The sequence below is a fragment of the Streptomyces sp. GLSS-08 genome (assembly GCF_056387915.1).
The window spans coordinates 112826-168838 of record NZ_JBWJAQ010000011.1; the positions used below are offsets into that span (position 1 = coordinate 112826).

50 protein-coding genes, 3 tRNA genes and 1 riboswitch (2 of these 54 only partly in view) are annotated in these 56013 nt (G+C 72.4%); of the genes, 19 read left to right on the plus strand and 34 right to left on the minus strand.

Annotation, left to right across the window (positions count from 1 at the left end):
• Window positions 1-869: the 3' portion of an adenosine deaminase gene (locus AC0ZLC_RS20915; protein ID WP_476753470.1), read on the plus strand. 151 nt of this gene lie to the left of the window's left edge; 869 of the gene's 1020 nt are visible here — the last part of the coding sequence; its start codon lies off the left edge, out of view; its stop codon occupies window positions 867-869.
• 33 nt (window positions 870-902) lie between these two features.
• Here AC0ZLC_RS20915 and AC0ZLC_RS20920 read toward each other — a convergent pair whose 3' ends face one another.
• The 8 genes from AC0ZLC_RS20920 to AC0ZLC_RS20955 all read right to left on the minus strand — a co-directional run bounded on the left by AC0ZLC_RS20920 (window position 903) and on the right by AC0ZLC_RS20955 (window position 5984).
• On the minus strand, window positions 903-1958 hold the full coding sequence (locus tag AC0ZLC_RS20920) for a UDP-N-acetylmuramate dehydrogenase (RefSeq protein ID WP_476753471.1): 1056 nt from the start codon (window positions 1956-1958) through the stop codon (window positions 903-905).
• A gap of 152 nt (window positions 1959-2110) precedes the next feature.
• Window positions 2111-3559, minus strand: a complete 1449-nt coding sequence (locus tag AC0ZLC_RS20925) for an MFS transporter (protein ID WP_476753472.1) — start codon at window positions 3557-3559, stop codon at window positions 2111-2113.
• A 91-nt stretch (window positions 3560-3650) separates the two neighbouring features.
• A complete protein-coding gene (locus AC0ZLC_RS20930) occupies window positions 3651-4220 on the minus strand; it encodes a TetR/AcrR family transcriptional regulator (RefSeq protein ID WP_476753473.1) in 570 nt (189 codons plus the stop codon).
• Between the two features lie 307 nt (window positions 4221-4527).
• Window positions 4528-4956: a MaoC family dehydratase gene (locus AC0ZLC_RS20935; RefSeq protein ID WP_476753474.1), complete on the minus strand. Its 429-nt coding sequence runs from the start codon at window positions 4954-4956 to the stop codon at window positions 4528-4530.
• 1 nt (window position 4957) lies between these two features.
• Window positions 4958-5410: an FAS1-like dehydratase domain-containing protein gene (locus tag AC0ZLC_RS20940; RefSeq protein WP_476753475.1), complete on the minus strand. Its 453-nt coding sequence runs from the start codon at window positions 5408-5410 to the stop codon at window positions 4958-4960.
• Window positions 5411-5539: 129 nt separating this feature from the next.
• Window positions 5540-5704 carry a 50S ribosomal protein L33 gene (gene rpmG / locus AC0ZLC_RS20945; protein WP_003948671.1) on the minus strand — a complete coding sequence of 55 codons (165 nt, stop codon included), beginning with the start codon at window positions 5702-5704 and terminating at the stop codon, window positions 5540-5542.
• An 88-nt stretch (window positions 5705-5792) separates the two neighbouring features.
• Window positions 5793-5865 (minus strand) — tRNA-Met (locus AC0ZLC_RS20950).
• 46 nt (window positions 5866-5911) lie between these two features.
• A tRNA-Thr gene (locus AC0ZLC_RS20955) sits at window positions 5912-5984 on the minus strand.
• A 514-nt stretch (window positions 5985-6498) separates the two neighbouring features.
• Between AC0ZLC_RS20955 and AC0ZLC_RS20960 the strand changes: the two genes are divergently transcribed.
• Window positions 6499-7758 (plus strand): amidohydrolase family protein, encoded by a 1260-nt coding sequence (locus tag AC0ZLC_RS20960; protein WP_476753476.1) that lies wholly within the window; start codon window positions 6499-6501, stop codon window positions 7756-7758.
• Window positions 7759-8067: 309 nt separating this feature from the next.
• Here AC0ZLC_RS20960 and AC0ZLC_RS20965 read toward each other — a convergent pair whose 3' ends face one another.
• Complete coding sequence (locus tag AC0ZLC_RS20965; protein ID WP_476753477.1) at window positions 8068-9066, minus strand: hypothetical protein; 999 nt, start codon at window positions 9064-9066, stop codon at window positions 8068-8070.
• A 184-nt stretch (window positions 9067-9250) separates the two neighbouring features.
• Between AC0ZLC_RS20965 and AC0ZLC_RS20970 the strand changes: the two genes are divergently transcribed.
• On the plus strand, window positions 9251-9907 hold the full coding sequence (locus tag AC0ZLC_RS20970) for an NAD(P)H-binding protein (protein ID WP_476753478.1): 657 nt from the start codon (window positions 9251-9253) through the stop codon (window positions 9905-9907).
• 45 nt (window positions 9908-9952) lie between these two features.
• Here the strand turns inward: AC0ZLC_RS20970 and AC0ZLC_RS20975 are convergent, their stop codons facing one another.
• The 3 genes from AC0ZLC_RS20975 to AC0ZLC_RS20985 all read right to left on the minus strand — a co-directional run bounded on the left by AC0ZLC_RS20975 (window position 9953) and on the right by AC0ZLC_RS20985 (window position 12276).
• Complete coding sequence (locus AC0ZLC_RS20975; RefSeq protein ID WP_476753479.1) at window positions 9953-11443, minus strand: alpha/beta hydrolase family protein; 1491 nt, start codon at window positions 11441-11443, stop codon at window positions 9953-9955.
• Window positions 11444-11777: 334 nt separating this feature from the next.
• Window positions 11778-11990, minus strand: a complete 213-nt coding sequence (locus AC0ZLC_RS20980; RefSeq protein WP_476753480.1) for a hypothetical protein — start codon at window positions 11988-11990, stop codon at window positions 11778-11780.
• A gap of 204 nt (window positions 11991-12194) precedes the next feature.
• Window positions 12195-12276: transfer RNA gene (locus AC0ZLC_RS20985), tRNA-Tyr, on the minus strand.
• 202 nt (window positions 12277-12478) lie between these two features.
• Here AC0ZLC_RS20985 and AC0ZLC_RS20990 point away from each other — a divergent pair.
• Window positions 12479-12967, plus strand: coding sequence for a YajQ family cyclic di-GMP-binding protein (locus AC0ZLC_RS20990; protein WP_355789823.1), 489 nt, complete (start codon window positions 12479-12481; stop codon window positions 12965-12967).
• A gap of 82 nt (window positions 12968-13049) precedes the next feature.
• Here AC0ZLC_RS20990 and AC0ZLC_RS20995 read toward each other — a convergent pair whose 3' ends face one another.
• Entirely contained in the window at window positions 13050-13316 is a 267-nt protein-coding gene (locus AC0ZLC_RS20995; RefSeq protein ID WP_476753481.1) for a GlsB/YeaQ/YmgE family stress response membrane protein, read from the minus strand.
• Between the two features lie 163 nt (window positions 13317-13479).
• Between AC0ZLC_RS20995 and AC0ZLC_RS21000 the strand changes: the two genes are divergently transcribed.
• The gene (locus tag AC0ZLC_RS21000; protein ID WP_476753482.1) at window positions 13480-14757 is read left to right on the plus strand and encodes an APC family permease; all 1278 of its coding nucleotides are present in this window, start codon (window positions 13480-13482) and stop codon (window positions 14755-14757) included.
• An 18-nt stretch (window positions 14758-14775) separates the two neighbouring features.
• On the opposite strand, the gene AC0ZLC_RS21005 is transcribed toward AC0ZLC_RS21000, so the two are convergent.
• The 13 genes from AC0ZLC_RS21005 to AC0ZLC_RS21065 form a co-directional block, all read right to left on the minus strand.
• Window positions 14776-15336: an SMI1/KNR4 family protein gene (locus AC0ZLC_RS21005; protein ID WP_476753483.1), complete on the minus strand. Its 561-nt coding sequence runs from the start codon at window positions 15334-15336 to the stop codon at window positions 14776-14778.
• Between the two features lie 184 nt (window positions 15337-15520).
• Entirely contained in the window at window positions 15521-15913 is a 393-nt protein-coding gene (locus tag AC0ZLC_RS21010) for a YccF domain-containing protein (RefSeq protein ID WP_358850924.1), read from the minus strand.
• On the minus strand, window positions 15910-16773 hold the full coding sequence (htpX, locus tag AC0ZLC_RS21015; RefSeq protein ID WP_476753484.1) for a zinc metalloprotease HtpX: 864 nt from the start codon (window positions 16771-16773) through the stop codon (window positions 15910-15912). The genes AC0ZLC_RS21010 and htpX overlap by 4 nt, the downstream gene beginning before the upstream one ends.
• 280 nt (window positions 16774-17053) lie before the next feature.
• On the minus strand, window positions 17054-18553 hold the full coding sequence (locus tag AC0ZLC_RS21020; RefSeq protein ID WP_476753485.1) for an NADH-quinone oxidoreductase subunit N: 1500 nt from the start codon (window positions 18551-18553) through the stop codon (window positions 17054-17056).
• The gene (locus tag AC0ZLC_RS21025; RefSeq protein ID WP_476753486.1) at window positions 18550-20136 is read right to left on the minus strand and encodes an NADH-quinone oxidoreductase subunit M; all 1587 of its coding nucleotides are present in this window, start codon (window positions 20134-20136) and stop codon (window positions 18550-18552) included. Before AC0ZLC_RS21025 ends, AC0ZLC_RS21020 begins: the two co-directional genes overlap by 4 nt.
• A gap of 6 nt (window positions 20137-20142) precedes the next feature.
• Entirely contained in the window at window positions 20143-22134 is a 1992-nt protein-coding gene (locus tag AC0ZLC_RS21030; RefSeq protein ID WP_476753487.1) for an NADH-quinone oxidoreductase subunit 5 family protein, read from the minus strand.
• Entirely contained in the window at window positions 22131-22523 is a 393-nt protein-coding gene (gene nuoK / locus AC0ZLC_RS21035; protein ID WP_476753488.1) for an NADH-quinone oxidoreductase subunit NuoK, read from the minus strand. The genes AC0ZLC_RS21030 and nuoK overlap by 4 nt, the downstream gene beginning before the upstream one ends.
• Window positions 22523-23227, minus strand: coding sequence for an NADH-quinone oxidoreductase subunit J family protein (locus AC0ZLC_RS21040; RefSeq protein ID WP_476753489.1), 705 nt, complete (start codon window positions 23225-23227; stop codon window positions 22523-22525). The genes nuoK and AC0ZLC_RS21040 overlap by 1 nt, the downstream gene beginning before the upstream one ends.
• A complete protein-coding gene (locus AC0ZLC_RS21045; protein ID WP_476753490.1) occupies window positions 23224-23910 on the minus strand; it encodes a NuoI/complex I 23 kDa subunit family protein in 687 nt (228 codons plus the stop codon). The genes AC0ZLC_RS21040 and AC0ZLC_RS21045 overlap by 4 nt, the downstream gene beginning before the upstream one ends.
• The gene (locus AC0ZLC_RS21050) at window positions 23910-24878 is read right to left on the minus strand and encodes a complex I subunit 1/NuoH family protein (RefSeq protein WP_476753491.1); all 969 of its coding nucleotides are present in this window, start codon (window positions 24876-24878) and stop codon (window positions 23910-23912) included. Before AC0ZLC_RS21050 ends, AC0ZLC_RS21045 begins: the two co-directional genes overlap by 1 nt.
• Entirely contained in the window at window positions 24875-26482 is a 1608-nt protein-coding gene (locus AC0ZLC_RS21055; RefSeq protein WP_476753492.1) for an NADH-quinone oxidoreductase subunit C, read from the minus strand. Before AC0ZLC_RS21055 ends, AC0ZLC_RS21050 begins: the two co-directional genes overlap by 4 nt.
• Window positions 26479-27081, minus strand: a complete 603-nt coding sequence (locus AC0ZLC_RS21060) for an NADH-quinone oxidoreductase subunit B (RefSeq protein WP_476753493.1) — start codon at window positions 27079-27081, stop codon at window positions 26479-26481. Before AC0ZLC_RS21060 ends, AC0ZLC_RS21055 begins: the two co-directional genes overlap by 4 nt.
• Complete coding sequence (locus tag AC0ZLC_RS21065; RefSeq protein WP_476753494.1) at window positions 27072-27500, minus strand: NADH-quinone oxidoreductase subunit A; 429 nt, start codon at window positions 27498-27500, stop codon at window positions 27072-27074. Before AC0ZLC_RS21065 ends, AC0ZLC_RS21060 begins: the two co-directional genes overlap by 10 nt.
• Before the next feature lie 223 nt (window positions 27501-27723).
• Here AC0ZLC_RS21065 and AC0ZLC_RS21070 point away from each other — a divergent pair, with 223 nt between their 5' ends.
• The 5 genes from AC0ZLC_RS21070 to AC0ZLC_RS21090 all read left to right on the plus strand — a co-directional run bounded on the left by AC0ZLC_RS21070 (window position 27724) and on the right by AC0ZLC_RS21090 (window position 35188).
• A complete protein-coding gene (locus AC0ZLC_RS21070) occupies window positions 27724-28935 on the plus strand; it encodes a sensor histidine kinase (RefSeq protein ID WP_476753495.1) in 1212 nt (403 codons plus the stop codon).
• 490 nt (window positions 28936-29425) lie between these two features.
• Window positions 29426-30793, plus strand: a complete 1368-nt coding sequence (locus tag AC0ZLC_RS21075) for a sensor histidine kinase (protein ID WP_476753496.1) — start codon at window positions 29426-29428, stop codon at window positions 30791-30793.
• A 437-nt stretch (window positions 30794-31230) separates the two neighbouring features.
• Window positions 31231-31890: a response regulator gene (locus AC0ZLC_RS21080; protein ID WP_476753497.1), complete on the plus strand. Its 660-nt coding sequence runs from the start codon at window positions 31231-31233 to the stop codon at window positions 31888-31890.
• Between the two features lie 294 nt (window positions 31891-32184).
• Window positions 32185-34116 carry a 2-oxoacid:acceptor oxidoreductase subunit alpha gene (locus AC0ZLC_RS21085; protein ID WP_476753498.1) on the plus strand — a complete coding sequence of 644 codons (1932 nt, stop codon included), beginning with the start codon at window positions 32185-32187 and terminating at the stop codon, window positions 34114-34116.
• Window positions 34109-35188: a 2-oxoacid:ferredoxin oxidoreductase subunit beta gene (locus AC0ZLC_RS21090; protein ID WP_476753499.1), complete on the plus strand. Its 1080-nt coding sequence runs from the start codon at window positions 34109-34111 to the stop codon at window positions 35186-35188. Before AC0ZLC_RS21085 ends, AC0ZLC_RS21090 begins: the two co-directional genes overlap by 8 nt.
• A 190-nt stretch (window positions 35189-35378) precedes the next feature.
• On the opposite strand, the gene AC0ZLC_RS21095 is transcribed toward AC0ZLC_RS21090, so the two are convergent.
• Window positions 35379-35774: a winged helix-turn-helix transcriptional regulator gene (locus tag AC0ZLC_RS21095; RefSeq protein ID WP_476753500.1), complete on the minus strand. Its 396-nt coding sequence runs from the start codon at window positions 35772-35774 to the stop codon at window positions 35379-35381.
• Between the two features lie 92 nt (window positions 35775-35866).
• Between AC0ZLC_RS21095 and AC0ZLC_RS21100 the strand changes: the two genes are divergently transcribed.
• From AC0ZLC_RS21100 to AC0ZLC_RS21110, 3 genes are all read left to right on the plus strand, one after another.
• On the plus strand, window positions 35867-36724 hold the full coding sequence (locus tag AC0ZLC_RS21100; RefSeq protein WP_476753501.1) for an SDR family oxidoreductase: 858 nt from the start codon (window positions 35867-35869) through the stop codon (window positions 36722-36724).
• A gap of 138 nt (window positions 36725-36862) precedes the next feature.
• Window positions 36863-37849 (plus strand): EamA family transporter RarD, encoded by a 987-nt coding sequence (gene rarD / locus AC0ZLC_RS21105; protein WP_476753502.1) that lies wholly within the window; start codon window positions 36863-36865, stop codon window positions 37847-37849.
• Window positions 37850-37983: 134 nt separating this feature from the next.
• Window positions 37984-38931 carry a M28 family metallopeptidase gene (locus AC0ZLC_RS21110; protein WP_476753503.1) on the plus strand — a complete coding sequence of 316 codons (948 nt, stop codon included), beginning with the start codon at window positions 37984-37986 and terminating at the stop codon, window positions 38929-38931.
• A 68-nt stretch (window positions 38932-38999) separates the two neighbouring features.
• Here AC0ZLC_RS21110 and AC0ZLC_RS21115 read toward each other — a convergent pair whose 3' ends face one another.
• Window positions 39000-40385, minus strand: a complete 1386-nt coding sequence (locus AC0ZLC_RS21115; protein ID WP_476753504.1) for a hypothetical protein — start codon at window positions 40383-40385, stop codon at window positions 39000-39002.
• Between the two features lie 1710 nt (window positions 40386-42095).
• Here AC0ZLC_RS21115 and AC0ZLC_RS21120 point away from each other — a divergent pair.
• From AC0ZLC_RS21120 to AC0ZLC_RS21130, 3 genes are all read left to right on the plus strand, one after another.
• Window positions 42096-42644, plus strand: coding sequence for a DUF6668 family protein (locus AC0ZLC_RS21120; protein ID WP_476753505.1), 549 nt, complete (start codon window positions 42096-42098; stop codon window positions 42642-42644).
• 137 nt (window positions 42645-42781) lie between these two features.
• On the plus strand, window positions 42782-44173 hold the full coding sequence (locus AC0ZLC_RS21125; protein ID WP_476753506.1) for an amidase: 1392 nt from the start codon (window positions 42782-42784) through the stop codon (window positions 44171-44173).
• 146 nt (window positions 44174-44319) lie between these two features.
• Window positions 44320-44919, plus strand: a complete 600-nt coding sequence (locus AC0ZLC_RS21130; RefSeq protein ID WP_476753507.1) for a flavodoxin family protein — start codon at window positions 44320-44322, stop codon at window positions 44917-44919.
• A gap of 101 nt (window positions 44920-45020) precedes the next feature.
• Here AC0ZLC_RS21130 and AC0ZLC_RS21135 read toward each other — a convergent pair whose 3' ends face one another.
• The 5 genes from AC0ZLC_RS21135 to AC0ZLC_RS21155 form a co-directional block, all read right to left on the minus strand.
• Window positions 45021-45917 (minus strand): ABC transporter permease, encoded by an 897-nt coding sequence (locus tag AC0ZLC_RS21135; RefSeq protein ID WP_476753508.1) that lies wholly within the window; start codon window positions 45915-45917, stop codon window positions 45021-45023.
• The gene (locus tag AC0ZLC_RS21140; RefSeq protein WP_476753509.1) at window positions 45904-46869 is read right to left on the minus strand and encodes an ABC transporter ATP-binding protein; all 966 of its coding nucleotides are present in this window, start codon (window positions 46867-46869) and stop codon (window positions 45904-45906) included. The genes AC0ZLC_RS21135 and AC0ZLC_RS21140 overlap by 14 nt, the downstream gene beginning before the upstream one ends.
• Window positions 46870-46912: 43 nt before the next feature.
• Window positions 46913-48181: a LolA family protein gene (locus AC0ZLC_RS21145; RefSeq protein WP_476753510.1), complete on the minus strand. Its 1269-nt coding sequence runs from the start codon at window positions 48179-48181 to the stop codon at window positions 46913-46915.
• A gap of 245 nt (window positions 48182-48426) precedes the next feature.
• Entirely contained in the window at window positions 48427-49374 is a 948-nt protein-coding gene (locus AC0ZLC_RS21150) for a CHRD domain-containing protein (RefSeq protein ID WP_476753511.1), read from the minus strand.
• Window positions 49375-49667: 293 nt separating this feature from the next.
• The gene (locus tag AC0ZLC_RS21155) at window positions 49668-50678 is read right to left on the minus strand and encodes a polyprenyl synthetase family protein (protein WP_476753512.1); all 1011 of its coding nucleotides are present in this window, start codon (window positions 50676-50678) and stop codon (window positions 49668-49670) included.
• A 334-nt stretch (window positions 50679-51012) separates the two neighbouring features.
• Between AC0ZLC_RS21155 and AC0ZLC_RS21160 the strand changes: the two genes are divergently transcribed.
• Both AC0ZLC_RS21160 and AC0ZLC_RS21165 read left to right on the plus strand, forming a co-directional pair.
• Window positions 51013-53046 carry a CocE/NonD family hydrolase gene (locus tag AC0ZLC_RS21160; protein ID WP_476753513.1) on the plus strand — a complete coding sequence of 678 codons (2034 nt, stop codon included), beginning with the start codon at window positions 51013-51015 and terminating at the stop codon, window positions 53044-53046.
• A 469-nt stretch (window positions 53047-53515) separates the two neighbouring features.
• Window positions 53516-53675, plus strand: a riboswitch (cyclic di-AMP (ydaO/yuaA leader).
• Between the two features lie 6 nt (window positions 53676-53681).
• Window positions 53682-54416: a LysM peptidoglycan-binding domain-containing protein gene (locus AC0ZLC_RS21165; protein ID WP_476753514.1), complete on the plus strand. Its 735-nt coding sequence runs from the start codon at window positions 53682-53684 to the stop codon at window positions 54414-54416.
• A 72-nt stretch (window positions 54417-54488) separates the two neighbouring features.
• Here the strand turns inward: AC0ZLC_RS21165 and AC0ZLC_RS21170 are convergent, their stop codons facing one another.
• A complete protein-coding gene (locus AC0ZLC_RS21170; RefSeq protein ID WP_476753515.1) occupies window positions 54489-55367 on the minus strand; it encodes an HAD family hydrolase in 879 nt (292 codons plus the stop codon).
• 351 nt (window positions 55368-55718) lie between these two features.
• Here AC0ZLC_RS21170 and fahA point away from each other — a divergent pair, with 351 nt between their 5' ends.
• Window positions 55719-56013, plus strand: the beginning of a protein-coding gene (gene fahA, locus AC0ZLC_RS21175; RefSeq protein ID WP_476753516.1) for a fumarylacetoacetase. 959 nt of this gene lie beyond the right edge of the window; the window shows 295 of its 1254 coding nt (coding positions 1-295); it begins with the start codon at window positions 55719-55721; its stop codon lies beyond the right edge, outside the window.

A 56013-nucleotide genomic window follows, 5' to 3' on the forward strand; every position in this document is an offset into this window, starting at 1 on the left:
TGCGGGCGACCGACGAGCGGGGCTGGTTCCGTTTCCAGCGGCTGTACGACGCGGCCCGGTCGTGCCTGCAGGATCCCGAGGACATCCGGCGTCTGGTGCGCGAGGCCGCCGAGGAGGACCTGAAGGACGGCTCGGGGTGGCTGGAGATCCAGGTCGACCCGACGTCGTACGCGCCTCGCCTGGGCGGGCTCATCCCGGCCATGGAGGTCATCCTGGACGCGGTGGACTCGGCCGTGCGGGAGACCGGCCTCGGGATGCGGGTCGTGGTGGCCGCGAACCGGATGAAGCACCCGCTGGACGCCCGCACGCTGGCCCGCCTGGCGGTGCGGTACGCGGACCGCGGCATCGTCGGCTTCGGGCTCTCCAACGACGAACGGCGAGGCATGGCGCGGGACTTCGACCGGGCCTTCGCGATCGCGCGCGAGGGCGGGCTGCTGTCGGCGCCGCACGGCGGCGAGCTCGCCGGGCCCTCGTCGGTGCGGGACTGCCTGGACGACCTGCACGCCACGCGGATCGGGCACGGGGTGCGGGCCGCCGACGACCCTCGGCTGATGAAGCGGCTGGCGGACCGCCAGGTGACCTGCGAGGTCTGCCCGGCGTCCAACGTCGCCCTCGGTGTCTACGAGAAGCCCGAGGACGTACCCCTGAGGACTCTGTTCGAAGCCGGGGTCCCGATGGCCCTCGGGGCGGACGACCCGCTCCTGTTCGGCTCGCGTCTCGCCGCGCAGTACGAGATCGCCCGCCGCCACCACGGCTTCAGCGACGCGGAACTGGCCGAGCTGGCCCGGCAGTCCATCCGCGCCTCGGCCGCCCCGGAGGACGTCCGCGCGAAGCTGCTGTCCGGCGTCGACGACTGGCTCGCCTCGTGAGGCCCTTCGGCCCGGTCGGACGGCTTCGCCGTCTCAGAGGCTGACGCCCACCGTCACCGGCTCGTTGACCAGCGTGATCCCGAAGGCGTCGCGCACGCCTTCGACGACCTCGCGGGCGAGCGCGAGCAGGTCGTCGGTGGTGGCCCCGCCGCGGTTGGTGAGCGCCAGGGTGTGCTTGGTGGAGATCCGGGCGGGCCCGGTGCCGTAGCCCTTGGTGAAGCCGGCCTTGTCGATCAGCCAGGCCGCGGAGGTCTTGGTGTGGCTGTCCCCGGCCGGGTACGCCGGTGCCATGGCGTCGTCGCCGAGCCGCTCCCGCACGCGCGCGTGGAACGCCGCGAACTCCTCGTGCGTGAGGATCGGGTTGGTGAAGAACGATCCGGCCGACCAGGTGTCGTGGTCCTCGGGGTCGAGGACCATCCCCTTGCCCGACCGCAGCTTCAGGACGGTCTCCCGGGCGGCGGCGAGGGGCACGCGGTCGCCCGGCTCGACGCCGAGGGCGCGCGCCGTCTCGGCGTACTTGACCGGCGCGGAGAGCCCGGCCGCGTCCTCGAGCGCGAAGCGGACGCGCAGGACGACGTAGCGCTCGGGGTCCGCCTTGAAGCGGCTGTGGCGGTACGAGAAGGCGCAGTCGGCGTTGGCGAGGGTGACCGTCTCACGCGTGACGCGGTCGTACGCGACCACCTCGGTGATGGCCGACGACACTTCCTGGCCGTACGCGCCGACGTTCTGGATGGGTGTCGCGCCCGCCGAGCCGGGGATGCCGGCGAGGCACTCGACGCCGGCGAGTCCGGCTTCGACGGTGCGGGCGACCGCGTCCGTCCACACCTCGCCGGCGGCCAGCTCCAGCCGCGTGCCGTCGAGTTCGACGCCGGTCGTGGCGATGCGCAGGGCCGTCCCGGCGAAGCCCTTGTCGCCGATGACCAGATTCGATCCGCCGCCGATGAGCAGCAGCGGTGTCCCGCTGTCGTCGGCCTCGCGGACGGCGGCGATCACCTCGGCGTCGGTCGTCGCGGTGATCAGCCGGTCGGCGGGCCCGCCGAGCCGGAAGGTGGTCAGGGGGGCGAGCGGAGCGTCGTGGAGTTCCTGCACGGGCTCAAGAGTACGAGAGAGCGGTGGAGCGTCCACCCATCGGTGGGGCCCGGCACATGCCCGGCCGCTCCGGGAGCCCTGATACGGCAGGCACGCCGAAGGGGGCGGTCCGGCCCGTCGGGCCGGAGCGCCCCCTTCCGGGCACTGGATGCTCAGGTGGCGACGGCTTCCTTGGCCGGCTCCCCGGACGGGGCGGGGGTGCCGGGGCCGGCGGGCGGTGCCGAGCGCCGTGCGGACGGGACGGCCAGGGCCGCCATCGCCGCGACGGCCACCACGGCGGCCCCCACCCACAGCGCGGGCCGCAGCCCGTCCACGAAGCTCTGCGCGGACTCGTAACCGCCCTGGGCGGCGAAGATCGAGGACATCACGGCGATGCCGAGGGCGCCGCCGACCTCGCGGAGGGCGTTGTTGGCGCCGGAGGCGATGCCCTGCTCCTCGGGGTGGACGCTGGACATGACCAGGGCCGCGGCCGGGGCGAAGTACAGGGCCATTCCGATGCCGCTGAGGATCAGGCCGGGCAGCTGTCCCGAGTAGGAGACGTCGGCGGTGACGACGGCGGCGAGGTAGGCGAGCCCGGCGGCCTGCAGGAAGAGCCCGGCGGCGACGACCGGGCGGCCGCCGATGCGGTCGGAGAGGTAGCCGGCGACCGGTGCGACGAGCATCGGCATCCCGGTCCAGGGCAGCATCCGCAGTCCGGCCTCGGTGGGCGAGTAGCCGAGGACGCCCTGCATGTACTGGCTGAGCAGGAAGATCGAGCCGAACATCCCGAGGAACATGAGCAGGCTCGCGGCGTTGATCCCGGCGAAGGCGGGCGAGCGGAAGAGCCGCATCGGCAGCATCGGGGCCCTGGCGTGGATGCCGTGGTGGACGAATCCGCCCAGCAGCGCGGTGCCCGCGACGAGAGCGAACAGGACGAATCCGCTGGTCCAGCCGTCGACGGGCCCGCGGACCAGCCCGTACACGATCCCGAAGAGGCCGCCGCTGGCGAGGACCGTGCCGGTGATGTCGAGCGGGGCGCCGCTGCCGTACGACTCGGCCAGGCGCAGCCGGGCGAGCGGCAGCAGCGCCAGACCCAGCGGAACGTTCAGCCAGAAGATCCAGTGCCAGGACACGTGTTCGGTGAGACTGCCGCCGATGAGAGGTCCGGAGGCGACTGCGAGGCCGTTCACGGCCCCCCAGATCCCGTACACCATCCCGCGCCTGGCGGCCGGGACCGCGGCCGTCAGCAGGGTCAGCGTCAGCGGCATCATGATCGCGGCTCCGACGCCCTGGACCGCGCGGGCGGCGATCAGGGAGTCGATGCCGGGTGCCATGGCCGCGGCGGCGGAGGAGGCGGTGAAGACGGTGAGCCCGACGAGGAACAGCCGGCGGCGGCCGAACCGGTCACCCAGCGCCGCGCCGAACATCAGCAGCACGGCGAAGGTGAGCGTGTACGCGCTCACGGTCCATTCGAGGTCGTCCAGCGCTCCCCCGAGGTCCTCGCGGATGGAGGGCAGGGCGGTGGTGACGACGAGGTTGTCCAGGGCCGCCATGAAGCCGGCGACGCTGGTGATGACGAGGGCCCAGGCGGTTCCCCCGCGACGGGCGTTCTGCTGCGACATCTCTCCCCCAGAGGATGTTCGATCTTTCCGGTTAGTTATTGATGACTAACTTTTCTGTGCAGAGAGGAGCGCCCAGGGCGACCCGTTCCGTCTACTTCTCCAGTCGGCCGTCGGCCCGCGCCGACGGGTAGATCCCTTCCCAGACCCGATGATCCGGCGGGAAACCCATGGCGTTCAAGCAGTTGATGAGCATCCCGTATGCCATGAACGCCGTCGTGTCGTCGACGTCGGCGCCGAGCGAGAGATGGACGGTGTCCCACAGCCGCATCCAGCCGGCCCGCACCGCCTCCCCGAACTCGTGCTCGCCGGCCTGTTCGGCCGCGGCCACCGCCAGATACATCTGCATCTGCATCATCAGCCGCTCCGGCTGCTCGGCGATGACCCTGCTGTACGCGTTCCCCATGGCCAGCCGGGCCTCTTCGCCCTGGAGTCCCGCGGAGGCCTCCTCGAAGGTGCGGATCGTGTCCTCCACGCACCGCTCGGCGGCCGCGAGGAAGATCGCCTTCTTGCTGGGGAAGAGCCGGAAGAGATACGGCTGCGAGACGCCGACGCGCCTGGCGATCGCCTCGGTCGACGTGCCGTAGTAACCACCGCGGGCGAACTCGCTCGTCGCCGCGCGGATGACGCTCTCGCGCCTCTCCTCCGCGCTCATCCTGACCATGCGAGAAAGTTAGTACTCAATCACTAACTGCGTCAAGAGGGTCGGCGCCCTCTCCGGAACGCCCGACGGCCGACGAGCGTTGGTGCAGGCAGGGGGCCAGACGCCCGTAAGGGGCGCCCCGCCGTGGAGGACGCCCCTTACATCGCGTGGACTCACAGCGGCCCCGGTGCTCGGGCGGCGTCAGGTCGGCGCGCGGGCCCCGACACCCGGCGCCAGGGTTGGCACTCGGTCGGGGCGCGGGCTGACGTCCGGCGCTCATACCGGGGCCTCGCCTGCGCCCGGTGCTTTCGCCCGGGTCCGCCGGCGCTCACGCCAGTCGTACGACTGCCCGTGACATCCCCAGCACCTTCTGTCCGGCGCTCGTCGCCGTGAGGTCGACGCGGACGGTGTTGTCGTCGAGCTTGGCCGCGACCTTGGCGCTGACCTCGATCGTCGCGCCGTGATCGTCGTTCGGGACGACGACGGGCCTGGTGAAGCGGACGCCGTACTCGACGACCGCGCCCGGGTCGCCCGCCCAGTCGGTGACGACGCGGACGGCCTCGGCCATCGTGAACATGCCGTGCGCGATGACGTCGGGGAGACCGACCTCGACCGCGAACTTCTCGTTCCAGTGGATCGGGTTGAAGTCCCCGGAGGCGCCCGCGTACCGCACGAGCGTGGCACGCGTCACGGGGAAGACCTGGGCCGGCAGCTCGGTGCCGACCTCGACGTCCGCGTAAGAGATCTTCGCCGTCATGTCAGCTCTCCTCCGCCGCACGCGCGACGAGCTTCGTGAAGGCCGTCACCACGTGCTCGCCCGTCTCGTCGTGGACCTCGCCGCGGATGTCCACGACGTCGTTGCCCGCGAGGGACTTGATCGACTCGATGGTCGAGGTGACCGTGAGCCGGTCGCCCGCGCGCACCGGCCGGGTGTAGGCGAACTTCTGGTCGCCGTGCACCACGCGGTTGTAGTCGAGGCCCAGTTGGGGGTCCTGGACGACCTGCCCCGCGGCCTTGAAGGTGATCGCGAAGACGAAGGTCGGCGGGGCGATCACATCGGCGTACCCGAGCGCCTTGGCGGCGTCGGGGTCCGTGTACGCGGGGTTGGCGTCCCCCACGGCCTCCGCGAACTCGCGGATCTTCTCCCGGCCGACCTCATAGGGGTCGGTGGGCGGGTAGGACCGCCCCACGAAGGACTGGTCGAGCGCCATGGACTCGGCACCTCCTGGTTTCAGCCGGACCAACGAGTCTCAGCCGAGGCCCACGGGTGGGACGCTCGGCGGGTGAACGACGCGAGGCCGCCCCCGTTGCTGGGGACGGCCTCGTGTACGAGCCTGAAACTATCGCGTTTCGCGGTGCGCGGTGTGCGCGTTGCAACGCGGGCAGTGCTTCTTCATCTCCAGTCGGTCCGGGTTGTTACGCCGGTTCTTCTTGGTGATGTAGTTCCGCTCCTTGCACTCCACGCAGGCCAGCGTGATCTTCGGGCGGACGTCGGTGGCAGCCACAGGAGTGCTCCTTGACGAACGGATGGGACGATTAACGCATAGAAGAGTAGCCGATCGAAGGACCGACCCAACAATCGGCTACTGTCAGTAGCGGTGACCGGACTTGAACCGGTGACACAGCGATTATGAGCCGCTTGCTCTACCGACTGAGCTACACCGCTGAGATGCGATCGGGCCCCGCCTTGCGACGGGAACCTCACACACCAGAGCCCCAATACGGAATCGAACCGTAGACCTTCTCCTTACCATGGAGACGCTCTGCCGACTGAGCTATTGGGGCGAGCGATGAAGACATTACACGGTCGGCCGCCGATCGCCCAAATCCGTTTCGCGGCACCTGCCCCAGGGTGTCTCCCACCCGTCACTCAGGGCGTCCGGCGGCCGTATTCCGGGCGTTCGGCGGGGTGAGTCGCGGCCGTACTCCGGGGGTTCCGCGGCCACCGCGAGCGGCCTCTGAGAAGGGCGGATCGGCGCGGGTGGCGCACGGTCGCCGCCGCGGAGGGCGCGCAGTCGCCACCCGGCGATGCTCGTGGGGTGGACGGCAGTGACTCCTGAGGCGCGGGAGGCCACGCGGGGCTCTGAAGGCACGTCGTTCCGGCAGTCGGATCGCGTCCTTTCCGCCTGATCGAAGCCTCCCCTCCGGCCCGTTCGTCGTATCCGGTCAACACGAGGACCACACCGGTACGACTATTTCGCTCCTCCCGGATACCGGCGGGTCACGACCCTAGGCTCGACTCACTCTGCGTGACCTTGCGTCCCTGCCGCGCAGACGTCCCCGAGCCACCAGGAGCGCGATGCACGACAGCCAGCCGCAGCCGCCCCCCTCGTCCTCGTCCTCCTCGGGACATGCGGACGCTGCCGCCCTGCTGCTGTGCGGAGCTCGGCTCACCGACGGCAGGACCGTGGACGTGCGGCTCGTCGGCGGCCGCATCGAGGCCGTCGGCACCGCGGGAAGCCTCGCCCCGGGCGGAAGTCCCGCCCACGGCACGCGTGTGGACCTCGACGGCTACCTGCTGCTGCCGGCCCCCGCCGAGGCGCACGCGCACGGCGACACGGCGTTCACGGCCGACGAGGACGGACCGGTCCCGTCCGGCTCCGAGCAAATCCAGCGCCGGGCCACCGAGGCGGCGCTGCTCCAACTCGGGCACGGCGCGACGGCGTTGCGCTCGCACGTGCACGTCGGTGCCGTGCAGGGACTCGGCGCGCTGACGGCGGTGCTCCGGGCACGCCGAACGCTGCGCGGTCTCACCGAGCTGTCGACGGTCGCGATGCCCCGGCTGCTGACCGGGGTGGCCGGGGCCGACGGTCTCGCGATGCTGCGGGACGCGGTGAAGATGGGCGCTTCGGCGGTGGGCGGCTGCCCGGACACGGACCCGGACCCGACGGGGTACGTGGAGGCGGTGCTGGAGATCGCCTCGGAGCACGGCTGTCCGGTCGACCTGCACACGGACGGCGCCGATCCGGCCCGGCTGGCCCGCCTGGCGGTGATGGCGGGCGGCCTGCGCCCCGGAGTGACCCTCGGTCCGTGCGGCGGCCTCGGGCGGCTGCCCAGCGAGGTGGCGGCGCGTGCGGCGGACCAGCTCGCGGCGGCCGGAGTGACGGTGGTGTGCGTCCCGCAGGGCGGCTGTGGCGGTGTCGACCGGCCCGGGACGGCTCCGGTACGGCTGCTGCGCTCGGCCGGTGTGCGGGTTGCGGCGGGCAGCGGCGCCCTGCGCGACGTCTCGAACCCGGTGGGCCGGGGAGACCCGCTGGAGGCGGCGTACCTGCTCGCCTCGCGCTACGGGCTACGGCCCGAGGACGCCTACGGCACGGTCAGTTCCGCCGCCAGGGCCGCCCTCGGCCTGCCCGAGGTGCGCGTGGAGGCCGGTTTCCCCGCGGAGCTGCTCGCGGTGCGCGGGGACCGGCTCGCCGGGGCGCTGTCGCTGGCGTACAGCCGGATCGTCGTACACGGCGGGCGCGTGGTGGCGCGGACGAGTGCGGTGCGGGAGTACTGCGGTTCGGCCGTGACGGCGGCGCTGGATCTGCCCCGGCAGGGGCGGGGGGAGCCGTCGTAGCGGTCTCCCCGGCGGGGGCGGGGAGGGCCGTCGTAGCGGTCTCCCCGGCAGGGGCGGGGAGGGCCGTCGTAGCGGTCTCCCCGGCGGGGGCGGGGAGGGCCGTCGTAGCGGTCTCCCCGGCAGGGGCGGGGAGGGCCGTCGCAGCGGTCTCCCCGGCAGGGGCGGGGAGGGCCGTCGCAGCGGTCTCCCCGGCAGGGGCGGGGAGGGCCGTCGCAGCGGTCCCCCCGGCAGGGGCGGGGAGGACCGTCGTAGCGGTCCCCGCCCCTGCCGGTGCGCCGGATCGGCGTTCGAAGCCGGCCGGCGGGCGGGTCAGAGCATGCCGCCGCCCAGCATGCCGCCGGCGAAGGGGCTGCCGGGGCCCTGGAGTTCGTCCGCGGGGAGCTCCGTGGCACCCTTCGGGGCACTCACGTCGCCCGCCTCGCTGAACTTCAGGACCAGGGGCAGCTTCGTGCCGTTCGGCTTGTCGGCGAGGACGGCCAGGTCGACCTTGACCTGTTCGAGGTCACCGTCCTTCAGCTTGAAGTCGACGGCGACCTTCTTGTCCGGGGCGTCCTTGAGGTCCTTGGCCGTGGGGAGTTCGGCACCCGCCGGGAGGTCCCCCTGCAGCGGACGGAGCCTGTCGAAGAGTCCGGTGAGCAGGTCGCGGAAGCCGGCCTTGGCGACGACGTGTTCGGCACCGTCGCTGCCGCCCTCGTTGCGGAAGGTCACTTCGTCCGTGATGACTCCGCGGACGGCCTTCATGACCTTCTGCTGGGTCTTTGCGTCGACCTCGTCGCGGGACCCCTTCGTGCCCCTGCCCGGCTTCTCGAGCTGGCGGGCGTCGACCTTGGCCCACTCGCCTTCCAGGATCTTCTTGAACCCCTTCTCCTCTTCCGGGAGTTCGTCGGCGGTCGGGAAGGGGAAGCCCATCGCGTCGCCGAGGGCCTTCATGTCGGCGCGGTAGTACATGAAGTCGCCGACGACCCGGTACTCGACGAGGACGCCCTTGGCACCCGCGACCCTGACGCTCGTACCGAGGAGATCCTTCTCTCCCGAATCCGCGAGCTTCCTGCGGGACTTGACCGAGACGTCGACGTGCAGCCCGGCGATCAAGTCGGTGAACTCCTCGGGCATCTCCTCGCCCGGATCGGTGTCACCCGCCAGCGAGGCCAGCGCCTCGGGGGTCGCGTCCAGGCTCAAGCCGAAGGCGAGCGACTTCTGTTCGCCGAGCCGGTCGACGGCGTGGTCGACGTTCTGTCCGGCGGTGAGGTTCTCGACCGTGCCACAGGCGGCCGCCGTGGCGAACAGGACGGCGGCACAGCCGGCCACGGTGACGGTCTTGCGTAGGGCGGTGATGGGGGTCTCCTAACGAGGCCGCACGTCGCCGCACGGCCCCCGGGGCGTCGTACGGCGTGGACAGCGACCTCTGATTCGCAGTGATCACCGCTATGACTCGCAAGTCGTCCACAGGGTTGTGCGGCGAACCCGCCCGGCCGGGCGTACGGTCGGAATCATGCGCATTGTCATTGCTGGAGGTCACGGTCAGATCGCGCTGCGGCTGGAGCGCCTGCTCGCCGCGCGCGGCGACGAGGCGGCGGGCATCATCCGCCGCGCGGAGCAGGGCGACGATCTGCGGGAGGCCGGTGCCGAGCCGATCCTGTGCGATCTGGAGACGGCCTCGGTCGAGGAGGTCGCCGGGCACCTGCGGGGCGCGGACGCGGCCGTCTTCGCGGCGGGCGCCGGTCCGGGCAGCAGCGTCGCCCGCAAGGACACAGTGGACCGGGCCGCGGCGGTCCTGTTCGCGGACGCGGCGGAGCTGGCGGGTGTACGGCGGCACGTCGTCGTCTCGTCCATGGGCGCGGATGCCGCGCACCAGGGCCACGAGATCTTCGACGCGTACCTGCGCGCCAAGGGCGAGGCCGACGAGTACGTACGCGGCCGGGAGTCCCTGGACTGGACGATCCTGCGTCCCGGCGCCCTGACGGACGACGCGGGGACGGGCCTCGTCCGCCTGGAGGCCTCCACCGGGCGCGGTTCGGTCCCCCGTGAGGATGTCGCGGCGGTGCTGGCGGAGCTGGTGGACACCCCGGCGACGGCCGGCCTCACCCTGGAGCTGATCAGCGGGTCGGCACCGGTCTCGGTGGCGGTGAAGTCGGTGGCCGGGAACTAGGGCCGCGGAACCTGTGCCCCCGGCCTGGTGTGGCGGGGCGGCCGGTCAGCGGCCGCCTCCCGGGCGATGGACGCTCAGGTCGCCGTAGGCGGACAGAGCGCCGGTCACGTCGCCCGGTCGGTGACGCAGCGTGGAGTCCAGGAAGGCGAGAGAGGCCGCGGCGACGACACGCGGGCTCTCGGTGCGGCCCAGGGACCCGACCAGTGAGGGCACCGGGGGCAGGTAGAGGGGGCCGTCCATGAAGGTGATGTGTGCGGCGCCGGGGATGGTGAGCCGGTAGCTCGTCGCGGTGCTGAGCTTGAGGACCTTGCCGAGGCGAGGCAGGTAACGCGGGTCGGTCTCCTGGGTGATGGCCTGGGTCAGCGCGAGCACCGGCTGGTCGAAGGAGCCCGGGGCGGGGTCGTGGGGGTAGCCGTCCAGATCGATGACGGCGTCGAACCTGTGGTCCTGGCGGGCGGCCTGCAGGGCGGCACCGCCACCCATGGAGTGGCCGGTCGCCGCGACCCGGCCGGTGTCCAGGCGTCCGGTCAGAGAACCCGCGATCTCACCTCGGTCCAGACGGCCCAGCTGGGTGAGGACGAAGCTGAGGTCGGCGGCCCGTATCCCCGACGTCTCGGCGGACCGCTTCTCGTCTTCGTCCGGGTCACCGGCGGAGGCGATCCTGGTGGTGATCGTCCGGCCGTCGGTGAGGACGACGGCGGCCGAATCGTACGGATGGTCCAGGGCGGCGACCACATAGCCGTGGCTGGCCAGTTCCTCCGCCCAGGCCGTGTTCTGGGTGCGCACTCCCCCGAGGCCGGGGGAGAACAGCACGACCGGGAACCTTCCGCCCCCGCCGGCCACGGGGGCGTCGAAGACCGCATGGGTGTGGGCGCGCGGGACGCCGTCGACCAGGAAGCCGGGCAGGCCGATGTAGCGTGCGAGCGCCTCGGAGACGATGCGCGCCTCGTGCTCTGTGCGCCCGAGGTACTGGGCCCGTTGCGCGCCCGCGGGACTCCGCCGCGCGGGGTACCAGAGCTGGACCACGACCGTGCGCCGGTCTCCGCGTTCAACAGTGGCCGTCTCGGGGCGGTGCGGGTCGGTCCACTGCGTCACGCGCGTGCCGACCGCGAAGTGGCCCGACGGCTCGGGGAACACGGGTACGGGAAAGGCCCAGGCGGCCGCCGGGCCTGCGCTGATCAGGCCGACGCAGACCAGCGATCCCGGCAACGCCAGCCACCAGCGGGCCCGCCTCGTCGGCCGGCCCGTACGTCGTCGCAGCAGCGGAGACACGGCGAACGGCAACGCGAGGGCAGCGCCTGCCAGTACCGGCAGCATCTGCCAGCGGATCCCCACCGCGCTCAGCACGACCGCGGACAGCACGAAGACCGCTCCCGCCGCGATCGTGACGAGTGGACGGGCGGCGGGAGGAAGCCAACGCGCCAGCACCAGCGCGACGGCACCCGGCAAGGCAAGGAGTTCCAGGGGGGACATGTGCAGTCCCGTGATGATCTCGGTCACCCGGCCATCCTCGGCGCGGGGTAGGCGCTGTTGCATCGGTCCAGGGTCGCGATCGTGTGCAACCGGAGTCGCATCCGGGGCATGTCGCCAGTACGACCGGAGTCGCACCCAGGGCCCACTGCTCCCCCGCGTCCACGCCCACGGGTTCCGCCCGCCGCCGAGGGGAGCGAAGGCGACCGTCTGATCACCGCCTCACACAGGCCCGGCGCCGGCAGCTCGGCCCGCCCAGGACGCCGCCGACAGGGGGCGGGTCCCCGGCACCGGGGCCGCCGCTCGACGGACGGGTCGGAAGATCCCCCGCACCGGGCCCGCCGCCTCGACGGACAAGTCAGAAGATCCCCAGCACCGGGCCCGCCGCCTCGACGGACGGTCAGAAGAGGGGCAGCTGACCGGGGAACCCGGGCACGACGTACCCGTCGAGCGTGGGCTGGGCCGCGCCGAGTTCCGCCGGTCTGCGTGACCCGGGGCACGACACGAGCTCACCGCTCCCCCGGGCTCCGGCCGGGTCGTGCCGCGCGAACCGGCCCGCGACGACGGCGATCTCACGACGGCACTCGGGACACTTTCTGCGGCGGGACGACATGCTGTCCAGTGTGCCCGGCGGCCGACGGACCGGGCGGCGGGACCGGCCGGGCAGCTGCGGGTCCCGGCGTCCCATCGGGGATTTGAGGTCACACCGGGCTCCGCCCACCACGCCACAGCGCGGGGCGGCACGCCGGTCTTCCCGGCGCATGACCAAGGGCCCGTGACCTGCTGTGAGGCAGGTCACGGGCCCTTGGTTCCCGTGTGGCGGCGCCAGGATTCGAACCTGGGAAGGCTAAGCCGGCAGATTTACAGTCTGCTCCCTTTGGCCGCTCGGGCACACCGCCGGGGTTTGCTGCCGTGAGGACCGCTTTTCGGCGGTGCTCCGTGGCAACGACGTAAACGATACCCGATGCCCGGGGGTGCTTCGCCACCCGATTGATCAGTACTCCGCGGGGAGCGGGTGGCTAGGCTTATGCGGATGCGGCGCGGGGCTGATGCCGGTTCTGCTGCCGCCCTCACGCACCCCGATACAAGGAGCCACAGGACATGGCCGACTCCAGTTTCGACATCGTCTCGAAGGTCGAGCGGCAGGAGGTCGACAACGCCCTCAACCAGGCCGCCAAGGAGATCTCGCAGCGCTACGACTTCAAGAACGTGGGCGCCTCCATCTCCTGGTCCGGCGAGAAGATCCTCATGGAGGCGAACTCCGAGGAGCGGGTCAAGGCCATCCTCGATGTGTTCGAGACCAAGCTGATCAAGCGCGGGATCTCGCTGAAGTCGCTGGACGCCGGTGAGCCCCAGCTCTCCGGCAAGGAGTACAAGATCTTCGCGTCCATCGAGGAGGGCATCTCCCAGGAGAACGCGAAGAAGGTCGCGAAGATCATTCGTGACGAGGGCCCGAAGGGCGTGAAGGCTCAGGTGCAGGGCGACGAGCTGCGCGTCAGCTCGAAGAGCCGGGACGACCTGCAGGCCGTGCAGGCGCTGCTCAAGGGCAAGGACTTCGACTTCGCGCTGCAGTTCGTGAACTACCGGTAGAGGATTCGGCGCGGGTACGAGCAAGGGTGGGCGCCCCGGTGCCCACCCTTCCTGCCTCCGGCCGCGGGTCAGGGGTGCGCGCTCAGCGCCGTGAGTCCCCGAACAGGATCCGGTAGACCACCAGCAGGACGAACGAGCCGCCGATCGCGGCGGCCCAGGTGGCGCCGTCGTAGAAGTCCTTGGTGATCGGGTGGTCCAGCCAGCGGGCGGATATCCAGCCGCCGATGAAGGCGCCCGCGACGCCGATGAGGGTCGTCCCGACGAAACCGCCCGGGTCGCGTCCCGGCAGCAGGAACTTGGCGATGGCCCCGGCCAGCAGCCCCAGAATGATCCAGCTGATGATGCCCATGCCCTGAACCTGCCTCTCCGCGCTGCGCCCGGACTGTGTTCCTGCGTCGGCCAGGCTGTGTTCCGGCGGCCGAGCCGCCGGTCACGCTCATGTTGATGTTCCGTTGCCGGGGATGACGCCTGCACGGCGCCGGCCGGTTGCACTGATCAGTAGGGTGCGGGTCATGACACGACAGGGGGCCGACGGTCCGGGTGCCGGTGTTGGTGCCGGTGCCGGGCTGCGGCGGACCCTCGGTGTCGGGGACGCGGTCGTCATCGGTCTGGGCTCGATGGTGGGTGCCGGAATCTTCGCCGCGCTCGCCCCCGCCGCCCGGGTGGCCGGCTCCGGGCTGCTGATCGGGCTGGCGGTGGCGGCCGTCGTCGCCTACTGCAACGCGATGTCCTCCGCTCGGCTGGCTGCCCTTTATCCCGCCTCGGGCGGCACGTACGTGTACGGACGCGAGCGGCTCGGGGACTTCTGGGGCTATCTCGCGGGCTGGTCGTTCGTGGTCGGGAAGACGGCCTCCTGTGCGGCGATGGCGCTCACCGTGGGCGCGTACGTCTGGCCGGGGCAGGCGCACGCGGTGGCGGTCGGCGCCGTGGTCGCGCTGACCGCGGTGAACTACGGCGGGGTGCGGAAGTCGGCCCGGCTGACCCGGGTGATCGTGACGGTGGTCCTCGCGGTCCTCGCTTCCGTGGTGGTCGTCTGTCTCGGCTCCGGTGCCTCCGACACGGGGCGGCTGGACGTCGGGGTCTCCGACGGCATGGGCGGAGTGCTTCAGGCGGCCGGTCTGCTGTTCTTCGCGTTCGCCGGGTACGCGCGGATCGCGACCCTCGGCGAGGAGGTACGGGATCCGGCGCGCACGATCCCGCGCGCCGTCCCGCTGGCGCTCGGTATCGCGCTTGTGGTGTACGTGGCCGTGGCCGTGTCGGTGCTGACCGTGCTCGGTACGGACGGGCTGGGCTCGGCCTCCGCTCCACTGGCCGATGCCGTACGGGCGGCGGGGGTGCCGGGGCTCGTGCCGGTGGTGCGGATGGGTGCGGCCGTGGCCGCGCTCGGGTCGCTCCTCGCGCTGATACTGGGCGTCTCGCGCACCGCGCTGGCCATGGCACGTGACCGGCACCTCCCGGGTCCTCTGGCCGTCGTCCATCCGCGCTTCCAGGTGCCGCACCGGGCGGAACTGGCCGTGGGTACGGTCGTCGCGGCGCTGGCCGCGACGGTGGATGTGCGGGGTGCCATCGGTTTCTCCTCCTTCGGGGTGCTGGCGTACTACGCGGTCGCCAACGCGTCCGCCTGGACGCTCGGTTCGGCTCTCTCCCGGCGGGTCCTGCCGGCGGTGGGGCTCGTCGGGTGCGCGACGCTGGCGTTCGCGCTGCCGGGTGTCTCGGTCGTCGTGGGAACGGCCGTGCTGGTGGCGGGGGCCGCGGCCTACGGAGTCCGGCGGTGGGCGGCCTCGCGATAGTCCGTGGGTGCGGACCGGTCAGGGAGCCGGAGCCGTGCGTATGCGGAAGCCGGGCCAGGGCGCCATGTCCGCGCCGTCGCTCGCCTCTTCGTACCAGCCGGTGCCGTCCAGCCAGGCGCGCAGCCAGTCCTCGAGGCTTGCCGAGTCCACGTACCAGGCGTCTTCGGCACGGTCGGCGTTCGGCTCGAAGAACAGGACCGTGCCGTCCGGGTCCTGGCAGTCCACGCAGGCGTACATTCCGCAGCCCCAGTGGGATATCGGCAGGACACCCTCGGGCCAGGGCCAGTCGGGGTCCTCGACGCCCTCGGCTCGGTTGGCGACGTACTGCGGGACGGCCGCGGGCTCGCCGGACGGCGAACTGTCCAGCAGCGGCAACAGGCCGTACTCCGGGCCGAATCCGCCGTCGCCTATCCGCAGGTAGAGCGCGGCGAGCAGCGCCGGCAGCGGGAAGCCCAGGGCGGACTCCGCACGGGCGATCGCGGACGGGGCCACGGGCTCGGGGAGCGAGGGCCAGCCCCAGGGGCGGGTGTCGCGGGCATGCTGGGCAACCCGTGCCAGCAGCTGCTCGATTTCGGTCATGGGCTCATGATGCAACGCGCCGCTGACAGCCGGGCGGGCCTGTGGACAACCGCGGGCGAGGCGCGTTCGGGGCTGTGGACAACGGCAGTTGCGGGACGACTCCGGCCGGGCTGACCCGCCTTGGCGCCCGGTGCGGCAGTACAACCGGTCGTACCCCCGCAATCGGGCGTCAGCGCGTCGGGCGTCAGCGCGTCGCGAACGGCTGGTCCGAGCGGACGATCTCGCGTCCCAGCGGCAGCAGCGACACCGGCAGGAGCTTGAAGTTGGCGATGCCGAACGGGATGCCGATGATCGTGACGCACAGGGCGATGCCGGTCACGATGTGGGCGAGGGCGAGCCACCAGCCGGCGAGGACCAGCCACAGCACGTTGCCCACGCAGGACGGGGCGCCCGCGTCGCGGCGCTCCACCGTCGTATAGCCGAACGGCCACAGGGCGTACACGCCGATCCGGAACGCGGCGATGCCGAAGGGGATGCCGATGACGGTGAGGCAGAGCAGCGCGCCCGCGAGCAGGTACCCGAGGAACAGCCAGAAGCCGCTCAGGACGAGCCAGATGACGTTCAGGAGTGTTTTCACTGGTGGTGACCTGCCATCTTCTCGAGCCGGGCGATGCGCTCCGCCATCGGCGGGTGCGTGGAGAACATCTTGGAGAGTCCCTGGCCCGGACGGAACGGATTCGCGATCATCATGTGGCTGGCGGTCTCGATGCGCGGCTCCGGGGGCAGCGGCAGCTGCTTGGTGCCGGCGTCGAGCTTGCGCAGGGCACTCGCGAGGGCGAGCGGGTCCCCGGTGAGCCGGGACCCGGAGGCGTCCGCCTCGTACTCCCGGGAGCGGCTGACGGCGAGCTGGATGAGGGACGCGGCGAGCGGGCCGAGGAGCATGATCAGCAGCATGCCGAGGAGTCCGGGGCCGTCGTCGTCGTTCGAGCGGCCGACCGGGATCAGCCAGGCGAAGTTCACCAGGAACATGATCACGGAGGCGAGGGCGCCGGCGACGGACGAGATCAGGATGTCGCGGTTGTACACGTGACTGAGTTCGTGGCCGATGACGCCGCGCAGTTCACGCTCGTCGAGGATCCGCAGAATGCCGTCGGTGCAGCACACGGCGGCGTTGCGTGGGTTGCGGCCGGTCGCGAACGCGTTCGGCGCCTCGGTGGGCGAGATGTACAGGCGGGGCATGGGCTGGCGGGCCTCGGTGGAGAGTTCGCGGACCATGCGGTAGAGGGCCGGGGCCTCGAATTCGCTGACCGGGCGGGCACGCATCGCGCGTAGCGCAAGTTTGTCGCTGTTCCAGTACGCGTACGCGTTGGTGCCGACGGCGATCACGAGGGCGACGACCAGGCCCACCCGCCCGAAGAAGCTGCCGATGACGATGATGAGTGCGGACAGTCCCCCGAGGAGGACGGCGGTCCTGAGCCCGTTGTGCCGGCGGTGCACGGTACGCCCTCCAAGTGGTGCGGCAGGGGAACCCTTGCTTGCTGATGCTGCTGCGTGCGTCCACTGCTCAGTGGACCCTCCCGTACTGGTCAACGCCAGGCGGGAGGCACTAGTTCCCTTGTGCCCGGGATGGTGGGCGTGGGCCGACCGGGTGACGGGGAGCGGCGGCGCAGGCGCGCGTGGGGGCGTTCAGGGGCGTACGCCGGGCACGGGTGTGGACGTGGGCGTGGAGGCGGGTCCACGCGCGCGTGGCGGGAGGCGGTCCCCGGTGGGCGGTCGGTCAGAAGAGGGAGGTGTCCGAGAAGCGCAGGACCACTTGGGGTGCTCCGGAGAGGGCGATCCCGAGGACGGCCGTGAGGGCGATGGCCGCGGTGAGCGGGGCCGGTACCCGGTGCTCGGCGGTTTCGCCCTCGGGGGCGCGGAAGAGCAGCGTCGTCCACTGGAGGTAGTAGAAGAGCGCGATCACCACGTTGACGGCCATGACCACGGCCAGCCAGCCGAGCCCGGCGTCGACGACCGCCGAGAAGACGGTGACCTTCGCGAAGAGGCCGATGATGCCCGGTGGCAGTCCCGCGAGGCACAGCAGGAAGAACCCGAGGAGCAGCGCCGAGAGGGGGCTGGCGGCATACAGACCTCGGTAGTCGCTGACACGGTTCAGGGGGCTCGTACGGGCGACGAGGGCGGCCACGGCGAAGGCGCCCAGGTTCACGGCGGCGTACATCAGGGCGTACGCGACGGTGGAGCCGATGGCCTTCTCGGCGTCCTTGGAGTAGGCGGCCGCCGCGATCGGCACCAGGAGGTAGCCGGCCTGACCGACGGAGGACCAGGCGAGCAGCCGGACCGCGCTGTACGCGCGCGTGGTGCGCTGGCGCAGGGCGCCGACGTTGCCGACGGTCATGGTCAGGGCGGCCAGTGCCGCGAGTGCGGGGCCCCAGATGTCCGCGTACGACGGGAAGGCGACGACGGTGACGAGGATCAGGCCTGAGAAGCCGACCGCCTTGCCGACGACCGACAGGTAGGCGGCGATGGGCAGGGGCGCGCCCACGTAGGTGTCGGGCACCCAGAAGTGGAAGGGCACCGCGGCCGTCTTGAAGGCGAAGCCGATGAGGGTGAGGACGACGCCGGTCTGGGCGAGGGTGGCGAACTGCCCGTCGACGTGCTGGATCCTGTCCGCGATCTTTGTCAGGTACAGGGTGCCGGTCGTGGCGTAGACGAAGCTGACGCCCATGAGGCTGACGGCGGTCGCCGTGACCGAGGACAGGAAGAACTTCAGGGCCGCCTCGGAGGACTTGCGGTCGCCGCGTTTGATGCCGACCAGGGCGAAGGCGGGCAGGGAGGCGACTTCCAGGGCGACGATGAGGGTCGCGAGGTCCCGTGAGGCGGGCAGCAGGGCGGCGCCTGCGGCCGAGGAGAGCAGCAGGAACCAGTACTCCCCCTCGGGGAGTTCCTTGTCGGCGTCCTTCAGGGCGGTCACCGAGAGCAGGGCGGCGAGGAGTGCTCCGCCGAGGACCAGGAGCTGGATGACGAGGGTGAACCGGTCCGCGGTGTAGCTGCACACGTCGGCGTCGCCGGTCAGGCAGAAGGTGGCGCGGTCCCCGTCCAGGAGCGGCAGCAGGAGCAGCGCGGACGCGGCGAGGCCGGCCACCGAGAGCCAGCCGAGCAGTGACTTCCTGGCGTCGCCGACGAAGAGGTCTGCGACGAGCACGACGAGTCCGACGGCCGCGGCGAGGGTGGGCGGCGCGATCGCGAGCCAGTCGACGGACTGGACCAGGGAGCTCATCGGGTGCCTCCTGCGAGCAGTTGCTGCACGGCCGGGTCGGTCAGACCGAGGAGGGCCCTCGGCCAGAGTCCGGCGATGACGGTGAGGGCGACGAGCGGGGCCCAGGCCGCGAACTCGTAGCTCTGGACGTCGGCGAGCCGCGGAGCGTCCCGCTGGGGCGCGGCACCCATGCACACACGGCGGACCACGATGAGCATGTACGCGGCGGTGAGCAGGGTGCCGAAGGCGGCGACCGCCATGAAGGTGAGGAAGGCGGGACGGCTGAGGCCTTCGGCGGGGTTGAACGCGCCGAAGAGCGCCAGCATCTCGCCCCAGAACCCGGCGAGGCCGGGCAGTCCGAGCGAGGCGACGGCACCGAAGGCGAGCAGGCCGCCGAGGCGGGGTGCCTTGCCGTAGAGGGCGGCGCCGGTCTCCTGGGCGAGGGTGTCGAGGTCGGTGGTGCCCGTGCGGTCCTTGAGGCCGCCGACCAGGAAGAACAGGAGGCCGGTGATGAGGCCGTGGGCGACGTTGGCGAACAGCGCGCCGTTCACGCCGGTGGGGGTCATCGTCGCGATGCCGAGCAGGACGAAGCCCATGTGGCCCACGGAGGAGTACGCGATGAGGCGCTTGAGGTCGCCCTTGGCGCCCTGCTTGGCGAGGGCGAGGCAGGCCAGCGATCCGTAGATGATTCCGGCCACCGCGAGGGCGGCGAGGCAGGGCGCGAAGGTGTGCATGCCGTCGGGCGCGACGGGGAGCAGGATGCGGACGAATCCGTACGTGCCCATCTTCAGCAGTACGCCCGCCAGCAGGACCGAGCCGACGGTGGGTGCGGCGGTGTGGGCGTCGGGCAGCCAGCTGTAGAGCGGCCACATCGGCGTCTTGACGGCAAGTCCGATCCCGACCGCCAGAACCGCGATGACCTGCACGGATGTGGTCAGCTCGCGGCCGTTGTCAGTGGCGAGTGCCACCATGTCGAATGTGCCCGCCTTGATCCCGATCAGGAGCAGGCCGAGCAGCATGACGACGGAACCGAGCAGCGTGTAGAGGATGAACTTCCAGGCGGCGGCCTGCCGTCCGGCACCGCCCCACCGGGCGATGAGGAAGTACATCGGGATGAGCACCATCTCGAACGCGAGGAAGAACAGCAGCAGATCGAGGACGGCGAAGGTCGCGAGGGTGCCGGACTCGAGGACGAGGACGAGCGCGACGAAGGCCTTCGGGGTGGGGCCCGCGGGCATCTTGAAGTAGCTGTACAGCGCGCAGAGGAAGGTCAGCAGCGCGGTCAGGACGAGAAGGGGGAGGGAGATGCCGTCGATGCCGAGGTGGATGCGCACGTCGAGTGCGGGGATCCAGCTGATGTCCGTCGTGGCCTGCATCCGCTGGGCCTTGGCCGGGGTGTCGTGGTCGAAGCCCATTGCCAGGACGATCGCGGCGATGAGGACCACACCGGTGACCAGCACGCCGTGCCGCAGCACGGCCTGTTCGGGCGACTTCCCCTTCAGTCCGGGCGGGGCCGGCAGGAGAGCCGTGGCGGCCCCGATGAGCGGGCCCACGACGATCAATGCGAGAAGGATCTGCATCACGGATTCACTGATATCGATCACGTCTGCTCACGCTCCCGTGGCGACGAGGAGGACGGCGACCGTCAGGACGACGGTGCCGGCGAGCAGCGCGCTCACATAGGTCTGCACATTGCCGGTCTGGGCGCGCCGTGCGGCCTCGCCGAGCCAGCGGGGAAGGGCGCCCGCACCGCGTACGTAGGTGTCGACGACCTCGCGGTCGAGGAAGCGGACGAGGGTGGCTCCGGCCTGCACGGGGCGGACGAACAGCGTCGCGTACACGGCGTCGAGGTGGAAGCCGGCGGCCGCGTGGCGGTGCAGCGGGCCGAGCAGGAGACGGCCCGGGTCCGCCGGGTCCGGTGCGGATGCGATGTCTCCGTAGGCGGGCGTGTGGCTGGCGATGGCCTCGGCCTCGACCAGTCCGGCGTCGCCTTCGGGGTGGGCCGCGACCGCGCCCAGGGGTACGGGGGCGGCCATGGCGGTGGTGTGCCGCCAGGCGCCGTAGGTGACGAGACCGCCGACGAGGGCGAGTCCGGTGGCCAGGACGGAGGTGGTGAGGACCGGCGTCAGGTCGCGGCCGTCGAACCAGTCGGGCAGCGGACCGTATGCCAGTCCGAAGGCGAGCGACGGGACGGCGAGCACCCACAGCACCACGGTCATGCTCAGCGGCTGCCTGCCGTGGTCGGGGGCCTCGGTTCCCCGGCCGTTGAAGGCGAGCAGCCACAGGCGGGTCGCGTACGCGGCGGTGAGCACGGCGGTGACCAGGCCGGCGACGAGGACGATCCAGCCCGCGGCGCCGGGGGCGTGCTCGGTGTGGCCGGTGGCGACGTGCTCGGCGGCCCCGAGGACGGCTTCCTTGGAGAAGAAGCCGCTGAAGGGCGGGATCGCGGCGAGCGCGAGCAGCGCCACGGTCATCGTCCAGTAGGCGTCGGGGATGCGGACGCGCAGGTCCTTCATGCGGGACATGGCGGCCAGCGAGTTGGTGCCGGAGGCGTGGATGATCACGCCGGCGGCGAGGAACAGCAGCGCCTTGAAGGCGCCGTGCGACAGGAGGTGGAAGACGGCGGCCCCGCGGTCGGCGACGGCGAGGGCGCCGGTCAGGTAACCGAGCTGGCCGATCGTCGAGTACGCGAGGACGCGCTTGATGTCGTCCTGGGCGAGGGCGGCGAGTGCCGAGCCGGTCATGGTGACCGCGGCCATCACGGCGAGGACGACCATCGCGGTCGTGGAGGCCTCGAAGACCGGGAGGAGCCGGGCGACGAAGTAGACACCGGCGGCGACCATGGTCGCGGCGTGGATGAGTGCGGAGACGGGCGTGGGGCCGGCCATCGCGTCGGGCAGCCAGGTGTGCAGCGGGAACTGCGCCGACTTGCCCGCCACGCCCGCGAGGAGCAGCAGGGCGATCAGGGTCGGGTGGTCGAGTCCGCCGCTCGCGACGGTGCCGAGGACCTTCGTGATGCGGAAGGACCCGGCGTCGGTGGCGAGTGCGAACAGGCCGATCAGGAAGGGGACGTCGCCGAGCTTGGTGACCAGGAAGGCCTTGAGGGAGGCGGCGCGCGCCTCGGGGGTCTCCCAGTAGTGGCCGACCAGGAAGTACGAGCAGATGCCCATGATCTCCCAGCCGACCAGCAGCACGATCAGGTCGCCGGAGTAGACGACGAGCAGCATCGCGGAGGTGAAGAGGGAGACGAGGGCGGCGTACGAGGGGTAGCGGGGGTCGTCGCGCAGATAGCCCGTCGAGTAGATCTGCACGCAGGACGCGACGAGGCCGACCAGCACGGCGACGAGGGCGGCGAAACCGTCGATGTCCAGGGCCAGCTCGATGGGGACCGAGCCGGTGGGCGTGAGTTCGGTGACGGCTTCCACGGCCTGGTCGCCGCCCTGGCGCACGGCGACCAGCACGGCGACGACGAGCGCCGCGAGGGTCGGGAGCACGGCGAGGGGGCGTACGAAACCGGGGGCCGTCCGGCCGAGGAACAGGCCGGCCGCGGCACCCAGGAACGGGAGGAGGGGGACGAGGACGGCGAGGGTGGTCGTGGTCACGCGGTGGCCTCAGCCTTCTCGGCCGTGGTCGGCGCGGCGGTTTCGGGGCCGCCGCCTTCGGGGCCGTCGCCGGTCTCGGCGGTGTCGCGGAGCCTGTCGATGTCGGAGGTGCCGCGGTTGCGGTACACGGCGAGGACGATCGCCAGTCCGATGCCGATCTCGGCGGCGGCGACGGCGATGACGAACAGGGTCAGTGCCTGGCCGGAGTGCAGGGTGTCGCGGGCGGTCTTGGAGAGCCAGACGTCGAAGGCGACGAGGTTCAGGTTGACGGCGTTGAGCATCAGCTCGACGGACATCAGGACCAGGATCGCGTTGCGGCGCGCGAGGACTCCGTACAGGCCCGTGCAGAACAGGAGGGCGGAGAGCACGGCGGGATAGGCGAGGTGCATCAGCGGTTCCCTTCCTTGCCGGAGGACCGCTCGCCGGCCGTCGTCGGGCCGGGGGCCGGGCGGCTCGGGGGGAGTGTGCCGGAGGGCCGGGGTGCGCCGGGCTTCGGGCGGGCGGAAAGCGCCTCTTCGGCGGCGGTCTTGCGGGAGAGCACGATCGCGCCGACGAGGGCGGCGAGGAGCAGGACGGAGAGGGCCTCGAAGGGAAGCACCCAGTTCTGGAAGAGGCTCTCGCCCGTCGTTTCCGTGGAGCCCTCGGCGGCGCCGTCCAGGTCCATCCAGGTGGTGCGGAAGGCGTCGACGACGATCCAGACCAGGGCGCCGGCCGCGGCGACGGCCACGGCCAGGGCGGCCCAGCGGTTGCCGGAGTCGGCGTCCGGTGAGCGGCCGATGGGGGCCCTGGTGAGCATCAGACCGAACAGGAGCAGGACGACGACCGACCCGACGTAGATGAGGACCTGCACCCAGGCGATGAACTCGGCCGTGAGGAGGAGGTATTCGACGGCGAGGCCGCCGAGCGCGACCACCAGCCAGAGGGCGGCGTGCACCAGCTGCCGGGTGGTGACGGTCACGATCGCGGCGCCGAAGGTGACGAGGCCGACGAGGAGGAAGGCGATCTCGACGCCGGTCGGGGAGAGGAAACCGTGGCTGCCGGCGGCGGTCGTGGCGCGTGCTGTGGCGGCGGCCGTGGCTGCTGCGAGGCTCACGACTGGGCCTCCCCGGGGTCCGTGGGTCCGGCCGTCCGGTCGGGGGCGGCTCGGTCGGCCTGCGGGGCCGGCTCCGTCTGCCCGGCCTGCCCGGCGCGTCCGGCCTGACCGGTCCGCTCGGCCGGCTCGGTCTGCTGAGCCTGCTCCGCGGGTCCGGCCTGCTCGGCGGCGAGTTTGTCGGCGGTCTTGCGGGCCGCGGTGATCTCCTTCGGTTCCTCGGCGGCGGGGTCGAGGGCGGGCGGGGCCGGGACCGTCCACATCCACTCGCGGAGTTTGTCGCGTTCGTGGGTGAGTTCGTGGATGTCGGTCTCGGCGTACTCGAACTCCGGGGACCAGAACAGCGCGTCGAAAGGACAGACCTCGATGCAGATGCCGCAGTACATGCACAGGGCGAAGTCGATGGCGAAGCGGTCGAGGACGTTGCGGCTGCGCTCACGGCCGCCGGGGGCGGCGGGCGGGACCGTCTCCTTGTGGGAGTCGATGTAGATGCACCAGTCGGGGCACTCGCGGGCGCACAGCATGCAGACCGTGCAGTTCTCCTCGAAGAGGCCGATGACGCCGCGGGTGCGGGGCGGGAGTTCGGGCTGGGCGTCCGGGTACTGCTCGGTGACGGTCTTCTTCGTCATCGTGCGGAGGGTGACGGCGAGGCCCTTGGCGAGGCCGGCGCCGGGAATGGGGGCCACTAGGAGATCACCACCTTGACGACGCCGGTGAGGGCGATCTGGGCGAGGGCGAGCGGGACGAGGAGGGTCCAGGCGAGCTTCTGGAGCTGGTCCTCACGGAGACGGGGGTAGGTGACGCGCAGCCAGATGACGACGAAGGCGAGGATCGCGGTCTTCAGCAGGGTCCAGATCCAGCCGAGTCCGTCGGCACCCCACGGGCCGTGCCAGCCGCCCAGGAAGAGGACGGTGGTCAGGCCGCACAGGACGACGATCCCGGCGTACTCGGCGAGGAGGAACAGCGCGAAGCGCAGGCCGGTGTACTCGGTGTACGCGCCGAAGATGATCTCCGAGTCGGCGACGGGCATGTCGAAGGGCGGGCGCTGGAGTTCGGCGAGACCGGCGACGAAGAAGACGATCGCGCCGACGATCTGCCAGGGCAGCCACCACCATTCGAAGGCGTCGACGATACCGGGGAGCGAGACGGTGCCCGCCGCCATCGCGACGGAGGCCGCGGTGAGCAGCATGGGCAGTTCGTACGCGAGGAGCTGGGCAGCCGTGCGCAGACCGCCGAGCAGGGAGAACTTGTTGGCCGACGCCCAGCCCGCCATGAGCGAACCGAGGACGCCCACGCCCATGACGGCCAGGACGAAGAAGATGCCCGCGTCGACGGCCTCGCCGACGGCTCCTTCTCCCGGGCCGACCGGGATGGCCAGGAGGACGAGGAGGTACGGGAGGAGGGCGACGGCGGGCGCGAGCTGGAAGACGCGGCGGTCCGCCCCGGCCGGGACGACGTCTTCCTTCTGGGCGAACTTCACGCCGTCCGCGACCAGTTGGGCCCAGCCGTGGAAGCCGCCGGCGTACATCGGGCCCAGGCGGCCCTGCATGTGGGCCATCACCTTGTGCTCGGTCTGACCCACGATCAGCGGGAAGGTCAGGAACACGACGAAGACGACGAGGAGTCGCAGGGCGACGTCGAGAGCGTCGTTCACTGCGTGCCTCCTGCGGGGTCGTCCTTGGCGGGGGTTGCTCGTCGGGGGGACTCCGGACCGGGTTCCGGCTCGGGCTCGGGCTCGGGCTCGGGCTCGGGCTCGGTACGTGCGCCGGAGCCGGGCCCGTCACCGGTACGTGCGCCGGGTTCAGCCTTCGGACCGGACTCGGGCGTCGGCTCCGTTTCCGGCGTCGTCTCCGGTTCCGGTTCCGGCCTCATGCCCGGCTCCCGTTCCGGCTCCGGGCCCGGCTCGGGCTCCGGCTTCGGTCCCGGTTCGGACGGCTTCGGTCCCGGCTTCGGGCCCAGCTCCGGCTCCGGGCCCGGCTCGGACTCCGGCTTCGGTCCCGGCCCCGGCTCCCGTTCCGGCTTGGGGCCCGGCTCGGACTCGGCATCCGTCCTCACGTCGGCGTCGGCGTCCTTGTCGGCGCCGGACGGACGGTCCGGCTCACCCTGCGGCGGGGCCCCGGCAGGCGTCACAGCCTCGGTGCCGGTGCCGGTGCCGGTGCTGGTGCTGGTACCGGCACCGGGCTCGGTACCGGGCTCGGTACCGGCACCCGAGTCGCTGAAGGCCGGTCGGGCGTGGTGCCACGGGGCGTCCGCGCTGCGCGGGGCTCTCGCGGGCCTCGGCGCGGCAGGGAGCGACGGCGGCGTCCCCTCCCCGGGGAGCTTCCCCGCGTCCCCGGGGAGCTTCCCCGCCTCCGCGGCCGTATCCGCGGCGGGCCGACCCGCGGCGGCCGGGCCACCGGCACCCGCCGGGCCACCTGCACCCGCCGGGCCACCGGCACCGGCGCCTGAATCTCCGGCACCGGCCGTTCCGGCACCGGGCTCGGTACCGGGCACAGCCGGAGCCTGCTGGCTCGCCGACCCGCCGCTCGCGCTGCGCGCCCTCCGTGGCGCGGGCGAAGGCCCGGCGGTGGACGGCGTCGGGGCCGCGGCGGACTGGCTCGCCGAGCCCTCGTCCGTCGTGCGGGTGCGGCGGGCCGGCCGGTCTCCCGCCGCGCGGGCGGCGCCCCGGGCGGGGCGGGCCGGGGCGGGCGGGAGCTGGCCCTTGAGGGGGCCCCACTCGTTGGGGTCGGGGACGCCGGGCGGCAGCATCTGGCGCCGCTTGGGGCCGCCGTGGTCCGACTCCCCGGGCTCCTTCGCGCCGGGCCAGGCCTTGGCGACCCGCGCGGCGAGCACGAAGTCCTTGCGCAGGGGGTGGCCCTCGAAGCCCTCCGGGAGCAGGAGCGGGTCCAGGCCGGGGTGGCCCTCGAAGTCCACACCGAACATTTCGTGGGTCTCGCGCTCGTGCCAGCCGGCGCCCGCGTAGACGGCAACCGCGGACGGCAGGACCGGCGCGGTGTGCGGGACGGTCGTACGGACGAGCAGGCGGCGTACCGGGGACAGCGCCACGACGTGGGCCGAGACGCGGAAGCCCGTGCCGGGTTCGTCGACGGCGCTGAGCCAGTCGAAGTACGTGCACCCCAGTGTGTCGCGGGCCGTCAGGAGGGCGGCGGTCCAGGACGCGGGCGGCACGTCGACGGTGAGGAGCGCGTACGACTCCTCGGCCGTGGCGTCGGGGCCGAACAGGTCCTCGACCGGGGCGGGGAGCCAGCCGGCGGTCATCGGGATCGGCCCTCCCCCGCGGCCGGCGGCCGCACCGGACCGCTCTGGAGCGCGGCCGTGGAGGGACGGCCCGTGCCGTACCGCTCGCTCAGCGACTCGCGGGCGATCTTCTCCTGGAGCTTCAGGATCCCCTGGAGCAGGGCCTCGGGACGCGGCGGGCACCCGGGGACGTACACGTCGACGGGGATGATCTGGTCGACGCCCTTCGTCACGGAGTACGAGTCCCAGTACGGGCCGCCGCAGTTGGAGCAGGCGCCGAAGGAGATGACGTACTTGGGCTCGGGCATCTGTTCGTACAGACGTTTGACGGCCGGGGCCATCTTGTCGGTGACCGTGCCGGAGACGACCATCAGGTCTGCCTGGCGGGGGCCTGGCGCGAAGGGGATCACGCCGAGGCGGATGAAGTCGTGCCGGGCCATCGACGCGGCGATGAACTCGATCGCGCAGCAGGCGAGGCCGAAGTTGAAGACCCACAGGCTGTAGCGGCGGCCCCAGTTGAGGACCACCTTCATCGGCTCGGGGGCCAGCCGGGCGAGGGCGCCCAGCCTCTTCGGCTCGGGCAGCAGTACCGGCTGGGCCGGCTCCGGGGTCACGTCCATGTGAGGACGCCCTTCTTGTATGCGTACAGCAGGCCCACGGCGAGGAAGCCGAGGAAGAGGAACATCTCCACGAGCGTCGCCGCGCCGAAGCCGGGACGGGCGAAGACGGTCGCCCACGGGAACAGGAAGATCGAGTCCACCGCGAAGATCACGTACAGGAAGGCGTACACGTAGTAGCGGACCTGGGTGTGGGCCCAGCCCTCGCCCACGGGGTCGACGCCGCACTCGTACGTCAGGAGTTTCTCGGGGGTCGGCACGACGGGCCGCAGCAGTCGTCCGGCGCCGAACGCGACGGCGACGAACAGCACGCCGACGATCGTGAGCAGTCCGACGACCGAATAGGACTGGAAATAGTCCGACGCGACCACGGTCGCGGTCTCCACGCCCCCGGTCCCGGCGGCAACGGTCGGTTCCGGCACGTCCGCCCCTCGCTCTCTGACCTCGTGGTCCTTCGTGAACCTCGCGTTCGACGATCTGTACGCACGGGAGTCTAGGGCCTGCTAAAGAACCCGTAAGCAGCCCGTCACGCCTTGGCATGGGCAGGACGGCTCCCGGCGAACCGCCCGGGGTGGGGTTTTCCCCCGTGGATCGTGGCGGCCCACCTCATGGCGCCGGGGCGCGCGGCCGGGCACGCTGGCGCATATGACCGAACGCATCACGACCACCGGCGCCCCGGACGGGCCTACGTCCGACGACGGGCTGCTGCCGCCCGCACGCCTCGCCCTGCACCGGCAGACGTGGAAGGAGATGGCGCATCTCCTGGCCGATCTGCCGGTCTCGATCCTCGGCTTCACGTACGTCGTGACCGTGATGTCGGTCGCCGCGGGCCTCACCGTGACGGTCGTCGGGCTGCCGCTGCTGGCGGGCGGGCTGATGGGCGCGCGACTGCTGGGCCGGGCCGAGCGGGCGCGGGCACGGGCGCTGCTCGGTGTGCGGATCGACGAGCCGAGCCCCCTTCCGGTCGCCGGGTCCGGGTTCTTCGGCCGGCTCTGGTCGGCGCTGAAGGACCCGGTGGGCTGGCGGACGACGTTGTACGAGTTCATCCGGCTGCCCTGGGGCATCGCGACGTTCACGATCACGGTGGTCTCCTTCTTCGTGCTGTGGCCGGTGCTGCCGTTCATCACGCGGGCGCTGACCAACGTCGACCGGGCGATGGTGCGCGGGCTGCTGTCCCCGTCGGACGAGCTGGAGCGGCGCATCGCCGAGCTGGAGTCGGACCGCGGGGTGGTGGTCGACACGGCGGCGGCCGACCTGCGGCGCATCGAGCGCGACCTGCACGACGGGGCGCAGGCCCGGCTGGTCAACCTCGCGATGGGGCTGGGTCTGGCGAAGGAGAAGCTGCTGGAGGGGCAGGCCGACGAGAGTGTCGCGGTGATGGTCGAGGAGGCGCACGGCGAGGTGAAGCTGGCCCTGCAGGAGCTGCGCGACCTGGCCCGCGGGATCCATCCGGCGGTGCTGACGGACCGGGGCCTGGACGCGGCGCTGTCCTCGATAGCCTCGCGGTGCACGGTGCCGGTGAAGGTGACGGCCGACCTGATGGAGCGGCCCGCCGCGGCCATCGAGGGCATCGCCTACTTCACGGTCTCCGAGCTGCTGCAGAACGTGAGCAAGCACAGCGCGGCGCGTTCGGCGTCGGTCGACGTGTGGCGGGCGGACGAGCGGCTGCTGATCCAGGTGTGGGACGACGGGCGCGGCGGGGCCCGCCTCGACGGCGGTACGGGCATGGCGGGCCTCGCGGACCGGCTGGGCGCGGTGGACGGGCTGTTCCTCATCGACTCGCCGGAGGGCGGTCCGACCACGGTCACGGCCGAGCTGCCGTGGCGCGACCGGGAGCCCGGCGCGTACCGAGGGTGACCACGCCCCGCCGCGGACGTTCTCCCGGCTCCGCCGGCGTGGCCGCCGGAGCCGGGAGAGACGGCGGCGCGAGAGTCCGCTGCGACCGACCGGGTCCGCCGGGACCCGGCACGCGCAGGCCAGCCTTCGAGACGCCCGTCTTCGACGTGGCCGCGGTGACCGCGCCCGTCGAAGACCCGGCACGCGCAGGCCAGCCTTCGACCTTCGAGACGCCCGTCCTCGACGTGGCCGCGGTGACCGCGCCCGTCGGTGAAGCGGCCGCGGAGACCGCCGCCGCAGGCGGGCGGACGTGCCCCGGCGGTGAGCACCCGCGCCGCCGAGGCCCGGTCACCGCCGGGGCCGAGGTGGGGAAAACCCCCGGCCCAAGACGCCGATGGCCTCCATGGCCCGTGGACCCGCGGCCGAGCAGGGTGGAGGTACGACAGGGACAGAGCCCCTCAGCCCACTGACCGGACGAGCAGAACCGGACGAGTAGAAACGGACGAAGCCGATGGCCACGGACTACGGACAGGGATACGGACCGCACAGCGGGCCCGGATTCCACGGGGCGGGTACCGAGGGCCGGCCGCATCGGCTTCCGGTGGCGGTGCGGGCCCCCGTCGAGGCGCGCAGCCTGCGCGAGTTCGGGTATCTGATGCTGAGCCTGCCGATCGCGATCGCCGGCTTCGTCTGGACGGTCACGATGGTCTCGCTCGGCGCGGGCCTGCTGATCACCTTCCTGGGTGTCCCGGTGCTGGCGGCGGCGCTGGCCGGGGGCCGCGGGTTCGGGGCGCTGGAGCGGGCCCGGGCGCGGGCGCTGCTCGGCCTGAAGATCGCCGACCCCGAGCCGCTGCGCCGGGGCGGCAAGGGGCCGATGGCGGCGATGGGGGCGCTGCTGAGGAGCGGCACGTCCTGGCGGCACCTGCTGTACACGCTGCTGCACTTCCCGTGGGCGGTCTTCGCGTTCTCGGTGGCGCTGTCGTTCTGGGCGTACGGGTGGGCGATGCTCACGTACCCGCTGTGGTTCTGGCTCTTCCCGCTGTACGGCGGGCAGGGCGGGCTCCAGCTCTACGGGGACGAGGGACACCGCGTCTATCTGGACAACCCGTTCGAGATCGGGGTGACGGCGCTGGTGGGGCTGCTCTTCACGCTGGCCACGCCCTGGATCGTGCGGGCGCTGACGACCGTGGACCGGCTGATGGTGCTGGGGCTGCTGGGCCCGTCGAAGCTGGCGACCCGGGTGGTGGAGCTGGAGTCGGACCGGGGCGTGGTCGTGGACACGGCCGCGGCGGACCTGCGGCGCATCGAGCGCGACCTGCACGACGGGGCGCAGGCCCGGCTGGTGGCGCTGGCCATGGATCTGGGGCTGGCCAAGGAGAAGCTGTCCGAGGACCCGAGGGAGGCGGCGCGGATGGTGGACGAGGCGCACGGCGAGGTGAAGACGGCGCTCCAGGAGCTGCGGGATCTGGCGCGCGGCATCCACCCGGCGGTGCTGACGGACCGCGGGCTGGACGCGGCGCTGTCGGCGGTCGCCTCGCGGTGCACGGTGCCGGTGCGGGTGGAGGTGGATCTGCCGTCCCGGCCGGCCCCCGCGATCGAGGGGATCGCGTACTTCACGGTCTCGGAGCTGCTGCAGAACATCAGCAAGCACGCGCGGGCGACCGGGGCCACGGTCGACGTGTGGCGGGTGGAGAACCGGCTGATGCTCCAGGTCTCGGACAACGGCGCGGGCGGTGCGGAGCCGTCCGTGGGGTCGGGGCTCGCGGGGCTGGCGGAGCGGCTCGACGCGGTGGACGGGATCCTGGTGGTCGACTCGCCCGTGGGCGGGCCGACCCGCGTCACCGCGGAGCTGCCCTGGCGGGGACAGCGGCCCTCCTGAGCGGCACCTCCCGTCGCCAGGGCTCACGGCGCCGGGCTCACGGCGCCGGGGCACCAGGTGCCCGCTGGCGTCCCGGCAGGGCGGACAGCACGGCAGGCCCGGCATCGACGCCGGGCCTGCCGTCGTTCGCCCGTGCCGGGCCGGCGTCGGTACCGGGATCCGGCCGGGTTCGGCCGGGCCTGCCGTCGTTCGCCCGTGCCGGGCCGGCGTCGGTACCGGGATCCGGCCGGGTTCGAACGGCACAGGGTGGCCCTCTCCCTGTTCCGGGTGCGGATTCGGTGGCTCGGGCGCGGCCCGGTTCGAATGCTGGAATGCTGGGGCCTGTCGTACGAGGGACGGACGGGCCGGGGCGCGAGGCGACCGGCGCGTGCGGGGTGGAGAGAACCGGCGTGGGCCGGGCACAGGCTGTGGGGGGCCGAAGAACAGTGGAGGACAGGGTGCGGGTGGTCATCGCCGAGGATTCAGTGCTGCTCAGGGAGGGCCTGACCCGGTTGCTGACCGACCGCGGGCACGACGTGGTGGCCGGTGTGGGCGACGCGGAGGCGCTGATCAGGACGATCACCGAGTTCGCGGACCGGGGCAAGCTGCCCGACGTGGTGGTGGCCGACGTGCGGATGCCGCCGACGCACACCGACGAGGGCGTACGGGCGGCCGTGCAGCTGCGCAAGCGGTATCCGGGGCTCGGCGTGCTGGTGCTGTCCCAGTACGTGGAGGAGCAGTACGCCACCGAGCTGCTGGCCGGTTCCAGCCGTGGTGTGGGCTATCTGCTCAAGGACCGGGTAGCCGAGGTGCGCGAGTTCGTGGACGCGGTGGTGCGGGTGGCCCGAGGGGGCACCGCGCTGGACCCGGAGGTGGTGGCGCAGCTGCTCGGGCGCAGCCGCAAGCAGGACGTGCTGGCGGGGCTCACGCCGAGGGAGAGGGAGGTCCTGGGGCTGATGGCGGAGGGGCGCACGAACTCGGCCGTCGCGCGGCAGCTGGTGGTCAGCGACGGCGCCGTGGAGAAGCACGTCAGCAACATCTTCCTGAAGCTCGGACTGTCGCCGAGCAACGGCGATCACCGGCGTGTGCTCGCGGTCCTCACCTATCTGAACACCTGACCGGCTGACACTGTGTCAGTTGTCCAGCGCCGGTCGAGCCTGCGGGTGTCCAGTACGAAGCCGGGCGTCCGCGACCCGCACGAGCACGAGAACCGAAGGACGGCAGGGAACTTCCTCACGTAGAGCGCCGGGGGGCGAGCAGACCATGGCACAACAGGGCGTCCGGGAATTCCGGAGTCGAGACCATCATGCGAATGGCCGAGGGAAGGCGACCCTTACAGACGTAGGGTTGATCCTGGGAGGGTCGGCGGGACGACCGTTCCCAGACAGCCGCCTCGAGGGAGGTCCAGTTCAGTGACCAGCCAGGTCAGCAGTCCAGCGGAACAGGCCGACGAAACCGTCGTGGGAGAGCAGCGCAAACCGGCGGGCGCCAAGGACGTACGCCGGCTCGATCGCGTCATCATCCGCTTCGCGGGCGACTCCGGTGACGGTATGCAGCTCACCGGCGACCGCTTCACCTCGGAGACGGCGTCCTTCGGCAACGACCTGTCGACGCTGCCGAACTTCCCGGCCGAGATCCGCGCCCCCGCGGGGACGCTGCCGGGCGTCTCGTCCTTCCAGTTGCACTTCGCCGACCACGACATCCTGACCCCCGGCGACGCGCCGAACGTGCTGGTGGCGATGAACCCGGCCGCGCTGAAGGCGAACATCGCCGACGTGCCGCGCGGCGCGGAGATCATCGTCAACACCGACGAGTTCACCAAGCGGGCGATGGCCAAGGTCGGCTACGTGACGAGTCCGCTCGAGGACGGCTCCCTGGACGGTTACAGCGTCCACCCCGTCCCGCTGACGACGCTCACGGTCGAGGCGCTCAAGGAGTTCGACCTGTCCCGCAAGGAGGCCGAGCGCTCGAAGAACATGTTCGCGCTGGGCCTGCTGAGCTGGATGTACCACCGGCCGACCGAGGGCACGGAGAAGTTCCTCCGGACCAAGTTCGCGAAGAAGCCCGAGATCGCCGCGGCCAACATCGCCGCGTACCACGCGGGCTGGAACTTCGGCGAGACCACCGAGGACTTCGCGGTCTCCTACGAGGTCGCCCCGGCGGCGCAGGCGTTCCCGACGGGCACCTACCGGAACATCTCCGGGAACCTGGCGCTGTCGTACGGGCTGATCGCGGCCTCGCGCCAGGCGGACCTGCCGTTGTACCTGGGCTCGTACCCGATCACGCCCGCCTCGGACATCCTTCACGAGCTGAGCCGGCACAAGAACTTCGGCGTGCGCACCTTCCAGGCCGAGGACGAGATCGCGGGCATCGGCGCGGCGCTGGGGGCGGCCTTCGGCGGTTCGCTGGCGGTGACCACGACGTCCGGGCCGGGCGTGGCGCTGAAGTCCGAGACGATCGGGCTGGCCGTGTCCCTCGAACTGCCGCTGCTGGTCGTGGACATCCAGCGCGGTGGCCCCTCGACGGGGCTGCCGACCAAGACCGAGCAGGCCGACCTGCTCCAGGCGATGTACGGGCGCAACGGCGAGGCCCCGGTGCCGGTCGTCGCCCCGAGGACGCCCGCCGACTGCTTCGAAGCCGCCATCGAGGCCGCCCGGATCGCGCTGACCTACCGCACCCCGGTCTTCCTGCTCTCCGACGGCTACCTCGCCAACGGCAGCGAACCCTGGCGCATCCCCGACACCGACGAACTGCCCGACCTGCGCGTGCAGTTCACGCAGGGGCCGAACCACACCCTGGACGACGGCACCGAGGTGTTCTGGCCCTACAAGCGTGACCCGCAGACCCTCGCCCGGCCCTGGGCGGTTCCCGGCACGCCCGGTCTGGAGCACCGCATCGGCGGCATCGAGAAGCAGGACGGCTCGGGCAACATCTCCTACGACCCGGCCAACCACGAGTTCATGGTCCGCACCCGGCAGGCCAAGATCGACGGCATCGACGTCCCCGACCTCGACGTCGACGACCCCGGTGACAGCGCCGACACCCTGGTGCTGGGCTGGGGTTCGACCTACGGGCCCATCACCGCCGCGGTCCGGCGCCTGCGCACGGCCGGTGAGAGCATCGCCCAGGCCCACCTGCGCCACCTCAACCCGTTCCCGCGGAATCTCGGCACCGTCCTGCGGCGTTACGACAAGGTGGTGGTCCCCGAGATGAACCTCGGTCAGCTCGCCACGCTCGTCCGGGCGAAGTACCTGGTCGACGCGCACTCGTACACCCAGGTGAACGGCATGCCGTTCAAGGCCGAACAGCTCGCCACGGCGCTCAAGGAGGCCATCGATGGCTGAGACGTCCACGGAAGGCACGGGCACGATCGAGGCGCTCTCCCTCGTGCCGAAGGCCGAGGCCAGGCAGTCCATGAAGGACTTCAAGTCCGATCAGGAAGTGCGCTGGTGCCCGGGCTGCGGCGACTACGCGATCCTGGCCGCCGTGCAGGGCTTCATGCCCGAACTCGGCCTGGCCAAGGAGAACATCGTCTTCGTCTCCGGTATCGGCTGCTCCTCGCGTTTCCCGTACTACATGAACACCTACGGGATGCACTCCATCCACGGCCGCGCCCCCGCCATCGCCACCGGGCTCGCCTCCTCCCGCCAGGACCTCAGTGTCTGGGTCGTCACCGGCGACGGCGACGCGCTGTCCATCGGCGGCAACCACCTCATCCACGCCCTGCGCCGCAACGTCAACCTCAAGATCCTGCTGTTCAACAACCGGATCTACGGACTGACCAAGGGCCAGTACTCGCCCACCTCCGAGGTCGGCAAGATCACCAAGTCGACCCCGATGGGCTCGCTCGACGCGCCCTTCAACCCCGTCTCCCTCGCCATCGGCGCGGAGGCGTCCTTCGTGGCACGGACCGTGGACTCCGACCGCAAGCACCTCACCGAGGTGCTGCGCCAGGCCGCCGCCCACCCCGGCACGGCGCTGGTGGAGATCTACCAGAACTGCAACATCTTCAACGACGGCGCCTTCGAAGCCCTCAAGGACAAGCAGCAGGCCGAGGAAGCGGTGATCCGCCTGGAGCACGGCAAGCCGGTCCGCTTCGGTGCGGACGGCGCGAAGGGCGTCGTACGGGACCGGCTCACCGGTGACCTGCGCGTCGTCACCGTCACCCCCGAGAACGAGTCGATGATCCTGGTCCACGACGCGCACGCGGCGTCCCCGACCACGGCCTTCGCGCTCTCCCGCCTCGCCGACCCCGACACCCTGCACCACACCCCCATCGGGGTGCTGCGTTCCGTGGACCGGCCGGTCTACGACACGCTGATGGCCGAGCAGCTCGAGACCGCCGTCGAGCAGAACGGCAAGGGCGACCTGTCGGCGCTGCTCGCGGGCGGCGACACCTGGACGGTCGTCGGCTGATCCACGCGGTGCGGTACGTCCCAGCAGGCCCGGGCCCTTGAGGTCCGGGCCTGTCCGTTCCCCCGGCCGGCGGAGCGCCGGCACGCTTCGGACCCGACACGGGCCCCGCACACTCCGGACCGGACCGGGCCCGGCCGTCCGCTCAGGCCGAGGCCCAGCCGTCCGCTCAGGCCGAGGCCCAGCCGTCCGCTCAGGCCGAGGCCCGGCCGCCCGCCCCGGCCCGCGCTTCGTCGTACGCCCGCCGGGCGTCGAGGACCGCGTCCATGCGGCGCTCGGTCCACCCGGCCAGGGCGGCCACCTGCTCGGCGGCCTCGCGGCCGAGGCCGGTGAGCGAGTAGTCGACGCGCGGGGGGATCACGGGCTTGGCGTCCCGGTGCACCAGACCGTCGCGCTCCAGGGTCTGCAGGGTCTGGGTGAGCATCTTCTCGCTGACGCGGCCGATGGCCCGGCGCAGCTCGCTGAAGCGGTACGGGCGCTCGCGCAGCGCGATGAGGACGAGGACGCCCCACCGGCTGGTGACGTGTTCCAGGACGAGGCGGTAGGGGCACATCGCCTCACCATCCGCCCTCGGTTCGCTTACGGCCATGCCAGTACCTTACTTCAAAGTGGGTACTTTCACTTAGTTAGTGCACCTCCTAGGGTTAGTGGAGTACCCACCCCACAAGGAGTTGTTTCCGCATGAGCATCGTCGTCACCGGAGCCACCGGCCACCTCGGCCGTCTCGTCATCGACGGGCTGCTGGCAAAGATCCCGGCCGCCGAGGTCGTCGCCGTCGTCCGCGACAAGGACAAGGCCACGGGCCTGGCCGCCCGCGGCGTCGAGCTGCGCGTGGCCGACTACAACGCCCCCGAGACCCTGGCGAACGCCTTCGCCGCGGGCGACAGGGTGCTGCTGATCTCCGGCAGCGAGGTCGGGCAGCGTGTCGCCCAGCACCGGGCCGTGATCGACGCCGCGAAGGGGGCGGGGGTCGCGCTGCTGGCGTACACCGGCGTCCTGGGCGGCCCGGACGCCGACTTCCGGCTGGCCGCCGAGCACAAGGTGACCGAGCAGGCGATCCTCGACTCCGGGCTGCCGTACACCTTCCTGCGCAACGGCTGGTACCACGAGAACTACACCGAGAACCTGGCCCCCGTCCTGGCGCACGGTGCCGTCGTGCAGAGCGCCGGCGACGGCCGGATCGCCTCGGCCTCGCGCGCCGACTACGCGGCGGCGGCCGTCGCCGTACTGACCGGCGAGGGACACGAGAACACGGCGTACGAACTCAGCGGCGACACCGCCTGGAGCTACGCGGAGTACGCGGCAGAGCTGAGCCGGCAGACCGGCAGGGACATCACGTACGACAACGTGTCCGCCGAGACGCACCAGAGCATTCTCACCGGCGCCGGGCTGCCCGAGCCCTTCGCCGCGATCCTGGTGGACGTGGACCGCGCCATCGGGCGCGGGCTGCTCGCCCGCACCAGCGGTGACCTGGCCCGCCTGATCGGACGCCCGGCCACGCCGGTCGCGGACGCCATCGCGGCGGCCCTCAAGGCCTGACGGGCGCGGCAACCGCGCCACCCTCGGCGCCCCCACCCCTGTCATGACCGTATGGCGATACGGGCATGACAGGCGAGGGGGCCCGGCGCTACCGTCGGGGAGGCTGCACGGAGGCAGCCGCGCAAGAGGGAGGTACCGGTGGCCGGGCAGTCGAGGGGCGAGCAGCGGACGGGCCTGTTCAACGGTTTCGCGGCGTACGGCATGTGGGGGCTCGTCCCCCTCTTCTGGCCGCTGCTGAAGCCCGCGGGGGCGGCCGAGATCCTGGCCCACCGGATGGTGTGGTCCCTCGCCGTGGTCGGGGTCGCGCTGCTGGTGATGCGGCGCTGGGCCTGGCTCGGCGAACTGCTGAGGCAGCCCCGCAGGCTCGGCCTGGTCACGGTCGCCGCGACGGTCATCACCGTCAACTGGGGCGTCTACATCTGGGCGGTGAACGCCGGCCACGTGGTGGAATCCTCGCTCGGCTACTTCATCAACCCGCTCGTCACCATCGCGCTGGGCGTCCTGGTCCTCAAGGAGCGGATGCGGCCGGCGCAGTGGGCCGCGGTCGGCATCGCCCTCGTGGCGGTGCTGGTACTGACCGTCGGATACGGCCGCCCGCCCTGGATCTCGCTCTGCCTCGCCTTCTCCTTCGGGACGTACGGTTTGGTGAAGAAGAAGGTCGACCTAGGGGGCATCGAGTCCCTGGCCGCGGAGACGGCGATCCAGTTCCTGCCCGCGCTGGCCTATCTGGCGTGGCTGGGTGCCCGCGGCGACGCGACGTTCGCGACGCAGGGCACCGGGCACGCGGCGCTCCTCGCCTCGACCGGCATCGTGACCGCGATCCCTCTCGTCTGCTTCGGCGCGGCCGCGATCCGGGTCCCCCTGTCCACCCTGGGCCTGCTGCAGTACCTGGCGCCCGTCTTCCAGTTCCTGCTCGGCATCCTCTACTTCCACGAGGCCATGCCGCCCGAGCGCTGGGCGGGCTTCGCGCTGGTCTGGGTCGCGCTGTCGCTGCTCACCTTCGACGCGCTGCGCACCGCACGCCGTTCGGCGCGCGCGAGGGCCGCGATCCACGCCCGCGGGAACGCCGTCACGCCGGAGACGGTCGACGTCACCGAGCCGTCTCCGGTATACGAACGTCCGTGACCGAATACCGCTCTTGACGCTCAGTCAGTCCCAGCTTCACCATCCAGGCACCCCATTCACCGTGGAGTCCCCGGACGCCGCACGCTCCCCTCGTGGCGCCCCGTGGGATCTCCCTGGAATTCGGAGCCCCCCACATGAAGCTCTCCATTCCCGGGCGTGCCTCGGCGGCCTCGGTCGTCGCCGTCGCCTCACTGCTCGTCGGCGGATCCATAGCCGGGGCGGCCCCCGCCCCCGTGGCAGCGGCCGCCGCACCCGACATCCCCGTGGCCAACGTCAAGGCCCACCTCACCCAGCTCCAGTCCATCGCCACCGCCAACGGCGGCAACCGCGCGCACGGCCGTACCGGCTACAAGGCCTCCCTCGACTACGTCAAGGCCAAGCTGGACGCGGCCGGATTCACCACGACCGTCCAGCAGTTCACCTCCGGTGGCCGCACGGGCTACAACCTGATCGCCGACTGGCCCGGCGGCGACACCGGCCGGGTCGTCATGGCCGGGTCCCACCTGGACAGCGTGACATCGGGCCCCGGCATCAACGACAACGGCTCCGGCTCGGCGGCCGTCCTGGAGACCGCGCTCGCCGTCGCCCGCACGAACTACCAGCCCACGAAGCATCTGCGGTTCGCCTGGTGGGGCGCCGAGGAGCTGGGCATGGTCGGCTCGCGGTACTACGTCAACAGCCTCTCCACCACGAACCGTTCGAGGATCAGCGGCTACCTGAACTTCGACATGATCGGCTCGCCGAACCCCGGGTACTTCGTCTATGACGACGACCCCGCCATTGAGAAGACCTTCAAGACCTACTTCACGGGGATCGGCGTCCCCACGGAGATCGAGACCGAGGGCGACGGCCGCTCGGACCACGCGCCCTTCAAGAACGCGGGCATTCCGGTCGGCGGCCTCTTCAGCGGCGCCGACTACATCAAGACCTCCGCGCAGGCCACGAAGTGGGGCGGTACGGCGGGCCGGGCGTTCGACGCCTGCTACCACTCGTCCTGCGACACGTCGTCGAACATCAACGACACGGCGCTGAACCGGCACTCGGACGCGCTGGCGTACGCGGTGTGGGAGTTGTCCGCGTAGGCACTCCGTGCGGCCTCCGGGCCGCCGGGACGAGTCGGGCGGGAGCGCGGGGCCGCGGACGGGCGGACTCACCGGGCCGGGGGCCGCGGTCCGCGGGTGTACGGGTTGTCCGGCAGCGAGCGGGCGCGCTCCGCGAGACGGCCCATGCGGTCACGGGCGCTCTCCAGTTGTTCCAGGTCGTCCGCGGCGGGGCCCTCGTCGGCCGTGAGCTCCGCCCACACGGCGAGCAGATCGCGTCCGAGGTGCAGGCCCTGCAAGGGGTCGCGGACGGCCCGCCAGGCCGCGGCGGCGCTCTGCACGTTGCCGTACGCGGCACCCGGGTCGCCCTGTCGCCTGCGGAGCCGCGCCAGGTCGAGGGACAGGTGGAACGACCGGAGCGGGTCGCCCGCCAAGTACGCGATGTACGAGGTCAGTTCGCGCAGTTTCAGCACCTCGGGGTGTTCCGGTCCCCAGGTCGCCGACGCCTTTGCGACGGTGCGCTCGGCCAGGCCGGCGGCGTCCTCTATCCGGCCCTGCCTCACGGCCTCGTTGATCCGCGTCACGGACGCGGCGAACGGGGACGGGGGCGTCGCGTCCGCCGTACCGGCCTCCGTGGCGGGCGCCAGTACCGCTTCGGCCACGGCGTCGAACCCCCGGGCGGGCGTGGGCTTGGGATCGTGCTCCGGCTCGGGCTCCAGCGCGGGCAGGCGCGCGGGGGCCGGGCGGGGCACTGGGTTCCGGCGGAAGTCGGGCGCCCGGCGGGGCTCGGGGGCCGCGGCGGGTGCGGGGTCCTGCGGGGGCACGGGAGTTCCGCCGCGGGTCGGGGTCGCCTGCCACCCGGGGGCCGGCCGGGGCTCGGGTTCGGTCTCCGTCTCCACCATCGGGATGAGCCCGGAAGAGGGGATCACCTTCCACTCGGGTGCGAAGTAGGGCTCGTTCTCCCGCTCGAAGGGGGTGAGGGGGGTGGCCGGGCCGGGGGTGGAGGGCGGGAGCGGGCCGGTGCCGTGGGCGTTGTCCGGTTCCTGGGACAGCGGCCGGGCGGACGGGGCTTTCGGGCCGGGCGCGGGGGCCGGGCCGAACTCGCCCGTCGGCGCGGAGACGGTACCCGGGGCGGGCACGGGCCTGTCATCTCCGGCCGGTCCCGGCTCGGCGGCTCCCGGCAGCGGCTGCGCGGGGCCCGTCGCTTTCGGGACGGGACCGACGGCATCCGTGGCGGACTCCGGGAGCGCCCGCAGGACGTAGGTCGCCACGGTCCCGCCGGCCCCCGGATCCGGCGCCGATGCCGGCTCGGGCTCCGGCTCCGGCTCGGGCGGCTCGGAGGCCGCGGGCGCGGACGACGCCTGGGGCTTTGGTTCGGGTACGGCCCGCAGCGGGAACGTCGGTGCGTTCGTGACGCTCGCGGCGGGTGCGGGCTCCGGCTCCTGGTCGGCGGCGGCGGGCGGGGCCGTCGGGTTCGCGGGGCGCTTGCCGGGCACCGCGGGCGCCGGCGGTATGAGGTCACCGGCGACGGGGCCCGCGGACGCAGGCGAGGGCGGAGAGGACGGTACGGGTGGGGCCGGGGTCCGGGACGCGTCCGACGCGGAGGAAACCGGGGCAGGCGTCTCGGCCGGCCTGGACGGCTCGGAGGGGCTCGACCCGGCCGGCCTGGACGGAGCCGATGTCCTCGGCGCGGGGGTGCCCGGCGCCGGTGAGCCGGGGGTGCGTCCGCCGATGTCCGGGGCCTGCGGGGCGGACGTGGCCGCAGACGTGGGCGCTCCCGACACCGGCTCCGGAAGCGCCCGCAGGAGGTGGGTCGCCTTGTCCCTGGTGGGGGACGGCGGGGCGGAGTCGGAGGCGCCGGGCGCGGCGGCCTCCGGCGGAACGGGAGCTGACGGGGGCGCGGGGCTCGGCGCGGGCGCGGGGTTGGACGGGGGCGCGGATGGGGGGCTGGACGCGGGCGCGGGGTGCGGCGCGGGTCCAAAGTTCGACGCGGGCGCGGGGCTCGGGGCCGGCGTGGGCGCAGGGCTGGACGCGGGCGCGGGGTGCGGCGCGGCGCTGGACGCAGGCCCGGAGTCCGGCGCCGACGCGGGCGCCGAAACGGCAGTGCGCGGGGGTGAGGCACTCCGGTCGTCCCCCCTGCCGGACGCAGGGCCGAAGCCCGGCGTGGCCGCAGGGGCCTGTGCGGGTACTCGGGGTACTCGGGGTACTCCGGGTGTCGCGGTTGCCGGGGCAGGCGGCGGGGGGCCCAGACGGACCGGGTTGCCCGCGTACTCGCTGGAGCCGTCGACGTACACCTGGAGCGGGACGACGTACCCGATGGTCTCGTCGTGGACCATGGTGAGCACGGGATGGCCCGTGGCGAGGGCGATGCGGTGGAGGTAGTTCAGCACGGCGTCCTGGACGGTCTCGCCGGGGCTCGCGACTACCGGCATCCCGCCGACCGTCGCGCCCGGAACCCCGGCCGGGGCACTCCCCGGCACCGCCCCGGCACTCCCGGACACCGCCACGGCACCCGCGGGCACCGCCTCCGCGCCGCCCCCACCGGAGACGCCCGCGTCGGTGCGTACTGTCACGCGGACCTCGATCGGCGTCACGCCCGCGCCGGACCTCGCCCCCGGAACCGACGTCGCGGGCGCCTGCCGTCCCCGCTTGGGTTCCCGCTTGTGTTCGCGGCTGAATCGAGACATCGGTTCCCTCACTCGGGTCGGTCAGTGGAGGAAGGGGTGGCGGACGGGGCGGGCGAGGGCGCGGACGGCGAGGTCGCTGCCTCCGCCCGCGTCACCTCCGTCACGCGCCTCGGCTTGCCCGTACCCGAACGCACCAGTTCCAAAAAGCCACCGGCCCGTCGGCCGGTCCGGGCGGCGGACGGGCCCGGCACCCGCGCGTGAGCGGCCGGTCCCATGTTCGTACGCATCAACGCCCCCCTTCTCACCTTCACTTGGGCCGCGGCGAGACCTGCGGAAGGATCCGTTTCGCCCGCCTCGGGCCCTCTGCCCGACTGGACGCCGGTCGCCGGTGCGCGGTTGTGCGCCGTCGGGAACCGGTCGCCACGAGGCCCGATCGCGTACCTGTGGTTGAGTCTCCCGGCTCACTCCCGTTTCCTGGGTCACCAGGGCGTCACAGGCTCGTCCCAGGACCCCGCGCCGCGACTCCGGGGCCACCCCGGGTGACGGGAGGACCGACGGACGACGATGGAGGGAATGGCGATGCAGGGGATCGCAGGGCAGGTGCCGCAGGGCCCCGAGGTGTGGATACGCGGGCCGGTCGCCGGACCGGACCAGGAGCTGCCGCAGCCCGCCCAAGGCTCCGTCACCGCACGCCGGTTCGCCTGGGTGGCCACCCACGGCGGGGCGGGCGCCAGCACGCTCGCCACCGTCTTCGGCGGCCATGACGCGGGCCGCAACTGGCCGCGGCCCGAGCAGGGCGACCCGGCTTCGCTGCTCCTCGTGGCGCGTACGCATGCCACGGGACTGCGGGCCGTCTCGCACACCCTGGACACCCTCCGGCGCGGAGACGTGCCGCCGGGACTCGACCTCGACGCCGTCGTCCTGGTCGCCGACGCGCCGGGCCGCCTGCCCCGCCAACTCGCCCAGCACGTAAAGGAGATCGGTGCGACGATCGACGTCTACCAGGTGCCGTGGGTGCCGGCGTGGCGGGTGGGCGACCTCGGCGGGGAACCGCCGCGCGAGTGCGAAGCGCTGGCCCGTCTGACCGGCGCGGCACCCCCGTCCTCCGGCAGACGGGGCCCCCGCTGACCCCCACAGCCCGGAACACCGGAACACCATCAGACCCACCAACCCACCAACACTCCGGACGAGCAGCCCGGGAGAAGACCCGCAGACCGGCCAACCCGCAGACCCGCAGACCGAGGGAGTCCGTCCCCCGACAGCCCATGGAAATCGACACGTACCGTTCCCTGTCGGCCGAGGACATCGCCACGGCCGTACGAGCGCGTGCCGTGAGCGCCGTCGAGGTGGTCACCGCCTGCCTCGCGCGGCTGGAGGCGGTGGAGCCGGTGCTGTGCGCGTTCACCGAGGTGTGGGGCACGCAGGCGCTCCGCCGGGCCCGCGAGGTGGACGCCCGGGTCGCCGCGGGCGAGCGGCCGGCCCTCGCGGGCGTCCCGATCGGGGTGAAGGGGCGCCACGGGCTGCGTACGGCGGCCGCGCTGGTCGCCGCCGGGTGCGTACCCGTGGGGGCGACGTCGGTGCCGGGTCCGGGGACGCCCTGGCAGACATGGGGGCTCGGGGCGCACGGGCGGACCGTCAACCCCTGGCGGCCCGATCGGACGCCGGGCGGTTCTTCGGCCGGGTCGGCGGCGGCGGTGGCCGCGGGCGTGGTGCCGATGGCGACCGGCAGCGACGGCGCCGGGTCGGTCCGTATCCCCGCCGCGTGGTGCGGTGTCCTCGGCCTCAAGACCACCAACGGCCGCCTCCCGTCGGCGGATCGTACGGGGCTCACGGCGGTCGGCGTCCTCACCCGGCACGCGTCCGACCTGGCGGCGTACTGGCGGGTCGTGTCCGCCGCCCCCGCACAGTCCGGCCCCGGGGACCACACCTCGCCCCCGCACCTCTTTCCGCCGGCCGACACGGCGGACCCGCCCCCGCGCCCCTCCTCCGAACGCCGTGCGGCATATCCGCGCCCACTCCCCGAAGCCCGAGCCGCACACCCGCGCCGACGCACGGATTCGGCCAACCTTCCCGCCACCGAGCCGCCCCGCGGGCCGGCGGGAGGCCCCGATGCCCCGGCTCCCGTCACCGCCGTCTGGTCCCCCGGTCTCGGTTTCGGCGGCACCGGCGCGGAGGCGGGCACCCTCGCGGCCGTCGCGTACGGGGCGGTGGAACGGCTCGTCCGCGCCGGGGTCGTACGGCTCGTGCCCGGGGACGTACGGCTGGTGGATCCCGGTCCCGCCTGGCTGGCGCTGCGCACGCCCGGAGCCGGTCCTGACGTCGCGCGGCCGGTCCGGGAGGAGAACGACCGGCGGCTCGCCGGGGTCTTCGCCCGGGTCGAGCTGCTGCTGACCCCGGTCACCCCGAACGCGCCGCACAGCCACGACGGTCCGGGCGACCGCTACTCCACCGCCCTCACCTGGGCGTTCAACCTCAGCGGTCACCCCGCGACGAGCGTTCCGGCGGGTTTCGGTCCCGACGGCTGCCCGGCCGGCCTTCAGCTGGTGGCCCGGCACGGCGGCGAGCCCCTGCTGCTGGCCGTCGCGCGTGCCGCCGCGAGCCGGGCCGGCCTCCGCTCCCCCGTGCCCCCGTCCGGAATCACGATCCCGGACGCCTGACCGTCAACGGCACGCGCGGCACGCGCACCCACCGGCCCGGTGCCGACAATCAGCGACAGCATTGTCTGCACGTGCATATACTGCGTACGCATGTGTCTGTCGTACGCATGTAATTGTCGTACGCCGAACATCCGGAGGGCCGCCCCATGTCCCGCTCCTTCCTCTTCCTTCTGGGCAGCAGCCGCCGCGACGGCAACACCGAACTGCTGGCCCGCCGCGCCGCCGAGCAACTGCCCGCCGACGTGGAGCAGCGCTGGCTGAGCCTCGCCGACCATCCGCTCCCCGACTTCGAGGACCTGCGTCACGACAGCGATCACGTCCGGCCCACCGAGGGCGCGGCGGGCCTGCTCCTCGACGCCACCCTCGCGGCGACCGACATCGTCATCGCCTCGCCGCTGTACTGGTACACGCTGTCCGCACCGGTCAAGCGCTACCTGGACCACTGGTCGGGCTGGCTGCGCACGCCGGGCGCCGACTTCAAGAAGACGCTGACCGGCCGCACCCTGTGGGGTGTCACGGCGCTGGCGCACACGGAGGAGGTGGTGGCCGACCCGCTGGTCGGCGCGCTGAACAACTCGGCCGCGTACCTGGGCATGCGCTTCGGCGGGGTCCTCCTCGGGAACGGCAGCAAGCCCGGTGACGTACTGAACGACTCCGCGGCGCTGGCCCGCGCGAAGACGTTCTTCGCGCGGGAGGCCCCGCTCGCCCGCTTCCCCTACGAGGAGCCCGGGGAAACGGCCGCCTGATGAGGGCGGGTCCGGCCTGCGCCGTGATGCCATTCGCCGTGAAGTCCTGTCCTTCGCCGTGATGCCCTACGCCGTGAAGTCCTGTCCTTCGCCGTGATGCCCTACGCCGTGATGTCCTTCGCCGCGAACCGCGCCCAGGCCGCGGAGCCGAACACGGCCGCGTACAGGGCCTGCAGTTCGAGATTGCGGACCATGTCCTGCCAGTACACCGGCTCCCGCATGAGGTCGGCGAAGGACAGCCAGTAGTGGGGGAAGAAGTACGGCTGGAGGGCGTGCAGCTGGGGGATCTGGTCGAGGATCTGGACGGTGACGAGAAGGCCGACCGTCGTCGCCATCGCCGCGATGCCGCTGTTGGTCAGCGTCGAGACGAACAGGCCGAGCGCCGCCGTTCCGGTCAGTGAGGCGGCGACGGCCAGCGCGATGAGCAGGGCCCTGCCGAAGCCCTCGGCGAGGCTGATCCGGGTCCCGGAGATCGTCGTCAGCTCCCCGAGCGGGAAGAGGAGGGCGCCCGCCGCGAGCGCCGATACGGTCACCACGAGGGTCGCGGCCAGGCAGAACGTCAGCACCGTCGCGTACTTGGTGACCAGCAGGCGGGTGCGGCCCGCGGGGGCGACCAGCAGATAGCGCAGGGTGCCCGCGTTCGCCTCGCCGGCGACGGCGTCGCCCGCGACGACACCGACCGCCATCGGCAGGAAGAAGGGGAGCGTCGCGGCGAGCGCCGTGAACACCAGGAACAGGCCGTTGTTGGTGATCTGCGAGATGAACGCCGGGCCCTCGCCGCCCCCGCCGCCCGCCGCCGAGCCGTCACTGGTCTCGATCTTCACGGCGACACCGATGAGGACGGGCACGGCCGCCAGCACGGCCAGCAGCGCGATCGTCCGCCAGCGCCGGAAGGTGGTGACCAGCTCGCTGCGGAACAGTCCGAGCGTCCACAGCGGACCCGGTTTCCGTACGGTGCGGTCGCCGGCCGCAGGTGCCGCCGCCTCAGCCCGCGACATCGAAGCCCTCTCCCGTCAGCGCCACGAACGCGTCCTCCAGGGACGCCCGCTCCACCCCGAAGCCGCGCACCCGCACGCCCGCCGTGACCAACGCGGCGTTCAGTTCGGCCGGTTCACGCTCCGGCGGCTCCGCGCTCACCCCTGTCTCCGTCACCACGAGATCGGTGACGCCCTGTTCCTTCAGCACCCGCGCCGCCTCGCCGGTGTCGGGGGTGGTCACCACGAGGCGCCCTCGCGCACCCGCCGCCAGCTCCGCCACCGGCCCCTGGATGATCAGCCGGCCCCGGGCCATCACGGCCGCGTGCGTGCACACCTGCTCGATCTCGTCGAGGAGGTGCGAGGACAGGAAGACGGTGGCGCCGTCGGACGCCAGCTCCCGTACCAGGGAGCGGATCTCGCGCATGCCCTGCGGGTCCAGGCCGTTGGTCGGCTCGTCGAGGACGAGCAGCCGCCGGGGCGTCAGGAGCGCGGCGGCGAGTCCCAGCCGCTGCTTCATGCCCAGGGAGTACGCCTTCGCCTTCTTGCCCGCGGCGGCGGTGAGGCCCACCCGGTCGAGCGCGGCCGCGACGCGGGTGCGCCGGGTGCGCGGGTCGGCGGTCGGGTCGGCGGCGTCGTACCGCAGGAGGTTGTCGCGCCCGGACAGGAACCCGTACAGGGCCGGGCCCTCGATGAGGGCGCCCACCTGCGGGAGCACGGCGCGCGCGGCGCGGGGCATCGGCTGCCCCAGCACGCGCGCCGTGCCGGACGTCGGGGCGATCAGGCCCATCAGCATGCGGATGGTGGTGGTCTTGCCCGAGCCGTTCGGCCCGAGGAAGCCGAAGACACTGCCCGCCGGGACGCTCAGATCGAGACCGTCGACGGCGAGCTGTCCGCCGCGGTAGCGCTTGGTGAGCGCGCGGGTGGCGATCACCGCGTCCACCAGCCCGGGCTCCGCGGCGGACGGCTCCTCCATGCGTTCCCTCGATTCGTCGGTCCCCGGCCCGCGGGACGCGGACCTACTTCGCGGCGGCGTCGGCCGCCTTCACCAGCGCTTCCTTGGTGACGGCACCGGCGTACACCTGGCCGTCGTCCGTGATCAGCGCGTTGACCAGCCGGGTCGAGAAGACCGTGCCCGAGCCGAACTTCCCGCTGACGTGGTCGCCGAGGGAGTTCAGGAAGCCGGAGACGTCACCGTTGCCGGAGGACTCCGACGGCATGCCCTGACCGCCCGTGTCGAACCGGGCGATCGTGGTCCAGCCCTCGCCGATGGTCTTCAGTCCGTCGAGTCCCTCGGCGAGGTCCTCGTCGGACTTCGGGGAGGACTTCGGGGAGGACTGCGGGGAGGACTGCGGGGAGGACTTCGGCGCGGAATGCGGCGCGGACTTCGGCCCCTTCGAGCCGGCCCCGGCGTCGCCCTCGGTGACCTTCGCGCCCTTCGGCGGGGTGAAGTCGAAGGTCGACGCGGCCGGCTTCGCGAAGTCGACCTGGGTGAAGCCGGCGTCCACGACCGCCGAGCCGCCGCTCGCCGGGGTGAGCGTGAACTTCAGCGGCGTACCGGTCTTCGCGTCGACGGCGACGGTGATCGCGCCGACCGTGGAACCGGACTGCTTCGGCTTGACGACCAGCCGGTACGCGTCCCGGCCGGCGACCTGCGCGGTGCCGTCGACGGTCACCGACGTGGTCTTGTCGACCGCCTTAAGCGCCTCCTCGGCCAGGTCCTGGGGCGTGGCCGGGACGTCCTCGGGCGCCTCGGACCTCTTCGCGCCCTCCGGAGCGGTCGAGTGGTAGACCTCGTTCGACTTGCTGTCGTAGGCCCAGACGTCCGCGCCGTTGTGGATGACGCTGTACTCGGCCGCCTTGTCCAGCAGCGACACCTTGCCCTTGTCGGGGCCGTCGGCCGCGACGCGCAGGGTGTGCGTGCCGGAGGCCAGCTCCATGAGCTTGGACGACGGGTCGGCGGAGGAGCCACCGCCCTTGCCGGCCGCCCCCGGGGCGAAGCTGCTCTCCAGACCGCCCAGATCGGGCAGCCCGAGGTCGGTGCTGATCTTCACCGTGCCGGACAGCCGCTGGGTGTCCGACTTGGCGATCTTCTCGATGAGTTGCTGAGCGGTGATCTTCGGCAGGTCGGGGTCGCCGGAGTCGGCGAGCGCCGGGACGAGCCCGATGGTCGCCGCCGCCACCCCCACCACCGCGACCGGGACGACGTACCGCGCGGCCTTGCGCCGGCCCGCGCTCACGTCGTCGGCCTCGTGGGCCAACGGGTCCTCGGATGCGTACGGTGTCATGTGTGCCTTTACCTCCGTCATCGGCGGCGGCCTTCAGTCACTGTCCTCGTCCACCCCTGCGCCGCCATTCTCACCCGAATTGATGAGGAGTGGTGCTTTCCATCTGACCAAATCCGCCGGGAAGAAGCGTCAGACCCCGGGCTCAACTCCGTGTACTGCTGCGGTATGACACGCAGGGGCGGTGCCTCCCCCGACCCGTAGGGGTCGTGTGGGGCAGACACCGCCCGCGGGACCGGGACTCGCTGTCAGCGCTGCACGAACACGTAGTCGGCCCGGTAGGGGACCCGCGCGATCGCGCCCGGTGTGCAGGACCCGGCCGGGGCCACTCCGCCCACCGTGTTGAGGCGCAGGATCTCGGCGGTGCCGGCCAGCAGCCCGCGCGGCTTTCCGGACGGGGTGGCCTTCAGGTCCAGTTCCGGGATGTTCCCGGCGCCGTTCGGCGTCCTGGCGAGCACCGCCCCGGTGACCGCGCTGCCGTCGGGCGCGACCCACTGCGGCGTACCGGAGTCGGGCGCCACGAACGAGTGCGCGATACGGCCGCCGAGCACGGCGCTGACGTCCCGTTGGGCGAAGGCGTGGCCGCCGCCCTCGACCGGCTTGCACGCGTAGATCTGCTCGCCCCTGACCACCGTCGCCTGGAAGCTGTCGAACGCGTGGCGGAAGTCGAAGGCGGTGGTGACGCGGTGGAGCTGACCGCGGAGTGCGCCGCCCGGGAACTCGGCGGTGTGCAGATCGGCGTAGAACGCGCCCGGGTCGCCGGTCAGCCGCTGGAGCAGGGCGGTGTCCTCGACCACGGCGGTGCCGGTGGCGCGGTGCCGCCCGCTCCTGCCCAGCCGCTCGGTGAAGTCCACCCGCACGTCGCCGTGGGTGCCCCTGGCTCCCTGGTGGAGGTGGAGGCGGGTCGGTCTGCCGGTGCCGCGCCAGGTCACGGCGACGGACACTCGGTCGCCGTCGACCTTGATGAATTCCAGGGCCGCGCCTTCCTCGTCGCGGGCGGCGGGACCGTCCGCCGCCGGCACCTCGTCGGCGCCGCGCAGACTGGCGGCGAGGATCGTGCCGCCGTCCGTCGGGACGGCTGTGCTGTCGGCGACCGCGGGATCGGCCGCGGCGGCGAGCGCGGCGGCCGAGGCCACCGCGACACCGGCCAGGGCAAGGCGCCTGCGGCGCGCCGCAGCTGTGACGTTCGATCCCATGATTCGTCGTCTCCCCGTGTCCCGGCCGCGCCCCCTGGCGTCGGCCTACAAAACGGGACTACGGAGCGGAAGGAGGTCCGCACTCAAAGTGATCACGTGACCCACGTCACAGACGCTCGGGTGCGTCCGGCGCACAGGGGCTCCGGGTGCGTCCGGCGCACAGGGGCTCCGGGTGCGTCCGGCGCGCAAGGACGACCGTGAAGAGTGGCACGAGGGCACAGCCCGAGGCGAGGGGCGGGGCCCGACGCGGGGAGCGGGACCCTCACCGGTCCGTCCACCGGCGGGCGGGCCGGTCAGCCGGCCCGGTGCACCACCGCGTCGCACAGCTCCAGGAGCGCCGCCTTGGCATCGCACTCCACCAGCGGCGCCAGCGCGGCCCGCGCGTCCTCGGCGTACCGCACGGTGTCCCGGCGGGCCTGCTCCAGCGCGGGATGTGCCCGCAGGCGGGTCAGCGCCTCGGCGTGCCGGGCGTCGTCCGTGAGGTCGGAGTCGAGCAGCTCGCACAGGGCGATGTCCTCGGCGAGCCCGAGGCGCTCCACCCGCTCGCGCAGCCGCAGCACCGGCAGCGTGGGGATCCCCTCGCGGAGGTCGGTCCCCGGCGTCTTGCCCGACTCGTGCGAGTCGGACGCGATGTCCAGGACGTCGTCGGCGAGCTGGAAGGCGACGCCGAGCCGCTCGCCGTACTGGGTGAGCACGTCCACGACCGTGTCGTCGGCGCCCGACATCATCGCGCCGAAACGGCAGGCCACGGCGACCAGCGAGCCGGTCTTGCCGCTGAGCACGTCGAGGTAGTGGTCGATCGGGTCGCGCTCGTCACGGGGGCCGGCGGTCTCCAGGATCTGGCCGGTGACCAGGCGTTCGAACGCCTCGGCCTGGACCCGGACGGCCTCCGGGCCGAGGTCGGCCAGGATGTGGGAGGCGCGGGCGAAGAGGAAGTCGCCGGTGAGGACGGCGATCGAGTTGTCCCAGCGGGTGTTGGCGCTGGGCACCCCGCGGCGCACCTCCGCCTCGTCCATCACGTCGTCGTGGTACAGCGTCGCGAGGTGGGTGAGCTCGACGACCACGGCCGAAGGCACGATGCCCGGCGCGTAGGGGTCCCCGAACTGGGCGGCGAGCATCACGAGCAGCGGCCTGAACCGCTTTCCGCCGGCCCGCACGAGGTGCTGGGCGGCCTCCGTGATGAAGGGGACCTCGCTCTTGGTGGCTTCGAGCAAGCCCTCTTCGACAGCCGTCAATCCTGCCTGGACATCGGCTTCGAGAGCCTGGTCCCGCACGCTCAGCCCGAAAGGCCCGACGACGGTCACGAGAGGTTCTCCTGTCTGCTGACGATCACATGGCGAACTCGGTCGATCATTCGGTCGATGACACGGTTTGTCGATGTGTCGCTGCCATCACTCAAGTCAGCGTATCCGGTCACGTTTCGATCACCACGAGCGCCCACCGCCCCCGTCCACGACTTCCCTCCCCCAGCGGGCGCAGTCGTGCCCGGGCGATACGGCATCACGGGCGGTATGTTCTTGATCACCCGATACGTCCTGACCTGTACCGAACCCACCGGAAGGCTCTCGTGCCGCGACGCGCCGCCGCCACCCGGCACGCCACGCGGCCCGGGGCACTCCACTCCCCGAGGTCACCGCGATGAGCACGCACATCCGTACGTCGTTCCCCTACGAGACGGCGCACGAGGACGTCCTGATCCCGCTGCCGGACGGGACACGCCTGTACGCGCGCGTGTGGCGCCCGGTCACCGACGAGCCCGTCCCGGCGCTCCTCGAATACCTCCCGTACCGCCTGACGGACTGGACCGCGCCCCGCGACTGGCAGCGCCACCCCTGGTACGCGGGGCACGGCTACGCCTCGGTCCGGGTGGACGTGCGCGGGCACGGCAACTCGGAGGGCCTGCCGGCGGACGAGCACGCGCAGGTGGAGGCGGCCGACGGGGTCGAGGTCGTCCACTGGCTCGCGGCACAGCCGTGGTGCACCGGGCGGGTCGGCATGTTCGGCCTCTCCCGGGGCGGCTTCGACTCCCTCCGGGTCGCGGCCCTCGCGCCCGAACCGCTCGAGGCCGTGGTCGCGGTCTGCTCGACGGACGACCGCTACGACAACGACCGGCACTACCTGGGTGGTTCCGTCCTGGCCTGCGACCTGCACGGCCGGGCGGCGGCCATGCTCGCCTTCGCCTCCCGCCCGCCGGACCCGCGCTACGTCGGTCAGGTGATGTGGCGCGACATGTGGGTGAGACGGCTGGAGGCCGTGACCCCCTTCGTCCACACCTGGCTGGAGCACCAGACGCGGGACGCCTACTGGCGGCGCGGCAGCGTGCGCGAGGACTACGGGTCGGTCAGGGCCGCGGTGCTCGCGGTCGGCGGCTGGCACGACCCGTACCGGGACACCGTCCTGCGCCTGGTCGAGCACCTTCCGGCGGACCGCGTACGCGGGCTGATCGGCCCCTGGTCGCACCAGTACCCAGACCGGGGGCTGCCGCCAGGCCCGGCGATCGGCTTCCTCCAGGAGACGCTGCGCTGGTGGGACCACTGGCTGAAACCCGGCCCCGACGGGGGTGCCACCCCGGCCGGGGGCGCCACCGGTGTCCTGTCCGAACCGCTCCTGCGCGCGTACATCAGCGACTCGCACGTCCCGGCCACGGTGTACCCGGCCCTGCCCGGCCGTTGGGTCGGGGAGGACGCCTGGCCCTCGCCGTCGGTGACACCGGTGTCGTACGCGCTGCGGGGCGCGCCCGTGCCGGTGCGCTCGCCGCTGCACACCGGGCTGGACGCCGGCCGCTTCCTGCCCCTCGGCAATGACGCCGACCTGCCGCCGGACCAGCGGGACGAGGACGCGAAGTCGGCGTGCTTCGAGTTCGAGGTGCGGGAGGAGACCTGGGTGCTGGGGCGGCCGAGGGTCTGTCTGCGGCTGACCTCGCCGGTGCCGCGCGGGCAGGTGGTCGCGCGGCTCTGCGACGTGTTCCCGGACGGGGCGTCGACGCTCGTCACGCGCGGCGTGCTGAACCTCTCCGCCCGCGAGGGCTCGGACCGGGCGGTGGAGTGGCCGCCCGGCGCGACCCGGGACGTGATGTTCGAGCTGAGCGGCATCGGTCACGCCTTCCCGCCGGGGCACCGCATCCGGCTCGCGGTCTCCTCGGCGTACTGGCCCTGGGTCTGGCCCCAGCCGGGCTCGGACGCCGGCTTCACGCTGCACCCGGACGGCAGTTCGCTCGAACTGCCCGTACGCGCGCGGGAGTCGGACCCCTCGATCACCTTCGAGGAGCCTGAGGAGTCGGCGCCGCTGGGCGCGGTCGTCCCGGCGACTCTGGACGAACCCCGCCCGCAACGGCTGGTCGTGCGGGATGTCGCCGCGGGCACCTGGCGACTGGAGGTGGACCCGGGCCTCGGCGGCACCCGGGTGTACCCCGACGGCCTCGAGGTCACGGAGGACGCCCTGGAGACGTACACGACCGGCCAGCGGGATCCCCTGTCCGCCCGCACCCGCTCGGACTGGTCGATCCGGTTCCACCGGCCGGACACCTCCTGGGACGCGCGCGTGGAGACCCACTCCCAAATCACCTGTGAGGCAGATGAGTTCATCACCTCGGACGAGGTGATCTGCCGGGACGGGGACGAGGTCGTCTTCCACCGGACGTGGGAGAGGCGCATCCCGCGCACGGCGGGTTAGGACGACCCGTCTGACAGTTCCCGTCGCCGCCCGGCGGGACTCGGCCCGGCACGCAGCGTCTCCCTCGGCGGCCTGCCCGCCCCCTCCCGGCGGCCCACCCGCTCCCACTCGCGGCAGCCCGCCCGGCCGCCGGGCCGCCGGGCCGCCGGGCCGCCGCGCCACCGGGCCTCCCCACCTTCGAGCCGCCGCCGGTAATGCCCGAGTTGCCTGCCTTAAATCCCCTTTCATGGCGCTTGTTGGCGTGAAATGGGTCACGCGCAAATCGATCTTTTCGCCAGTCCGGCCGGACAAGTATCCCTTTGCTAAAGGCAAGTTGAGTTTCACGTTCCGGTCTAATCGGACCATTTCTCCCCTGGCCAGAGGTAGATCAAATGCCTTGGCAGGGGAAATCGGGCCTTGTTTCGGACATGTGCTCTCGCATACGTTCACGTCGATCCGAGCGGACCCGCCTAATCCTGCCGCCGCTCGGTGACCCCACCCACCCACGCACGGCAGGAGCGGGGGACCCAGGTAAGCCGCCGGTCCGGATCAACGGAACGGCTCGGGGTTAAGTCGCATGTCACCGTGCGGCCGGGCACCTCCCAGCCCGAACCCGACAGCTCACCTCGCAGGCATCGGAGAGGAAGAGTTTCGTCATGGCCGTTCGAGGCAAGCACCGTCGTCCCGGAAACAACGCCCTCACCCGCGGGCTCATCGCCGCCGGAACGGGCGGAGCCGCACTCGCGCTCCCCCTCGTGGGCGCCACCGTTGCGCAGGCAGCGCAGCCGACGCAGGCCGTCCGGTCCGTGCCGGCCGCGGTCCCGCAGGTCCAGCTCGTCACCTACAAGGTGGCCCTGGGCGACACCCTGGCCAAGATCGCGCGTGAGCACACCGAGAACAGCGACTGGAAGAAGCTGTACGAGGCCAACCGCGCGGTCATCGGCAGCGACCCGTCACTGATCCGCCCGGGCCTGAAGCTGACGGTCGGCACGAAGACCGTCAAGGGCGCCGCGACCGGAACCACCACGGCCGCCAAGTCCGCCGTCACCCCCGCGTCCGTGAAGACGTACGCGAACAACCTGGACGGCTGGATCAGGGAAGCCCTGGACATCATGTCCCAGAAGGGCATCCCGGGCAGCTACGACGGCATCCACCGCAACATCATGCGCGAGTCGTCGGGCAACCCGCAGGCCATCAACAACTGGGACTCCAACGCGGTGGCCGGCACCCCGTCCAAGGGTCTCCTCCAGGTCATCGACCCGACCTTCGCCGCGTACCACGTGGACGGCACCTCGATGGACCCGTACGACCCCGTCGCGAACATCACGGCGGCCTGCAACTACGCGGCCGACAAGTACGGTTCGATCGACAACGTCTTCGGCGCGTACTGATCACCGTGCGGGGCCCCGCGCACTGATCACTCGTGCGGGCCCCCGCGCACTGATTCCCGCGCGGGGCCCCGCCTACCGGGCCCCGTGCAGGACCGCGCCGGGTGCTCGCCGCCCGACGGCGTCCGCCGTTCCCCGGTCCCCAGGGCCGGGGAACAGCCGTTCCAGGACGACCGCGATGCCGTCCTCCTCGTTCGAGAGAGTGATCTCGTCCGCCACCGCCCTGAGTTCGGGATGGGCGTTGGCCATGGCGACACCATGGGCGGCCCAGTCGAACATGGGGATGTCGTTCGGCATGTCACCGAAGGCGATCGTGGCCGACGCCGACAGACCGAGGTGCCCGGCGGCGAGCGCGAGGCCCGTCGCCTTCGTCACGCCGCATGGCTGGAGTTCGACGGTGCCGGGTCCCGACATGGTGACGGTCGCCAGGGAACCGACCGTCGCCCTGGCCGCCGACGCCAACTCGTCGTCGGACAGGAAGGGATGACGGAGCAGCACCTTGCTGATCGGCTCCGCCCAGAGGTCGTCGCGCCGTAGCACCCGCACCGCGGGCAGCGTCGGGTGCGGCATGAGGTAGCCCGGTTCGATGAGCGTGAGCCCGTCCACCCCGTCCTGGTCCACGGCGGCGAAGACCTGCCCGACCTCGGCCTCGATCTTGCCGAGCGCGGTCTCGGCCAGCTCCCGGTCCAGGGTCACCGACCACAGCAGACGGCCGGCCCCGGCGTCGTACAGCTGCGCGCCCTGGCCGCACACCGCGAGCCCCCCGCCGCCGAGTTCGTCGAGCAGCGGGCGCACCCTCGGCGCCGGGCGTCCGGTCACCACGAGATGCCGGCCGCCCGCCTCGGCCACCCTCGCCAACGCGGCCCGCGACCGGTCGGAGAGCGTGTCGTCGCCGCGCAGCAGCGTTCCGTCCAGGTCAGTGGCGATGAGTGAATATGCAGTCGGAGCGGCCATGATCCGAAGAATACGGATCCCGCGCCCCAACGGCCCGGCGGGAACCGGACGACGTCCGGTATCCCGGCAGCAACGCCGGTCCCCCGCAAGGGATCACGCGCCGCGCATCACCGGGTCCGTACGAAGCGGCCGCCGCGGGTGCCCGCGCCGGAAGGCGGCGATCGGCCCGCCGGCACGGCTCGACCGGACATTGCGAACTCTTCGGACGCGGTGCGCGGTCCGTCACGGGACCTGCCTCCGCTCGCCTCTCCCACGTAACGTGTGCCGCGACCACCTGGAACGCGTGGAACACATGGATCGACGCGTGACACACATGGATCACTGGCGAGCACGAAAGCGAGGCAGCACCCGATGCCCCCCTTCGACGTCCCCGAGGGCGACCCCTTCGGTCCGCACAATCTTCCGTACGGCGTGTTCTCCCCAGCGGGTTCCGGCAGCTCCGCGGAGGGGTCAGGCCGTGCTCCGTCCTCCGGCGCGCGACGGGTGGGCGTCCGGCTCGGCGACCGCGTGCTCGACGCGGGCGCCGCGGCACGGGCGCTCGGCTCCCCCTACGAGACCCTGCTCGCGCGGCCGACCCTCAACCCCCTGCTCGCCGCGGGCCGCACCGCCTGGTCGGACGTGCGGCGCGCGCTCACCGCGTGGGTGA

What these genes read in the sequence shown, in the direction of transcription:
- AC0ZLC_RS20925 (WP_476753472.1), bottom strand. Translation starts at nt 3,559, where the DNA reads ATGTCGCAGCAGAACGCCCGTCGCGGGGGAACCGCCTGGGCCCTCGTC.
- AC0ZLC_RS20930 (WP_476753473.1), bottom strand. Translation starts at nt 4,220, where the DNA reads ATGGTCAGGATGAGCGCGGAGGAGAGGCGCGAGAGCGTCATCCGCGCG.
- AC0ZLC_RS20935 (WP_476753474.1), bottom strand. Translation starts at nt 4,956, where the DNA reads ATGACGGCGAAGATCTCTTACGCGGACGTCGAGGTCGGCACCGAGCTG.
- AC0ZLC_RS20940 (WP_476753475.1), bottom strand. Translation starts at nt 5,410, where the DNA reads ATGGCGCTCGACCAGTCCTTCGTGGGGCGGTCCTACCCGCCCACCGAC.
- AC0ZLC_RS20960 (WP_476753476.1), top strand. Translation starts at nt 6,499, where the DNA reads ATGCACGACAGCCAGCCGCAGCCGCCCCCCTCGTCCTCGTCCTCCTCG.
- AC0ZLC_RS20970 (WP_476753478.1), top strand. Translation starts at nt 9,251, where the DNA reads ATGCGCATTGTCATTGCTGGAGGTCACGGTCAGATCGCGCTGCGGCTG.
- AC0ZLC_RS20975 (WP_476753479.1), bottom strand. Translation starts at nt 11,443, where the DNA reads ATGCAACAGCGCCTACCCCGCGCCGAGGATGGCCGGGTGACCGAGATC.
- AC0ZLC_RS20980 (WP_476753480.1), bottom strand. Translation starts at nt 11,990, where the DNA reads ATGTCGTCCCGCCGCAGAAAGTGTCCCGAGTGCCGTCGTGAGATCGCC.
- AC0ZLC_RS20990 (WP_355789823.1), top strand. Translation starts at nt 12,479, where the DNA reads ATGGCCGACTCCAGTTTCGACATCGTCTCGAAGGTCGAGCGGCAGGAG.
- AC0ZLC_RS20995 (WP_476753481.1), bottom strand. Translation starts at nt 13,316, where the DNA reads ATGGGCATCATCAGCTGGATCATTCTGGGGCTGCTGGCCGGGGCCATC.
- AC0ZLC_RS21000 (WP_476753482.1), top strand. Translation starts at nt 13,480, where the DNA reads ATGACACGACAGGGGGCCGACGGTCCGGGTGCCGGTGTTGGTGCCGGT.
- AC0ZLC_RS21005 (WP_476753483.1), bottom strand. Translation starts at nt 15,336, where the DNA reads ATGACCGAAATCGAGCAGCTGCTGGCACGGGTTGCCCAGCATGCCCGC.
- AC0ZLC_RS21020 (WP_476753485.1), bottom strand. Translation starts at nt 18,553, where the DNA reads ATGAGCTCCCTGGTCCAGTCCGTCGACTGGCTCGCGATCGCGCCGCCC.
- nuoK (WP_476753488.1), bottom strand. Translation starts at nt 22,523, where the DNA reads ATGCACCTCGCCTATCCCGCCGTGCTCTCCGCCCTCCTGTTCTGCACG.
- AC0ZLC_RS21055 (WP_476753492.1), bottom strand. Translation starts at nt 26,482, where the DNA reads ATGACCGCCGGCTGGCTCCCCGCCCCGGTCGAGGACCTGTTCGGCCCC.
- AC0ZLC_RS21060 (WP_476753493.1), bottom strand. Translation starts at nt 27,081, where the DNA reads ATGGACGTGACCCCGGAGCCGGCCCAGCCGGTACTGCTGCCCGAGCCG.
- AC0ZLC_RS21070 (WP_476753495.1), top strand. Translation starts at nt 27,724, where the DNA reads ATGACCGAACGCATCACGACCACCGGCGCCCCGGACGGGCCTACGTCC.
- AC0ZLC_RS21075 (WP_476753496.1), top strand. Translation starts at nt 29,426, where the DNA reads ATGGCCACGGACTACGGACAGGGATACGGACCGCACAGCGGGCCCGGA.
- AC0ZLC_RS21090 (WP_476753499.1), top strand. Translation starts at nt 34,109, where the DNA reads ATGGCTGAGACGTCCACGGAAGGCACGGGCACGATCGAGGCGCTCTCC.
- AC0ZLC_RS21095 (WP_476753500.1), bottom strand. Translation starts at nt 35,774, where the DNA reads ATGGCCGTAAGCGAACCGAGGGCGGATGGTGAGGCGATGTGCCCCTAC.
- AC0ZLC_RS21100 (WP_476753501.1), top strand. Translation starts at nt 35,867, where the DNA reads ATGAGCATCGTCGTCACCGGAGCCACCGGCCACCTCGGCCGTCTCGTC.
- AC0ZLC_RS21110 (WP_476753503.1), top strand. Translation starts at nt 37,984, where the DNA reads ATGAAGCTCTCCATTCCCGGGCGTGCCTCGGCGGCCTCGGTCGTCGCC.
- AC0ZLC_RS21120 (WP_476753505.1), top strand. Translation starts at nt 42,096, where the DNA reads ATGCAGGGGATCGCAGGGCAGGTGCCGCAGGGCCCCGAGGTGTGGATA.
- AC0ZLC_RS21125 (WP_476753506.1), top strand. Translation starts at nt 42,782, where the DNA reads ATGGAAATCGACACGTACCGTTCCCTGTCGGCCGAGGACATCGCCACG.
- AC0ZLC_RS21130 (WP_476753507.1), top strand. Translation starts at nt 44,320, where the DNA reads ATGTCCCGCTCCTTCCTCTTCCTTCTGGGCAGCAGCCGCCGCGACGGC.
- AC0ZLC_RS21135 (WP_476753508.1), bottom strand. Translation starts at nt 45,917, where the DNA reads ATGTCGCGGGCTGAGGCGGCGGCACCTGCGGCCGGCGACCGCACCGTA.
- AC0ZLC_RS21140 (WP_476753509.1), bottom strand. Translation starts at nt 46,869, where the DNA reads ATGGAGGAGCCGTCCGCCGCGGAGCCCGGGCTGGTGGACGCGGTGATC.
- AC0ZLC_RS21145 (WP_476753510.1), bottom strand. Translation starts at nt 48,181, where the DNA reads ATGACACCGTACGCATCCGAGGACCCGTTGGCCCACGAGGCCGACGAC.
- AC0ZLC_RS21150 (WP_476753511.1), bottom strand. Translation starts at nt 49,374, where the DNA reads ATGGGATCGAACGTCACAGCTGCGGCGCGCCGCAGGCGCCTTGCCCTG.
- AC0ZLC_RS21160 (WP_476753513.1), top strand. Translation starts at nt 51,013, where the DNA reads ATGAGCACGCACATCCGTACGTCGTTCCCCTACGAGACGGCGCACGAG.
- AC0ZLC_RS21165 (WP_476753514.1), top strand. Translation starts at nt 53,682, where the DNA reads ATGGCCGTTCGAGGCAAGCACCGTCGTCCCGGAAACAACGCCCTCACC.
- AC0ZLC_RS21170 (WP_476753515.1), bottom strand. Translation starts at nt 55,367, where the DNA reads ATGGCCGCTCCGACTGCATATTCACTCATCGCCACTGACCTGGACGGA.